Here is a 57671-nt window from a genome sequence, read left to right as displayed (position 1 = left end):
GATTGCGTGCGGCCAAAAAAGTGGTGCGTAAAAAACTGGTGAGTGGCCCTGCGCTCCCAGGCAAGTTAGCGGATTGTACTTCGCAAGATTTAAGCCGTACTGAGCTTTTCTTAGTCGAAGGCGATTCGGCGGGCGGTTCAGCCAAACAAGCTCGTGATAAAGATTATCAGGCTATTTTGCCATTACGAGGTAAGATCCTAAACACTTGGGAGGTTTCTTCTGATCAAGTGCTTGCCTCTCAAGAAGTACATGATATTGCGGTGGCAATGGGGATTGATCCTGATAACGATAATTTAGATGAATTGCGTTACGGTAAGGTTTGTATTCTTGCCGATGCGGATTCAGATGGCTTGCATATCGCGACATTATTGTGTGCGTTATTCTTACGTCATTTCCCGAACTTGGTGAAAAATGGACATGTTTATGTGGCAATGCCACCGCTTTATCGCATTGATATTGGTAAAGATGAGGTGCATTACGCACTAGATGAAGCGGAAAAAGAGGCTATTTTGGCTCGTTTAGCAAAGAAAAAAGGTAAACCGAATGTGCAACGCTTTAAAGGTTTAGGTGAGATGAATCCAAGCCAATTGCGTGAAACAACCATGGATCCAAGTACACGCCGTTTGGTTCAGCTCACGTTAGACGAGTTGGATACAGTGGAAGAAAACGAGCCGAACACCTTTGAAATTATGGATATGCTATTGGCGAAGAAGAGGTCAGAGGATCGTAAACAATGGCTACAAAACCGAGGTGATCAAGCAGATTTGAGTGTATAGCTTTTTGGCTCGAAGCTAGTAGCTGTAAGCAAGCGGTCGAATTTTTCAGATTTTCTGCCAATTAGTTTTTGCAAAATTTGTAGAAATTCGACCGCTTACTTGTTAATTCAATGTTATAAAATAGCTAAAAATATTTTTGAGAAAGTTCACATTTTTATAACATTCTTATTTCTTTCCTTAAAATTTTGTGTATAGTGCCAGTGAATTTTTATTATCCAATTGTGGGGGCACTATGGAAGCCAATTCCTTATCCGTTAAGAAAAGCAATATGCGCAATAATCTGATTTTTATTGCAAATGTAGCGTTGTTTTTTATCCTTCTGAATACTTTACCTTTTGCGCCCGAAGCGAATAAAGGTTTAGCATTATTAGTTTTTGTTGCGGTACTTTGGCTGACCGAAGCGTTACATGTCACAGTAACAGCATTATTAGTGCCGATCCTCGCAATTGCACTGGGTTTAGTCAAATCGAAAGAAGCCTTAGTTGCATTTGCTGATCCAACGATCTTCCTTTTCTTTGGTGGTTTTGCGTTAGCAACTGCACTCCATATCCAACAATTAGACCGTTTAATCGCCAATAAAATCATGGCAATGGCAAAAGGCAAATTGTCGGTTGCGGTGATCTATTTGTTTGCGGTAACCGCCTTTTTATCTATGTGGATGAGTAATACTGCAACGGCTGCAATGATGTTGCCACTTGCCATGGGAATCTTAAGCAAATTAGATCGTGCAGAAAATCATAATACTTATGTATTTGTACTTTTAGGGATTGCTTATAGCGCAAGTATTGGTGGCATGGGAACCTTGGTTGGTAGCCCACCGAATGCGATTGTGGCTTCACAATTACATCTCACCTTTGCAGACTGGATGAAGTACGGTTTGCCAATGATGTTTATCTTAATGCCTTTGATGATTGGTGTGCTATATGTCGTATCTAAACCGAAATTTAATGTGCAGTTTGAGCAAACTTTTGAAAAAATTGAATTAAACCGTGATCGTATCTTAACACTTGTTATCTTTATGGTGATTGCATTGAGCTGGGTGTTTAGTTCTAAGCTTAACCCAATTATTTCAGGCTTATTAGGCTTAAAAGGCAATATCGGTAGCTTTGATAGCATTATGGCAATGGTAGCGGCTGCGTTAATTTGTATTACACGTGTCGCAACTTGGCAGCAAGTGCAAGAAAATACCGAATGGGGCGTGCTGTTCTTATTTGGGGGTGGTTTAACGCTTAGCGCTGTACTCGGTCAAACTGGCGCAAGTAAAATTATGGCAGACGGTATCGTGGCTTTAATTGACGGTAGCCATTTCTTCCTGATTGGCTTAATTGTGGCGGCATTTATTATTTTCTTAACTGAATTTACTTCAAATACTGCAAGTGCGGCATTATTAGTGCCAATCTTTATTTCAATTGCACAGGCGCTAAATATGCCTCCGCTTGGTTTGGCATTAATCATTGGTTTAGGGGCAAGCTGTGCCTTTATGCTACCTGTGGCAACTCCACCGAATGCGATTGTGTTTGGTACGGGACAGATTAAACAGAACGAAATGGTTAAAGCTGGTTTCTGGCTTAATATTATCTGTATTATCGTGATTGCAACGGTTGGCTATTTGTTCTGGCTGTAATCACAATTTGTAAAAAAAATCGTTAAAATCAACCGCTTACGCTCGATTCTCTGGTTTAGAACTAAACTGGAATCGGGCGTTTTTCGTCTAAATTGGTTGTACCTGTTTAAATTTATTTCCAAAATTTATGATATATCTCATGTTTTTGTATTTTGGTTATTTTATTGAAACGATTTTTTGATATAGTCACTTTGTTTTAAATAAATCGTAACATTTCAACCAAACTTGAAACATGAGGTAAATCGAATGCCTGAAGCTAAGCAATTTAAAGAAGATGTCGCTAAAAATCGCAGGAATACTATCATTTATATTTTTGATGTGATTTTATTTTTAGCATTACTCGCTTTCTTGCCCTTTGATCCCGCTCCAACTAAGGCGCTTGCCTTGCTTGCTTTTGTCGCTGTGTTATGGCTAACAGAAGCAATGCATGTAACAATCACCGCATTGTTTATCCCAGTGCTTTCGGTCTTTTTAGGCTTAGTAGAATCTAAGCAAGCGCTTGTGGCATTCGCTGATCCAACGATTTTCTTATTCTTTGGGGGCTTTGCGCTTGCAACAGCGTTACACATTCAAAAAATTGATAAGCTCATTGCCAATAAAATTATGGCGCTTGCCAAAGGTAATCTATTCGTCGCTGTGCTTTATCTATTTTTAGTTACTGCCGTGCTTTCAATGTGGATGAGTAATACCGCAACCGCTGCAATGATGTTACCGCTTGCATTAGGCTTACTTAGTAATATGGATAAAAATCGTGATCACGATACTTTTGCGTTTGTGGTTTTAGGTATCGCTTATAGTGCGGGGCTGGGCGGTATGGGGACGCTTGTGGGTAGCCCACCAAATGCAATTGCCGCATCACAGTTAGGCATTGGCTTCGCAGAATGGCTAATGTACGGTTTACCAATGGTCGCTATTTTATTACCAATGGCGTTAGTTGTGTTGTATTTTAACTTCCGTCCAAAATTTTCAGGAAGCTTTGAATATCATGCAGAAGATATTCCTATGACTCGCAAGCGTGTGATTACATTGGGTATTTTTGTAGTAATCGCACTGTGCTGGGTATTTGGTGGACAGGTAAATAGCTTTATTTCACCATTATTAGGGTTATCTAAAAATATCGGTAATTTTGATAGTATGGTAGCAATGGTTGCGGCACTTGCGCTGTGTGCTTCTCGTGTTACAACTTGGAACCAACTACAGGAAGGAACAGAATGGGGCGTATTATTCCTATTCGGTGGCGGCTTAACTTTAAGCTATGTATTAAGTCATACTGGGGCAAGTAAAATAATGGCAGAAGGTATTGTTTCACTGATTGAAGGTAAACATTACTATATTATTTGCTTGATTATTGCGATCTTTATTGTCTGCCTGACTGAATTTACTTCAAATACCGCCAGTGCAGCGTTACTCGTTCCCATTTTTATTTCTATCGCTGAGTCGCTAAATTTAGATCCGCGTGCCTTTGCATTAATTATTGGTTTCGGTGCATCTTGCGCCTTTATGATGCCCGTTGGTACGCCTCCGAATGCGATTGCATTTAGTACAGGTATAGTAAAACAACGTGATATGTTGCGCTCATATAAGCTCAGTATTGTTTGTACCGCAACGATTTCACTTATTGCATATTTCTTCTGGCTTGGTTAAGCCATCAAAAATCTCTAAAAGCGTAGTGTATGGGCTACGCTTTTCTATTTTTGTAACTGAATTTTCATGCAATTATTTTGAGTAAATAGCTATAAGGCAGGCTTTGGGTTATTTTATTTTGCTTAATTAATCATTTTCTTTATTTAGTAAAATAATTTATTAATTTTCTGTGTATCCCCTTTACTTTTGGTAAAAATCCGCTATTGTCGAATTTAGCGTCTATAACAGACCGATATGCAAACAATTAGAGGTATAACTATGTCAACAACCACCAAAAACCCTATGCGGGGTATAATCATTTTACTGTTGGATCTGATACTATTTTTTACGTTGCTGAAATTACTACCATTTAATCCGCAAGAAAATAGAGGGCTAGCATTGCTGATTTTCGTCGGTATTTTATGGCTGACCGAAGCTTTCCATATCACCGTAACTTCTTTGATGGTACCTGTCTTCGCCATTTTTCTTAATGTCTTATCAACTAAAGCTGCTTTCGCCCCTTTCTCTGAACCGATTATCTTTATGTTTTTTGGCGGTTTCGTTATTGCTGCTGTGCTTAATCTGCAAAAAATTGATTTATGGATCGCAAGCCATGTGATTCGTTTAGCAAAAGGGAATTTGAAGCTTACAATTATTTATTTATTTGGTGTAACTGCTGGGCTTTCTCTATTTATTAATAATACAGCGGTGGCCGCATTAATGTTGCCATTAACCCTTGGTATCTTGCATCAGTTAGATTTCAAACAAAACCGTAAGCTATATGTATTTGTGCTACTTGGTATTGCTTTTAGCTCAAGTATCGGTGGAATGGGAACGCTAGTTGGTTCTGCACCGAATGCCATTTTAGCTTCATACATTAAGGTCTCGTTTTCTGAGTGGTTGGCTTATGGTATGCCTGTTGCGATTTTATTAATGATCGCCATGGTGTTTTCTCTACTTGTGATACTGCGTCCGAATTTTAATGTGCCGTTTGAAGTGAATGTCGAAAATATTCCACTGACTCCAAAACGTTTAACAACTTTAGTCGTATTTGTGGTAACCGCCATTTTATTAACGTTTAGTAGTGTGATTGAGCCAATTTTACGCCAAGCTTTAGAATTAAAGGAATCGATCAAAAGTTTTGATGCTGTAATTGCCATGGTCGCAGTCGTAGTACTGTGTATTGCTAATACTGCCACTTGGTCAGAGATTCAAGCACGAGCGGAATGGGGGGTTTTAATGCTATTCGGTGGTGGCTTAACGCTTGGTATCGTTTTAAAAGATACGGGTGCAAGTAAAATCCTTGCAGATGGTATTGTGAATTATATCGGCAATAAACACTGGTTGATTATGACGATTTCTATGGCAGGATTTATTGTCTTTTTAACCGAATTTACCTCTAATACCGCAAGTGCTGCATTGATGATGCCAATTTTTATTTCGGTAGCTAATTCACTCGGTTTACCACCTATTTCATTAGCTGCAATTATTGCTTGCGGTGCCTCTGCAGCCTTTATGTTGCCGATTGCAACGCCACCAAATGCAATTGTATTTGCCACAGGTTATATCAAACAGAGTGATATGGTAAAAGTCGGTTTAATTATGAACCTCTCTTGTGTGTTCATTTTAGGATGTTTGTCGTATTTCTTCTGGACTACTTGGTGGTAACGCTCCATTTGGAGTGAAATATGGATGTTAAGCGGTCAAAATTTAGCTATTTTTTACAAATTTATGCAAGAATTTGATCTACATTCGCCCAAAATGGGTAGAAAATGATATAATCATGCTGTTTTATTTTTGAAACTTAAAAAAGAGGAACTTACTATGTCAGTTATTAAAATGGCAGACCTTGATCTTGCTGGTAAACGTTTATTTATCCGTGCTGATTTAAACGTACCAGTAAAAGATGGCAAAGTGACATCAGATGCGCGTATTCGTGCAACCATTCCAACCTTAAAATTAGCATTACAAAAAGGTGCTAAAGTAATGGTAACTTCTCACTTAGGTCGTCCAACTGAAGGGGTATTCGAAGAAGCGAACTCTTTACAACCTGTTGTTGATTACTTAAACGCTTCAGATTTAGGTGTGCCAGTACGTTTAGTACGTGACTACTTAGACGGTGTTGAAGTAAACGAAAACGAGATCGTAGTACTTGAAAACGTGCGTATCAACAAGGGTGAAAAGAAAAACGATGCTGAACTTGCAAAAAAATACGCAGCGCTTTGTGATGTATTCGTAATGGATGCTTTCGGTACGGCTCACCGTGCAGAAGGTTCAACTTATGGTGTAGCAGAGTATGCTCCAGTTGCGTGTGCTGGTCCTTTATTAGCTGCAGAGTTAGATGCTTTAGGTAAAGCATTAAAAGAACCACAACGTCCAATGTTAGCAATCGTGGGCGGTTCAAAAGTTTCTACTAAATTAACTGTTTTAGACAGCCTTTCAAAAATCGCAGACCAATTAATCGTTGGTGGCGGTATCGCAAATACTTTCATTGCTGCAGAAGGTCATCCAGTAGGTAAATCTTTATATGAAGAAGATTTAATCCCTGAAGCAAAACGCTTAGCCGCAGCAACTAATATCCCAGTTCCTGTTGACGTACGTGTTGGTAAAGAGTTCTCTGAAACTGCACCTGCAACAGAAAAAGCAGTAGCAGAAGTTCAAGCAGATGAATCAATTTTCGATATTGGTGACAAATCAGCAGAAGAGTTAGCAAATATCATTAAATCGGCAAAAACTATTCTTTGGAATGGTCCAGTGGGTGTATTTGAATTCCCTAACTTCCGTAAAGGTACAGAAGTCATTTCAAACGCAATTGCTGAAGCAACTGCAAATGGTGCATTCTCTATTGCAGGTGGCGGTGACACATTAGCGGCTATCGATTTATTCGGTATTGCAGATAAAATCTCTTATATCTCAACAGGTGGTGGCGCATTCTTAGAATTCGTAGAAGGTAAGGTTTTACCTGCAGTTGAAATTTTAGAGAAACGTGCAAACGGCTAATTAAAAAAATGTGGTTGGAAATTGCAAAGTTTTTGTGAAAACCGACCGCTAGTAGGGACACGGTACTTCGTGTTCATTGCAAAATTTAAGAAGGACGCAAGACATTGCGTCCCTACCTAATCATTTACAATATAGGAAACTTCAAAATGGCATTATTAGACATCGTAAAACCGGGTGTGGTAACAGGCGACGACGTTCAAAAAGTATTCGCTTATGCTAAAGCAAACAACTTTGCAATCCCAGCGGTAAACTGTGTAGGTTCTGACTCTGTAAACGCAGTATTAGAAACCGCAGCGCGTGTAAAAGCGCCAGTTATCGTGCAATTCTCTAACGGTGGTGCGCAGTTCTATGCTGGTAAAGGTATCAAACCGACCTCAGGTGCTCGTGCAGATGTTTTAGGTGCAATCGCTGGTGCGAAACACGTTCACGCTTTAGCAGAAGAGTACGGTGTACCAGTAATTCTTCACACAGACCATGCGGCGAAAAAATTACTTCCATGGATCGACGGTTTATTAGAAGCAGGTGAAAAACACTTTGCAGAAACAGGTAAACCATTATTCTCTTCACACATGATCGACCTTTCAGAAGAGCCAATGGAAGAAAACATGGCAATCTGCCGTGAATACTTAGCGCGTATGGACAAAATGGGGATGACGCTTGAAATCGAAATCGGTATCACTGGTGGTGAAGAAGATGGCGTTGATAACTCAGATGTTGAAGAGTCTAAATTATATACTCAACCAGAAGATGTGTTATATGTTTACGACCAATTAAACCCAGTAAGCCCACGTTTCACTGTTGCAGCTGCATTCGGTAACGTACACGGGGTTTACAAACCAGGTAACGTAAAATTAAAACCATCAATCTTAGGTGCATCACAAGAGTTTGTATCTAAAGAGCGTAACCTTCCTGCGAAATCAATCGACTTCGTATTCCACGGTGGTTCAGGCTCAAGCCGTGAAGAAATCCGTGAAGCGATCAGTTACGGTGCAATCAAAATGAATATTGATACAGATACACAATGGGCATCTTGGGAAGGTATCTTAAACTTCTACAAAGCGAACGAAGCATACCTTCAAGGTCAATTAGGTAACCCTGAAGGTCCAGATTCTCCAAACAAAAAATTCTACGATCCACGTGTTTGGTTACGTAAAATGGAAGAATCTATGTCTAAACGCTTAGAGCAATCTTTCGAAGACTTAAACTGTGTAAACGTTTTATAATAATTCACATTTGTAAAACATTAACCAAAAAAGACCGCTTGTTGGCGGTCTTTTTTTAGCATTTAACCGCTATGGCACTATTAGAAATTCAAAATCTTAGTAAGCGTTTTACTGATCGAATAGGCTTGTTTCGTAAGCAAGATTTTTACGCTGTACAAAATGTTTCTTTCAGTTTAAATAAACGAGAAACACTCGCCATTATTGGCGAAAATGGTGCAGGAAAATCAACCTTATCAAAAATGATTGTGGGTTTAACCAAACCAACTTCGGGCACGATGTTATTGCGTGGCAAGAAATTAAAGTTTGGAGATTATCAATTTCGCACCCGTCATATTCGGATGATGTTCCAAGATCCAAATTACGCTTTTGATCCAAATTACAATGTGGGACAAATTTTAGATGCGCCACTACGTTTAGCCACGACGCTAACGGAAGCCGAACGCAATGAGAAAATTTTCCATATGCTGAAGCTTGTTGGTATGTATCCAGAACACGCCCTTATTCATATTAAAGATACCTCAAGCAGTCAGAGACAACGTATTGCACTAGCACGAGCACTCATTTTAGATCCTGAAATTTTAATTGCGGATGATACGTTAAGCACATTAGATTTTTCGGTGCGTACCCAATTAACGAATTTAATGCTTACCCTCCAAGAACGATTAGGAATTTCTATTATTTATGTCGGGCAAAATTTAGGTTTAATTAAACATATTGCAGATAAGTTAATGGTGATGCATGAAGGCAATGTGGTTGAATATGGCAAAACCAAAGACTTATTACTAAACCCGCAAAATGCAATTACCGCACGTTTAATTGAAAGCCATTTTGGTAAACAGCTCACACCAGAGGCTTGGGCAGAATAAACTTTTAATCAAAATAATAATATTATGCAAAACAACGAATTTTTACGTGGTGTGAGAGAAGTTTCTCCAATGACGTTAGGCTTTATCCCACTTGGGCTTGTGCTTGGAGCGCAAGCTTCTCAAAAAGGAATGCCATTTTATGAAATCGGTTTACTCACAGGACTTAATTTCGCTGGTGGCTCAGAGTTTGCTGCGGTGAATCTTTGGGCACATCCACTAGCGATTAGTGTGATTGTTGCAGTTTCTATGTTAATTAACAGTCGCCATATCATTATGGGTGCTGCGCTTTCTCTCTATATGAAAAATATTGGGCGTTTAAAATCGTTCGGCTTACTCTTTTTTATGACCGATGAAGTGTGGGCGATGAATCTTGCTGACGCACAAAAACGCCCAGAAAAATCAATTAGTATTCCTTATTATATGGGCACAGCAATTAGCCTTTATATTATGTGGGTGAGTTCCAGTATGTTGGGCGCTTATATCGGGCCTTTTGTAGGAGATTTAGAGAAATTTGGCTTTGATATGTCCTTCACTGCGATTTTTTTAGTAATGCTAAAAGGAATGTGGAAATCTTTCAAATTGGCTCAGCCTTGGTTTGTGAGTTTATTCATTGCTGGCTTGGTATATCACACTGTTGATGGCGCTTGGTATGTGTTAGCAGGCGCTGTTTCAGGTATTTTATCCGCCTATATTTTACATCGAGGAGAAGAAAAATAATGGAATGGAGCGTTTTTCTTACTATTTTATTAATGGCATTTTCGACTTACCTCACACGTGCGATCGGTTTTGTGGTATTGCGTAATCGTAAATTAAGCCGAACCACCGAAAAAGTGATGGAAGCTGTTCCTGGATGCGTACTAATTTCAGTGATTGCGCCTGTAATTATGTCAGGCGATCTGGCAAATACTCTGGCGGTTGTGATTACCTGCTTAGCGATGTTGAAGTTTTCGCTATTTCCAACGGTGATTATTTCTATTATTGCAACGGGGTTATTGCGAACATTGTTTTAGCGCGCTCCCCCCGAAACAAGCGGTTTAATTAGCAAATTATTTCGAAATGATGTAGCAAATGCACAAAAGTGCGCGTTTTTTGCAAATTTAACCGCTTGAAAAAATATTTATAAGGGAATGAAAAATGGAATTAAAACATGTTATCGAACAGCGAAAAACGATTAAAATTTTTAATCCAAAAACCAATATTTCTCGTACTGAATTAGAAGAAATGTTGCGTTTGGCACAACTTGCGCCGTCTAAAGCAAATTTACAGCCGTGGCGCTTTGTCGTGCTGGATGACGTTGAACAAAAAAATAAATTATTAGATGTAGTGGCGTTTAATGCGCCGCCTTGCGAAACGGCTTCCGCGCTGATTTTAGTGCTGGCAGATTTACAGTATCAACAATTGCTTGGCGATATTTTAGATCATTCGGTTGCTATGGGTTGTTTACATCAACAATTTAGAGATCGATCTTTTGCATTTTTATCGGGGGTACATAACGAAACTTCCGAACAAGACATTCGAGATCAAGTGATTACTGACACCAGCCTAGCGGCAATGCAATTAATGCTTATCGCTAAAGATAAAGGCTACGATACACATGCGATTGGTATTTTTGATCGCAAAGCCGTGCTGGAGCGCTTAGCCGTTGATTCGGAGCGCTATTTACCCATTATGTTACTTGCAATTGGTAAAGCTGCAACGGCTGCTTTACCAAGTTGTCGTTTACCACTTGAATATACCGTTTCATGGAATAACGGGAAAGGTTTTAAAAAATAATAAAAAATAGTTTACAAGCGATCAAATTTCTAAAAAATTTTGCAAAAAAACCTGTAAATTTAACCGCTTGTAGCTTGTTTTAAAGAGAGGCAATATGCAACCAGTGAATACTTCAATATTAAATAAAATTATTTTTGCCAGCCGTTGGCTACAGCTACCTATTTATTTGGGCTTGATTATCGTGCAAGGTATCTACGCCTATAAGTTTATGAAATCGCTCTATAATTTGATTGTAAATCTTGGGGTCATGGACGAAAACACGATTATGCTCACTGTATTAAATTTGATTGATGTGGTGATGATTGCAAACTTGCTGATCATGGTCATTGTGGGCGGTTATGAAACCTTTGTTTCCAAACTACACGTGGATGATCACCCAGACCAACCTGAATGGTTACATCATGTAAATGCTTCTGTGTTAAAGGTGAAATTGGGGATGTCGATCATTAGTATTTCTTCAATTCATTTATTGCAGACTTTTATTAATGCAGCAAATTTAGATGAAAAAGCGATGCAATGGCAAGTGATCATTCATGTCACTTTTTTAATTTCTGCGGTAGCAATGGCTTATACGGATAAAATTTCGCATTCATCTAACGTAAAACACCGTTAAACCTATCACAATAATTTAATACATTTTTGTAAAAAGCGATTAGAATTAGATCGCTTTTATTTTTATCTATAAGTAAGGACGATTATGACAAAACATTATGACTATTTAGCAATTGGTGGCGGGAGTGGCGGTATTGCGTCAATTAACCGTGCAGCAAGTTATGGCAAAAAATGTGCGATTGTTGAAGCAAAATATTTAGGTGGAACCTGTGTAAATGTAGGTTGTGTACCGAAAAAAGTGATGTTTTATGGCGCGCATATTGCAGAAGCAATTAACAGCTACGCACCTGATTATGGCTTTGATGTGAGCGTTAATCATTTTGACTTTGCGAAATTAATTGAAAGTCGTGAAGCTTATATTTCTCGTATTCATACCTCGTATAACAATGTACTTGCAAAAAATAATGTGGATGTATTTAATGGTTTTGCAAAATTTGTGGATAGCAAAACGGTTGAGGTAACTTATGCTGATGGTACCACCGAACAAATCACCGCTGATCACATTTTAATTGCAACAGGCGGTCGTCCTTCTATTCCTGCAGTAAAAGGTGCTGAATACGGTATTGATTCCGATGGTTTCTTTGCATTACGTGAATTGCCAAAACGTGTAGCTGTAGTGGGTGCAGGCTATATTGCAGTGGAAATTGCAGGTGTATTAAATAGCTTAGGTTCAGAAACACATTTATATGTGCGCCAACACGCTCCTTTACGTAATCAGGATCCGCTCATTGTTGAAACATTGCTAGAAGTTTTAGCACAAGATGGCATTAATTTGCATACTCAAGCGGTTCCACAAGAAATCAGTAAAAATGCAGATGGTTCATTCGTATTAAAATTAGTGGATGGACGTGAAACAACTGTTGATTGCGTGATTTGGGCGATTGGTCGTGAGCCAGCTTGCGATAAGATCAACCTTGATGTAGTAGGCGTGAAAACCAATGCACGTGGTCAAATTATTGTAGATAAATTCCAAAATACCAACGTACCAAATATTTATGCGGTAGGTGATATTATTGAAGGCGGAATTGAATTAACACCCATTGCCGTAGCCGCTGGTCGTCGTTTATCAGAGCGTTTATTTAACAATAAACCAAACGAACATTTAGACTATAACTTAGTGCCAACGGTCGTATTTAGTCATCCGCCAATTGGTACTGTAGGCTTAACAGAACCTCAAGCGATTGAGCAATACGGTGCTGAAAATGTGAAGGTTTATAAATCTTCATTTACAGCAATGTACACTGCAGTAACTCAGCACCGCCAACCTTGCCGAATGAAACTCGTATGTGTTGGTAAAGAAGAGAAAATCGTTGGTTTACATGGAATTGGTTTCGGTGTGGATGAAATGATTCAAGGTTTCGCGGTGGCGATTAAAATGGGCGCAACAAAAGCTGATTTTGACAACACTGTGGCGATTCATCCAACAGGCTCAGAAGAATTTGTAACTATGCGATAATTATAATAATATATCAGGTAAGTAAACTTTTTTGTTTACTTACTTTTTTTGTCTTATTAGGAATGAAATTTACATGAAAAACTTATTAGTCGCTTTAGGCGCAAGTTTTCTCTTAGCGGGATGTTTTGATGAACCGAAAAAGCAGGATGCAGACTCGGCTCAAAAGCCAGCAGAGCAAAGCCAAGCTGAAGCAGGAGTAAAATCTGAGGAAAAAACCTCAAAGCAAAAAAATGCTGAAGAGAGGAGTTCTTCAGAAAAATCAGACAAAGCTGTAAATACAGATAAGTCAGAAGCTAAAGCGGTAGCGCCTTCGATAACAGAAGCGAAAAGTAGTACAGTTAAATCTGTGACTGGGCGAGATAAAAACACAGAAAAACGCCATAAACCAGAGAAGAGCGTTGTGAAAAAATCAGTAAGTTCGTCCCATGTAACAAAACTTGCCAATAAAACAAAGTCAGCTAAACGCCGTAAAGATGTTGATGGGACTTATGAAAATGGCAAATTAGTGAGTAACTTCTCACCAGAAGAATTACGTGTTGGCGCACAAACTCCAATGACAGCTAACGAAATTCTTCACGAAAAAATGCAATGCCGTTATCCATTTATGTCTCAGCAAGAAATTGCTGATAATAATTGCGGTGTGAAAACTGTAACAATTTCCTACTAAATCTAAATTTGCAAAGAGGGCTAAATTTAGCCCTCTTTTCATTTATACCAAAATAGCTTTTCACTGGTTTGCCAAATGGTTTCGGCAATTTCTGAAGCACTTTCTGTGCGTAACTCGCATAGTGATTGAAAACTTACCCTTAAACGCTCTGGGCAATTTGGCTCTCCTTGAAATCCAAATACCGGCATATCTGGCGCATCTGTTTCTAACAATAAGCAGTCTAATGGCAATTTGCGAATAGCCTCTCTGGTTTTATTTGCTCTTGCATAAGTAATAGTACCACCTACGCCAATTTTGTAGCCCAAATCCACAAAGCGTTTTGCTTGTTCATAACTCCCCGCAAAGCCATGTACCACGCCTGTTTCTGTGAGTTGCGCTTTCCTTAAAAAGAGCGAAAGTTGATCATGACTTTTACGGGAATGTAAATTTACAGGTAAATTAAACCGCTTAGCAAAGGCGAGCTGCGCTTCTAAATAGAAGCATTGTTTGCGCCAAAGTTCAAGCGTACAAACATTCTCAACCGCTTTTTCTAAGCCAATTTCAGCTATTGCGGTACATTGTGGATCTCGTTTAGCGAATAGCGTTTCAAGTAGATCCAAATGAGCGATTTGATGTTGCTGAATATAAAGTGGATGCAATCCTAACCCATACACCAAATGAGCGGGCATTTTTTGAGCACAAGCGGTCACTTTTGCAAAGTTTTCTGCAAATACCGAGACGATCAAAATTCGTTCAACATTTTGGGCCTTGGCATTCTCAGTTAATTGTGGAATGCTAAGTTGCAGGCTTTCGGATAAGTAATCAAGGTGGGTATGAGTGTCAAAAAAGCGCATAATGTTTAGATCTTTAAAAAAGAAAAAAGCGAGGAAATTTTCCTCGCTTTTAAGCTATTAATCAAGTTTAGTTTGTGCTGTAGGCATCTTCATCTCGTTCGCCTAAAGGTTTAAGCAGAGTGAAGAACAGTACGATGCAAACAACAGTTGAAGCTAAACCTAAGTAAACTGAAAGGTTATAATCTAAACCGAAGCCAATTTTGTTGTAGAACAGATAGGTAGCACATACGGTAGTAATAAACCATGCAGGGATTGAGCATACCCAGTGGAATTTTTTGTAGCGATATAAATAAGCGGCTGCCGTCCAAAGCATTACCATTGCAGTCATTTGGTTTGCCCAAGTGAAGTAACGCCATAACACGCTAAAATCAATTTTTGATACAAAAAAGCCTAACGCAAATAATGGGATTGCAATCATTAAACGTTTTACTAATGAGCGTTGATCAACATTAAAGATTTCCGCAAGTTGTAAACGTGCTGCACGGAATGCAGTATCACCAGAGGTAATAGGTAATACCACAACACCTAAAATAGCAAAGATACCACCAATAAAACCTAAGAAGTGCATTGAGCTATCGTACACGACTTTAGACGGAGAGCCTGCTGAGATAGCATCTTGTAATGCTTGTGGGTTCTCATAGAATGCAAGACCTACCATACACCATACTAATGCAATCACACCTTCAGTAATCATTGCACCGTAGAAAATAAAACGACCTTCGCTTTCATTTTCTGCACAACGCGCCATTAATGGTGTTTGAGTTGCGTGGAAACCAGATAATGCGCCACAAGAAATAGTTAAGAATAATAGCGGCCAAATTGGTACATCGCCTTTCGGTTGGAAGTTTTGGCTGAATTTTTCCCAAGTTAAACCTTGACCATCTGCATTAATCGTACGGAAGAAATCAATTGGGTCTTGTGCGCTTAAATGAGATGACACTAAACCATATACCATGCCAATAGACATAAATAGCAATAATGCGCCAAAGAATGGGTAGATACGACCGATGATTTTATCTACAGGTAGGAGTGTTGCTAAGATATAGTAAGCAAAGATGATAAACGTCCAAAGGCTGATTACAGTTGCTTTATCCATACCCCAAACAATTACGCCACCTGCTGTCACAGCTTCTTGAACAGACTCTACATCACCTAATTGGATTGCCCCTGAAGTTGCACCTGCAACATCCATGGTAATCGTAGCCATCAATTGTGCTGGGCTTGCTACGAATACCACACCTACAAGTAATAACAGCACAAGTGCCATAACGTTGATAAAGACTTTAACAGGGCGACCTAAGAATTTTCCTGCCAATACAGGCATTGTTGCACCACCATTACGGATACTTAACATACCGCAGAAGTAGTCGTGTACCGCACCCGCAAAGATACAGCCAATTACAATCCAAATCATTGCAACAGGCCCATATAATGCACCAAGGATTGGACCAAAAATTGGGCCTGTTCCTGCGATATTTAATAACTGAATTAGCCAAATTTTCGTTTTTGACATTGGCATATAATCAACACCATCATTCATTGCATAAGCAGGTGTTGTTTTTTTCGGATTAATTACGAAGATTTTTTCGATAATTTTTCCATAAACAAAGTAGCCAAGTACGAGGACTGCTACACAGAAAAAGAACCACAACATAATAACGGTAACCTTATAAAATTTTGAATTTGAAAGACAAATCGCCAAAAGGCGTTGTATTTTAGTGATATATGTGAATAAAGTAAATCAAGCTTGTAATCATTAATAAGTATTTATGTGAGAAATGTGAATCGCTTCAAATTGTTGCATAAAACTTATTCGTTAAAAATGAATAGCTACTAGGTTTATATACTAGTAGCTATTTTCTAGTTATTTATTTCGTTTTTGTTCAAACGTATTAAGTAGCTGATTAATTTGCTCATTACTAAAGATTTCAGTAAGAGTATGACTTAACTTACGGCGCCAGTTTGGATATTCCGTGCTTGTGCCAGGAATATTTACTGGCTCTAACATATTTAACCAATCCTCTGGTTGAGTGCCAAATAAAGCGCTATTGGTATCAGCGACATAGCTTTGTAATTGGTGTACAAACTGTAAACTTACTCCTTCGCTATCTTTTGCAAGATCTTGGACTTTTTCGACCGCTTGTCGAATCGCTTCCTTATTGAAATGGCGATTTTGTTTCAAGATATTCAACACTTTTTCACTTGGGTAGACCCCAAATTTTTCGCCCAAATCAAAATCATAGCCTTTCCAATAGCCTTGCACTGTTGGTAAATCGTGAGTACTTAATGTGGTCATCGCTTGATACGGATAATTGGTTAGTGGTTTGCTACCGTGTTGATCCCATTCAAAATAGAAAATGTTATAGGCAAGAATACCTTTTTCTTGCAATTTTTGCAGCATACCTTTCGGTACTGTACCGAGCGCTTCGGCAATAATTAAGCATTGATTTCGTTGGCTTTCTAACGCCAAAATTGCTAATAAATCCTCCAATGGATAACGCACATAAGCGCCGTTTTTAGCCGAATCACCTTTTGCCACCCACCACATTCTCGCAAAGCCAAGAATATGATCGATGCGCAATGCGCCACAATCTTTCATATTGGCTCGCAATAACTCAATATAAGGTTGATAACCTCTTGTTTGTAGCACTTCAGGATGCATTGGTGAAAGTCCCCAATTTTGCCCATTTGGCGCCATAATATCAGGCGGAGCGCCAATGGAAGCATCTAGTACAAATAATTGCTTATCAGCCCAAGTTTCTGCACCATTATCAGCAACACCGACCGCTAAATCTCGGTAAAAACCAATCGGCATATTCAATGCTTTTGTCAATTGATTACACGCTTTTAATTGTTGTTGCGCTACAAATTGTAACCACATATAAAAACGGACTAATTCACTTTGCTCAATTTGGAATGATTGGACCGCTTCTAAATGATAATCCTGATACTGTTTTTCCCAGAAATTCCAGCCCCATTGTTCGCTAAATTGGGTTGATAGCCAGTGATGAAGCGCATCGAATGTCGCTTGAATTTTTAAGCTCTCGCCATATTCAGCAATAAATTGCTCAAATGCTTGTTGGTCTTGTTGCACAAAAGTAGCATAAGCAAGATGTAGCCCCTCAAGTTTTAGCCACATCACTTGCGAATAATCCACATACTCTTTGTTTCTTGCTTGTGAGAGTTGTTGCTGGATTTCGCGAGAATTGAACCACAACTGTGCTTGTTCAGATTGCTGAAATGCCTCAATCGCCGTTACATCAATATAAATAATATTCTGCCATAAACGAGAAGAAGGGCTGTAAGGACTAGCTCCTTCAGGGTTGGCAGGAAACAGTGCATGAATTGGGTTTAATCCGACAAAATCACCGCCTTTTTCAGCAATCTTATGTAAGAAGTTTTTTAAATCGCTAAAATCCCCAATTCCCCAGTTCCGTTCAGAACGAAGCGTGTAAAGTTGTAAAATTGCGCCCCATAATTTCTGTTTTTGTTGTAACTCAATTGGCTGATAAGCCGTTTTAGGTGTGATAATTAAGCGGCATCCAACAGAATGCCTCTCTCCTTCAAGTTGCAATTGGTGATAGCCTAATGGCAAATCGCACGGTAAGTTAATCGCATTTCGTTTGACTTTGCCACTTAATATTTCCCCGTTTTCAAGTTGTAATTGCCAATGAGCTTGTAAATATTGGCTACGATTTGCAAGATTTAGTCGAATATAGACCGCTTGTCCTTCTGTTACGACTTTTACAGGGGGCAACAGTTTAGTACTTTGTGGCTTGCCTAAGCGTTTCGCAATTTTTTTGCGCACCTCAAGGCTTGCATAGCGACGACGGCCATATTCATCAAAAAAATAAGAATTAAGATAAGGGTGAAGCGATTTCATTGTTATTTTCCTTTTTTGCTTGTGTAAGGATAGCCTTACAAGCGGTCATTTTTTACTAATTTTTTGCAAATCGGAGGAGGCTCCTCCGATCATTACGGTTTAGCCTTTTACTCCACCAGCGGTTAAGCCACCGACTAACCAACGCTGTGCCAATAAGAATACGAGGGTAATTGGAATCGCCGACAAAATTGCGGCAGCAGCAAAATCACCCCAAAGATAATTTTGTGGATGCAAATATTGCTGCATACCAACTGCGAGAGTGTAGTTTTCTACATCACGCAACAAGAGTGAAGCGACAGGGACTTCGATAATGCTTGAGATAAATGACAAGATAAATACTACCGCTAAAATTGGTACAGAAAGTGGTAATAAAATTAAGCGGAAAGTTTGCCATGGGCTTGCACCATCAAGTGCGGCGGCTTCTTCTAGCGATTTATCAATTGTTTCAAAATAGCCTTTGATGGTCCAAACGTGCATTGCAATCCCACCTAAATAAGCAAAGATTACCCCACCATGTGTATTTAACCCTAAGAACGGAATATAGTCGCTTAAGCGGTCAAATAACGCATATAATGCAACCAATGAAAGCACTGCAGGGAACATTTGGAAAATCAACATTGACTTCAACAACACGCTCTTACCCGCAAAGCGTAAGCGAGCGAATGCATAAGCTGCGGTGGTGGAAAGTGCCAATGTAATTAATGCCGTGATTCCCGCTACTTTTACAGAGTTCCATAACCAAAGTAATACGGGGAATGGCGGTGGCGTTACGCTACCATCTGCGTGTATGACGCTGATGCCAAGTGCTAATTTCCAATGCTCTAGTGAAATTTCACTTGGAATCAATTCACCGATTGCTAAATTACCAGGGCGTAACGAAATACCGATAATCATCAGCATCGGGAATAAAATCACAGCACAAAAGCAGATTAAAAAAAGGTGCGTAGAAAACAAACGCAATTTCATGGATTTAGGTTGAACAATAGCCATAATGAATATCCTCTTTAATGCCCTTTCTATATGCTGAAAGGGCAAGGAAGTGTAAAACTAGTCTTGTGATAATTTAGTCATTCTGATTTGGAATAAAGCTAATCCACTTACCAGTAAGAAGATGATCACAGCAATCGCAGCAGCTAAGCCAAAATCTTGCGTGCCACTGCCTTCAAAGGCAATACGATAGGTATAACTTACTAATAAGTCGGTATGCCCTGCTGGGGTGGTTGTTCCCACCATATTTGGCCCACCGTTAGTTAATAATTGAATAAGTACGAAGTTATTAAAGTTGAAAGCAAAACTTGCAATCATTAATGGCATAAGCGGTTTAACTAATAATGGCATCGTAATTTTGGTGAAGTTTTGCCATACCGTTGCGCCATCAATAGCGGAAGCTTCGTATAAATCATGTGGAATCGCTTTAAGTAAGCCCATGCACACAATCATCATATAAGGGTAACCGAGCCAAGTATTCACAATCAGCAACATCGCTTTAGCTAAAAATGGATCATTAAACCATTCTGGGCGAATGCCGAATAATTGATTCAAGATAAGGTTAATTTCACCAAAACTTTGGTTAAATAACCCTTTGAATACCAAGATTGAAATAAAGCCTGGTACAGCATAAGGCAAGATCAGTAGTAAGCGATAAACTGCTTTGCCTTTTAGCGCCTCCCATTGCACTAATGAAGCAAAAACCATGCCGAGTAGCGTAGTAAAAATGACCGTTAAAAGCGCAAACACCACAGTCCAGATAAAAATTTTAATAAATGGTTCTTGTACGCCATCATCGGTGAGAATTTTGACAAAGTTTTGCCAACCAACTGAAACGGTATAGCCTGGTTCTAGACGGTTACCAATAAATTGCCCTTGTTCATCAATAGGTTGAAAAAAGCCAATATCATCATTTGGTTTATAACGTTCGCCCGTTTCATGATTGGTTAAAATTTGGGTTTGCCCATCAAAGTGATAGCGAGCTTTTTGCTCTGCAAATTGACGAAGCGAGCTCATCGTCACAATTTGTTCAGTTGGCAATAGTACTTTTATTGCTTGTAATTTCGTTCTGTTTTGCGTCACTGCTTTTAATGGTGCAACAGCGCTATTTGGCAGTTGCTCCACTTCATTCATCGTTAATTCTTCAGGAAGTGTGTCGAATACAAGCGGTTCAGAAAGGTAATTTTTTTGCGAATTAGGATTAGTTAGTGCAATTTGATACTGATTCTCGCCCGCTTGTAATAACTTGAAATTTAAGTGTTCACCTGAAGCATAGGTTTGGCTTTGTAACTGACGAACAACTTGTTCGAAATTGAGTTGGTTTGAGCCACTGTAATTAGTAAACGCAATCACAACGGTGCAAATCAATGGAAATAGCACAAAAATTCCCATGGCAGCAACACCAGGATAGACATAGCGCCAACGATAAGTTGCTTGATTTGAAAAAATATAAATCCCCGCTGTGACAACCACTAATACCAGCAATGCAAACAAGATTTCACCTTGCAAATAAATAGTGAATACGAGATAGAAAGAAAGTAGATAAAGTAATCCGATAAAGAGACGTTTAGCCCAAAGTTGGGAAGGGGGCATTGTATTTGATGTTGGCATAGTTGTTTCCCCTAAGTTTGTTGATGGGAGATATAGGACGCCATTAATGGCGTCCTGACAAGAGATTAGCAAGAACTATTCTTTTTCGATTTTTGCTTGTGCTTCATCAAGCGCCGCTTTTACTGATTGACGACCTGTAGTTGCATTATTAATTGCCGCTTTTTCTGAATACCAGAAACGACTCATTTGCGGAATATTTGGCATAATTTCACCATTTTCTGCATTTGTCATTGTTGCTGCAATACGAGGATCTTTCGCTAATTTTTCTTGGAAAGATTTCAGCGCAACAGCGCCTAATGGAGCATCTTTATTTACCGTGGTTAATCCTTCATCGGTTAATAAATAGTTTTCTAAGAACTCTTTAGCTAAATCTTGATTTGGGCTAGAAGCATTTACCGCTGCGCTTAATACACCAACAAATGGTTTAGAGGCTTTGCCATTAAGGGTAGGTAAAACCGCTACACCATAATTGATTCCGCTTTTTTCGATATTTGCCCAAGACCATGGACCATTAATGGTTAAAGCGGTATTACCTTTATTAAATGCCGCTTCTGAAACCGCATAATCCATATCGGCATTAATCACTTTTTTGTTTACGAGATCAACCACAAATTGTAAACCTTTTTGTGCACCTTCGTTATTTACACCAATATCTTTTACATCATAACCATTTGGTGTCACTTTAAATGCATAAGCGCCTTGAGATGAAATGACCGGCCATGTGAAATACGGTTCTTGTAAATTCCACATAATTGCGCTCTTACCTTTAGCTTTAAGATCTTTATCTAGCTGTTCAATTTCTTCCCAAGTTTTCGGTGGCGTCGCAACGAGATCTTTGTTATAAATTAAAGAAATTGCTTCAATTGCGATTGGGTATGCGATCTGTTTACCGTTATATTTATTTGCTTCCCAACCAATATCTGATAATTTTGCTTTAAATTCAGCACTTGGTTTTACTTCAGCAAGTAAGCCTGCTTGCGCATAGCCACCGAAACGGTCGTGAGCAAAAATAATGACATCAGGGCCATCGCCAGTTGAAGCAACTTGTGAGAATAATTCTTCTAATTTTCCAGGGTGTTCTACTACTACTTTTACGCCTGTTTCTGCTTCAAATTTTTTACCTACTTCAGCTAGGCCGTTATAGCCCTTATCGGCACTAATCCAAATATTGAGCTGACCTTCCACAATTTTTGCATTGACGCCTTGAGCAACACAGAGTCCAGTTAATACAGCTAATGCGGTTTTAGTGAGTTTTTTCATAGGGTTTTCCTCATTTGATTTGACAAGTAGATCAGTTTTCTGACCTTTTACGCATAACATAATAAAAAATTCTTTTGTCATTTCATCCTCCCCCTCTCTCCTCCCTATAACTGAATTTATTGATTTAGTTCACAGATTTGCAAACGTTTGCTTTTTTTGTGAAATCGATCACACTTTTCAAGCATTTTTTTGTGATCTAATTCACAAAAAAACAGAATAAAAACATAAACTTGAGCAATGAAAAAAATTATCGAAAGTATGATGTGGAAAGCATAAAAATCCGTAAACTACCAAGCAAATTTAAATTGGAGAGGACAAAAACATGACAGATGTACGATTGGTAAACGTGTGCAAATCCTATGGCAATGTACATATTTCTAAAAATGTGAATTTAGAGATTAAAGATGGCGAATTTGTCGTTTTTGTTGGTCCATCAGGCTGTGGCAAATCAACTGTGTTACGCATGATCGCAGGCTTAGAAGAAATTACCTCAGGTGATCTTTTTATTGGTGATAAACGAATGAATGATGTACCACCTGCAGATCGTAATATTGGTATGGTGTTCCAATCTTATGCACTCTACCCACATCTTTCTGTGGCTGAGAATATGTCATTTGGCTTAAAACTGGCTGGCGCAAAAAAACAAGAAATCACTCAGCGTGTAAATCAAGTAGCAGAAATTTTGCAACTGGCACATTTACTTACACGTAAACCAAAAGAATTGTCAGGTGGTCAGCGTCAGCGTGTGGCGATTGGACGTACTTTAGTCTCACAACCTGAAGTCTTTTTATTAGATGAACCGCTTTCGAATTTAGATGCAGCCTTGCGCGTACAAATGCGGGTAGAAATTTCCAAATTACATAAAAAATTGGGTAGAACCATGATTTATGTAACCCACGATCAAATTGAAGCGATGACACTTGCCGACAAAATTGTAGTGTTACAAGCCCTTTCTGCAGGGAGCAACCTTTCAACTAATGTGGCACAAGTAGGTAAGCCTTTGGAACTTTATCACTATCCAGCCAATCGTTTTGTAGCTGGCTTTATTGGTTCTCCAAAAATGAATTTTTTACCTGTACGAGTCATTGATGTGCGTGAAGGTGGGGTAAAAATTGAGCTACCAGATTCAACTCATTTAAATTTCTGGGTGCCAGTAGAAAGTCATGGTGTAAAAGTGGGCGATAACCTCTCTCTCGGTATTCGACCTGAGCATTTACTTCCAAGTGATCAAAGTGAAGTAAGCATTTCAGGTGTGGTAAAAGTAGTTGAGCAGCTAGGTAATGAAACACAAGTGCATATCGAAATGCCACCTATTAAACAAAGTTTAGTTTATCGTCAAAATGACATTGTATTAGTGAAAGAAGGCGATTCAATGTCAATTGGTATTAATCCGAATCGTTGCCATCTTTTCCGTGAAGATGGCACAGCGTGTAAGCGTTTATTTGTAGAGCAAGGTGTATAAACGTCTTAAGGGTTTCCCTGAAATTTTAAGAATGAAAAAAACTGTCTGAAAAAAGAGAAAGGAGTTTCCTATGAACCTCAATAAAACAATGTTAGCAACTTTAGTTTCAAGTGCATTACTTTCAACCAGCGCATTAGCTGTTGATTTTCACGGCTACGCTCGTTCTGGTATTGGCTGGACATCTGGAGGGGGTGAGCAATCCGCATTTACTGTGAATGGTGGTGGTTCAAAATACCGTTTAGGTAATGAAGCCGAAACCTATGCAGAGCTAAAATTAGGTCAAGAGCTTTATAAAAATGGCGAAAAGTCTATTTATTTAGACACCAACGTTGCTTACTCAGTGAATCAACAAGTGGACTGGGAAGCAACTAATCCAGCATTGCGTGAAATTAACGCACAGTTTAAAAATTTTGCCGATAGCTTACCAGGCGCAACTTTATGGGCTGGTAAACGTTTCTATCAACGTCATGATGTACATATGAATGACTTCTACTATTGGGATATTTCAGGCCCAGGTGCGGGGATAGAAAATATCGATGTTGGGTTTGGTAAACTTTCTTTAGCAGTAACGCGTAATACTGAAAAAGATGGTGCGTATAGCTGGAACTATAACCCAATTAGCAAAAAATGGGAAAGTAGCCAAAACAAAAATAAAGACGTTTACAACGATGTATTTGATGTGCGTTTAGCAGGTATTGAAACTAATAAAGACGGCTCATTAGAAATCGGCTTCGACTTTGGTAATGCGCATACCAAAAATGGCGCAATCTATGAAAAAGATGCGACCAAACGTGGCTATATGGCAACCATTGAGCATACGCAAGGCAATTTCTTCGGCGGTTTTAATAAATTTACTGCGCAATATGCAAAAGATGCGATGACATCATGGAGCACAGGTCATTCACAAGGTGGTTCAGCTAATAATAAAGGCGATATGCTTCGCTTAATCAACCAAGGTGTGGTGCAAGCAAGTGATAAAGTTGAAGTGATGTATGCGTTAATTTACGAAAAAACAGACTTAGATAATAAGCAAGGCAAAACTTGGTACTCAGCGGGTATCCGTCCAATGTACAAATGGAATGAAACGATGAGTACATTATTAGAAGTCGGCTATGATCGTATTAAAGATCAAGCAACAGGCAAGAAAAATGATCTCGTGAAATATACCGTAGCGCAACAATGGCAAGCGGGTAACAGTATTTGGGCTCGCCCTGCAATCCGTGTATTTGGTACATACGCACATTGGAACGATAAATTTAACACGGCAAGTCGCACCGACGCTGGCTATAAAGCGAAAGACGGCGAATTTATTGGCGGTGTTCAATTTGAAGCATGGTGGTAAAACCAAGTTGGGGCGTAATGTTACGCCCCTTTTATACATAAGAAAGATAAAGTTGGAGAAGCATTTATGTTTCAACTCACTGAGCCTCACACAGCTAGGCTCTATGGGTTGCTCTGAATCGGAAGAGGTTATCCCTCTCCCAATTAAAATTATCTGCCATAAATGGCGGGCTTTCAACCTAAAAGGTACAAAAAATGAAAACCAAAATCGCAGTATTTTTATCAAGTGTTTTATTCACATCAGGTGTGATGGCTAACATGCCCTCTAAGGCTGATTTAAGCCGTTTTGGTTGGCAAGATGTAAACTTCTCACAAAAAATGGTCAGTGAGCTTTCAGAAAAACAAATTCGCTCATTCAGCCAAACCTTAGCAGGCACCAATAGTGCGGTGATTGGTTATAAAATTCCTGCTAATCAAGGCACATTAAAAATCAAAATTAGCAGTTTAGTGGTGGATAACAACCACATTTTTATCCCAAATGTATTGGTATTAGATTCAAATTTTAATGAGTCGCTCACTTATCCCGCTTCACAATTTAAAGTGGTAGAAGAACGAGGTTTTGAAGGCGGACAAGTTCAGACAGAATTAAGTCTTACTCCTGCCACAGGACAAGATTTTATTTATTTGTTGATTTATACCACCGAACAAGATTTAGCAGGGCAAACTAAATTTACTCACCCAGCTAAACTATATGCCAAAGCCAAAGGCAACCAACCACCCGCAATTGCGGATTTAATCGTAAAACATACGAACGCAGGACAGATCCAAATTAATGTCGATGGTATACAAAGTACCCAATTTGTTGGCTTAGGCAATGTGGTCAATGGCGGGGCATTATTTGAAGCAAAAACGACTGCTTCTCAAACAGTAGGAACAGAAAAACAAGCGGTCAAAAATCCACAAAAAATGGCAAAACCAAAAGCGGTAGAACAAACTACCGAGCAATATTTTAATCAAGCAGTAACCAACGCGCTTAAAAATAACGATATTAATAAAGCGATGAATTTGGTTAATGAGGCGGAGCAGTTAGGGCTTTCGACCCCTCGCCAAATTTTCTTAAAACAAGTTTCTACCAACAAATAGTGTTTTTTTCATTGTTATTTTGCCACTGGAGTTTCTAGTGGCTTTTTTATTTTGCTGATCAAATGGGAAGAATATTGCTAAAATTATTTTAGGCGCAGGAAAAGAACAACAGCGCCTAATGTATGTAGTGGAGGATAAATGCAAGCAACATTTTCAAGATTGATTCCAACCAAATTAATTTCCAGCAAAGTGAATCGCACCGCAAAAGCCACAGAAATGGTGGAGCGCACGTTACTATTAAATGAATTAAATCGCGCAGAATTTTACCCAATCACATTAGTCGTGGCGCCTGCAGGCTATGGAAAAACAACGCTAATCTCACAATGGAAAGAAAAGCAATTAGCTAGAAATCAGCGTATTGGTTGGTATTCGCTTGACGAAAGTGATAATAAAGTTGAACAGTTTTCTGCTTATTTTACCGCAGCCCTTTCGCACGCAACGGATTTATCTTTCAGTGGCATTACTTACCAAACCAATTTAGTTGAATATTTTTCGCAATTACTGATTCAACTTTCTGAAATTCGTAGCCATTTTTATTTGATAATTGATGATTATCATCATATTGAAAATGCCGAAATTCACGAAGCAATCCGATTTTGGCTTAAACATCAGCCACAAACTATGAGCTTGATTGTATTATCTCGTTTAACCCCGCCATTAAGTATCACCAATTTGCGGATTCATGAACAATTATTAGAGATCGACGTTCACCAGTTGGCTTTTAGTCCCAGCGAAACACGCCAATTTTTAGCGACAAAATTTAATGAGCCACTTAGTGACGACGAAGTGTTTTCACTGTGTGATCGGGTTGAAGGCTGGGCTACTGCATTGCAATTAGTCAGCCTTGCCGTGAAACAAAATCCTGAATTATTGCGCTCGCCTGAAAAGTTATTTGCGAAGCTAAATCAGCAGCATATTGCTGATTATCTAAATGAAGAGGTTTTTCATTACGTTGATCCCGAGCTCAAATTATTTATGCAACGTTGCGCTATTTTACGTTCAATGAATGAAAAATTAGTGCTAGCACTCACTAAAGATGAAAATGGCGTGAAAAAGCTTGATGAATTAGAAAAAATGGGGCTATTTATTCAGCGAATTTTACATGATGATGGCGAAATTTGGTGGAAATTTCACCCAATTTTAGCATCTTGCTTAGCACAAAGCTGTCGTTTGGAATTGCCAACTGAATGGCAAGAGCTACATAAAACTGCCTCAATGATGTGGCTGAAATTGGGCTATGGTTCTGAAGCACTTTATCATGCGCAAATGTTAGAAGACTCTCAAACGTTATACGCTATTTTGCAAGAATATGGCTGGGAGCTATTTCATCAAGGTCAACTAAAATTATTGGAAGATTGTCTTGCGCTACTTTCGGCGGAGCAACTTTGGCAAGATTCAAATTTAGTATTGCTAAAAGCATGGCTTGCGCAAAGCCAGCACCGCCATCAGGAGGTGTCAGGTATTTTGCAAAAATTTCAGCCAAATCAACCGCTTGTTGCGGATTTACAGTCACGTTTCGATGCATTAAAAGCGCAAGTGGCGATTAATGAAGGTAATGATGAGCAAGCTTATACTTTAGCGAAACAGGCATTGGTACATTTATCATCCAATTTTGGCTATGCACAAATTGTGGCAAATTCAATTATTGGCGAAGCGCAACATTGTCGAGGCTATTTAAAAGAAGGCTTGGCACAAATGCAAAAAGTAGAAAAAATGGCATTGGAGCAAAAAGCTTATCATCAGTGGTTGTGGTCAAAATTACAACAGGCTGAAATTTTATCGGCACAAGGTTTCTGGCAATCAGCATACGATCTTTTAAAAGACACCACTTTACAAGCACAGCATTTGCATCAAATTCCAATGCATGAATTTTTATTGCGTTTGAAAGGGCAAATTTTATGGGAGTGGCACCATTTAGACCAAGCAGAAGCAATGGCTAATGCAGGCATTGAAGTACTGGAAAAAGAAGGAGAGCAAGCACATTGTTTAGCATTATTAGCGAAAGTTTCGCTTACCAAAGGTGATTTAAATAATGCAGGACGTCTATTGGAGCAGTGCCGTAATTTAATTATTTCACACGCAGTACATTGGGATTGGCGCTCAACCTTTGATGAAGTGCAAATGCTCTATTGGCAAATCAGTGATGATAAATCACATCTGGAAAGCTGGCTGACCCAAGTAAGTTTACCAGCACAAGAAAACAATCACTTTTTACAACGCCAATGGCGCAATATTGCACGTTGTTATTTATTGCAAGATAACTTTGAACAAGCGTTAGATATTTTAAACCGCTTGTTACAAACTTCTGCTACCTTTAATTTAATCAGCGATACACAGCGCGCATTGATTTTACGCAACCGAGTGTTTTATCGCCAAGGTAGAGCAGATCTCGCGCAAAAAGATTTGATTCGGGCGTTGAATCTTTCACAACAAACTAATTTTATTAGCGCTTTTGTGATTGAAGGCGATTTAATGGCGCAACAAATCCGCCAACTGCTACAACTCAATGTATTAGATGAGCTTGCGATCCATAAAGCACAATTTATTTTGCGTAGTATTAATCAGCATAATCGACATAAATTTGCTCACTTTGATGAGGAGTTTGTAAATAACTTGCTGAAAAATCCACAAGTACCTGAATTGTTAAAAATTAGCCCACTTACCGCTCGAGAATGGCAAGTGTTAGGGCTGATTTATTCGGGCTACAGTAATGAGCAAATTTCACAGGAATTAGTGGTGGCGATTACTACAATTAAAACCCATATTCGCAATTTATATCAAAAAATTGGCGTGGCAAACCGCAGTGAAGCCATTGAATATACCCGTAGTTTATTAAGGATGATGGGCTATAACTAATCATAAAAAAGGGCAACAAAAAAGTTGCCCTTGCTTTTATCTAAGAAGTTATTTTTTCCAAATACGTGCTTGGTAATCACGGATTGAACGGTCTGAACTGAATGCGCCCAAACGTGCCGTATTTAGAATGGTTGATTTTAACCAAGCGGTCTGATTTTGGTAACGTTTTGCAACTTCTTGTTGCGCCTCACGATAGCTTGCAAAATCAGCTAATACGCAGAAATAGTCTTTATTTAGCAAGTCATAAACCAGTGGTTCAAAGATTTCTGGGTTACCGCCCGAAAATGAGCCGTCTGCCAACGCCTCAATCGCTTTGCGTAACACATTATCTTGTTGATAGTAGTCGCGAGAAACATAACCTTTTTCACGCAACTCACGCACCGATTCAACCGTATGACCAAAAATGACCACATTTTCTTCGCCTGCAAATTCAGCAATTTCTACGTTTGCACCGTCTAATGTACCTAAAGTAATTGCGCCATTTAATGCCAATTTCATATTACCCGTACCAGAAGCTTCTTTACCTGCCAATGAAATTTGTTCTGATACATCCGCTGCTGGAATAATTTTCTCCGCCAGACTTACGCTGTAGTTTGGTAAAAATGCCACCTGTAATTTGCCTTGCATATCAGGATCGTTATTGATCACGTGTGCCACATTATTAATCGCTTGGATAATTTGTTTCGCCATAAAATAACCTGGCGCAGCCTTACCAGCAAAAATAAACACTCGAGGCACAAATTCCATATTTGGATTAGCTTTAAGCGCTTGGTATGTGGCAATGATATTTAATAAATTCAAATGTTGGCGTTTATATTCATGGAAACGTTTAATTTGTACATCAAAAATCGCATTTTGATTAACTTGAATCCCGAGTGTTGCTTCAATAACTTTCGCCAATGCCTGTTTATTTTGTTGCTTAATTTGTGCGTAAGCGGTCTGAAATTCTCCATTTTCTGCAAGCGGTTCAATTTGGCGTAATAATTCCAAATTTTGTGTCCAATCGCCGTCGATATGTTGATCGAGCAATGCACTTAATAACGGATTGGCTTGGCGAATCCAACGGCGAGGGGTAATACCGTTTGTTACATTATGGAATCTGTCGTTAAACAATTTGGCATAACTAGGGAATAAATCGCTAACCACTAAATCCGAATGAATCTGTGCCACACCATTTACCGCAAACGAGCCAACCACACATAGATTTGCCATACACACTTTGTTATTAGCAATCACCGCCGTTTCATTCCAAACATTTGCAAATTCTTGCTCACTGAAGCAAGCTTTAACTTGTCGGTATAACTCGAGATTGATTCGCTCAATAATAATCAAATGGCGAGGCAATAATTTGGCTACCAGATTTTGCTCCCATTGTTCCAGTGCTTCAGGTAATAAGGTGTGGTTAGTATAAGCGAATACTTTTGAGCAAATCGCCCATGCTTTTTCCCAACTGTAGTCATATTGGTCGAGCAATAAGCGCATTAATTCTGGAATCGCTATCGCTGGGTGAGTGTCATTTAATTGAATCACCTCAAATTCAGGCAATTGCTCGAGCGTTCTGCCTTTTGCCAAATGATTTTTAATAATATCTGCCACCGAACAAGCGCAGTGGAAATATTGTTGCATTAAACGTAATTCTTTACCATTTTGGTGATTGTCGTTCGGGTAGAGTACTTTGGTAATTTTTGAAGCATCAATCACAGCTGCTTCTGAATCTAAATATTCACCGTCATTAAATTTAGCTAAATCAAAAGCGGTTTCGCTATAACCTTGCCATAGACGTAATGGCTGTTGTACGCCTTTATAGCCGATAACAGGTAGATCGAATGCTTCGCCGTAAATTACCCATTCTGGTTGCCATTCATATTTATCGCCTACAATATGGTGAACTTCGCCCGCAAAACCGACCGCTTGGCGAAAGTCTGCACGGTGTGATTGCAACGGATAGAAATCACGCCCCCACGCATCGCCTTGTTCGTGTTGTCTGCCAGCCCAATCAAAACTTTGTTTGAATAAGCCGTATTGATAATGCAAGCCATAGCCAACTGCAGGTTGTGCAATACTTGCCATTGAATCTAAATAGCAAGCGGCAAGTCGTCCTAGCCCACCATTACCAAAAGCAGGATCAGTTTCTTGTTCTAAAATATCTACTAATGTTTTGCCATATTTTGCGAGTTTATCCACCACATATTGATAAACACCGAGATTTTGTAAATTGTTGCCGAGTAAACGCCCAACCAAAAATTCCATTGAGAGATAATTGACTTTACGGGTGTCTGCAAGCGGTTGATTTTTCGGGAAAAATTGCAATGCAGCTTGATGAGCAACTTGTGCCACCAATTGATACCATTGTTGTTCAGATAATTGGGCTGGTGTTAGAGAACGTTCTGCACAATAGTCTTGTAAGTGACGTTCGAATAATTCGGAAAATTGCGCTGTGATCGCCATAGTTTTTCTCCAATAAAGTAAAATTTTCGCTATTATCAAAAAGCAACTGCACAAAAAAATCCTCCCCACTAAAATTAGTCAGGGAGGATTGAGTAGTAGGACTATACCGATGACGATTTTTCGGTTTTAGTTTGTGCAGATTGTGGTTTAGGTTCTCTTTCAGGATCAAACTTCACCACAGGCACACAGCCACGGCAAGCACCTTGATTTACACCGAGTTCTTCGCAAAATTTATCGTATTTTGCGAGCATTTTTTTAAACCAGTTCTGTGGTTTATCTGATGAGTTACTAGACATCGTTAACCTCGTCTATTCCGTTATTATGTAGCTGTTATACAAAGAGTCTTGGTAGAGGCAAACCATGTTCGCCTCTACATCGTGGAGATAACTAATCACGGAAATTGTTAAATTGGAATGGCTGACCAAGCTCTGCGCCTTTCACTAATTGAATCGCCGCTTGTAAATCATCACGAGATTTACCCGTTACACGCACCTGATCACCCTGAATTTGGGTTTGTACTTTGATTTTCGAATCTTTGATCAATTTTGTGATCTTCTTCGCCATTTCGGTTTCAATGCCTTGTTTTAATTTAATCTCTTTTGAATAGAGTTTGCCATGGTGTTCAGCTTCACTTGGAATATCAAGTGAGTTGTGTTCAATACCACGTTTTACGCAAGAACCGATTAAAATTTCAATTAATTGTTCTAATTGGAAGTCTGATTCAGTGGTTAATTTAATACTTTCGTTTTTTTCATTAAGCTCAATAATAGCTTCAACACCACGGAAGTCATAACGTGTGCTTAAGACACGGTTAGCATTTTCAACCGCATTACGCACTTCGTGCATAGTGATTTCAGATACAATATCAAAAGATGGCATAATACATTTCCTTTTAATTAAACAAGTTTTTCGCATTGAGCAACACACACAATGCGGTTAAGTCACCAAAGTTTATCACAAATTTAGCCTGTTCTTGAACAGTTGGTTTTGCGTGTAGCGCAACACCAAGTGCAGCGGTTTTGATCATCGGCAGATCGTTCGCCCCATCACCCATTGCCACCCACTGATGTTGTGGAATCTGATACTGTTTACCTAACTTTGCGAGCGTTTCCGCTTTATATTGCGCATCAACCACTTTGCCCAGCACCACGCCTGTTAATTCACCATCAATAATTTCTAGCTGATTAGAAACCGCATGATCCAACTGATATTTTTCTTTTAAGTAATCAGCAAAATAATCAAAGCCACCAGAGGCAATTGCTAATTTCCAACCATACGATTTTAGCTCGCTTACCATTTGCTCAAAGCCGTCCATAAGCGGTAGATTTTCTCGTACGGTTTGCAAAATGCTTTCAGGGGCGTTTTCTAGCGTGCCAACGCGTTTACGCAAACTTTGTTCAAAATCGAGTTCACCACGCATAGCACTTGCAGTAATTGCCGAAACAATTTCACCTGAGCCAGCCAGTTTAGCAATTTCGTCAATACATTCAATTTTGATGGCAGTAGAATCCATATCCATCACTAATAAACCCACTTGTGCAAGATTTGGCTCAATAGCTAAATCAGCCACATCAGCCTCAATTTGTGCTGCATTAGCACGTAAATTATAAGCGGTTAAATTTGTCGAAAAAAATGCAATTTTATAGCCAAAATAGACCGCTTGTTTTAGCAGCTGCGCATTGGTTTGTGCGGAGAATTGGTTGATTTGCTGTTCAGAAAGTTGCTTGGAAAAGATAAAAATCGTGTTTGGCATAGTGTTCTCTTTTTAATAGACATTTGGATGTTGTACATAGATAATGCGTGTTTGAATTATCTATTATCAACTATTTATTAGCAATTAATCTATGTATTTACCCCGTGAAAAAATCGTGAAAATCGGTTTGCTTGCCAGCATCAGTGCGTTGTGCGTGATAATTGTAAGTGTGATTTTAAACGGTGTTAACCAGTTTAAATTAGGTTCACAACTGGCGAGTGTTAATCAGGTCTCTAACCTTTCGCACCTTTTGGTGCGTCAACAAGCCAATTTATTTTCGCTGATGTTAATGAAAAATGTAAAAAATGAAGAACTGATAGAAGCGCTTGGCGCTTTTTCGAAAGAAGAATTTGTGATTGATGCGAGTTTATATTCACCATCTGGTACGCTGATTGCACAAAGCCAAAATGCGCTAGAGCTTAAAGCGTTATTGAAACAAAATAGCAGTGCTGACACCAAGCAAATCGCCACACAACAAATTGTAGAACCCATTATTTCTCAACAAGATTTGGTCGGCTTTTTGCGAGTTACGTTTGATGCAGAATATGGACAGACCACTAAAAGCAAAGTAGAGCGAATTTTCCATCAATTATACGGACAGCTGATTATTTTGGTTTTAGTTGGGGTATTATTAGCGAGTAGTTATCACTATTTCTTCCGCCGTAAAGCGAGCGTGATACATTCACCAATTAAATTGCCAACCATTGCAACTAAAAGCCAAGCGCAACGTTTTCATTCACGCCGTCGTGCATTTAGACGTAAGTAATCGCTTGGAAAGCGATTGTAATTTAGGCTTAGGAGAGTATAATAGACCCCGTTTTTTTATTTATACCCACCCCTAATTAAAGAGGAATTCATGGCTAAAGAAGATTGCATTGAGATGCAAGGTACAATTTTAGAAACCTTACCAAATACAATGTTTCGTGTGGAATTAGAAAACGGTCACGTGGTTACCGCACACATTTCAGGCAAAATGCGTAAAAACTATATCCGTATTTTAACTGGCGATAAAGTAACTGTTGAAATGACTCCATACGATTTAAGCAAAGCACGCATTATTTTCCGTGCTCGTTAATTAAAGCTTAAAAACAAAAAACGGAAGTTGAGTGATCAACTTCCGTTTTTTGTTATTTTGCGGGCATAAATGACCGCTTGTAGCGCTATTTGTCGATAATCGCTTCTGCACAAGCAAAAGCGGACGACCACGCCCATTGGAAGTTATAGCCACCTAACCAACCCGTAACATCCAGCACTTCCCCAATAAAATAAAGCCCTTCAATGTGTTTCGCTTGCATGGTTTTTGATGAAATAAAATCCGTATCCACACCTCCCATGGTAACTTCAGCAGTGCGATAGCCTTCCGTACCATTTGGTAAAAATTGCCAATGGTGAATTAGCTGTTCTAATTGCGCTAATTCGTTTTTCGTCAATTGAGCGATCACTGTATCTTTCAGATAATGTTGCTCAAACCATAACTCAACCAGTTTCTTCGGCAAATAGCGACTTAAAACGGTTTTTAGCTGCAATTTCGGCGAAGATTGGCGTAATTCAGCTAAAATTTGACTAATTTCATTGCTTGGTAATAAATCAATCTCTACCGTTTCACCCAAATCCCAATAATTCGAAATTTGCAAAATCGCAGGGCCAGATAAGCCACGATGAGTAAACAACATTTGATTGCTAAAACTCTGCTGTCTGCAAGAGGCTCTTACGGGCAAAGCAATCCCCGAAAGACTGGCAAAATGTTTATCAGAATCTTTCCATGTAAAAGGCACAAGACTGGCACGTGGTGCAATTACAGGAATATCAAACTGCTCTGCGAGCTTATAACCAAATGAACTTGCACCTAACGCAGGCATGGACAATCCACCTGTAGCAATCACTAAATTCTCGGTTTCAAACAGCGCGCTAGCGGTCTGAATTCTAAAAGATTTTGCAAATTTTTCGACAGAAATAACCGCTTGGCGTAACAAGATTTCTACTTTACCTTTATCGCATTCTGCTTGCAGTAAATCGACAATTTGTTGAGAGCTTTCATCACAGAATAGTTGTCCAAGCTCTTTTTCGTGATAACTGATGCCATATTGCGCCACTAAGCCGATAAAATCCCAATTGGTATAACGAGCCAACGCTGATTTAACAAAATGTTTATTTTGGCTGAGGTAATGATTAGCGCTTACTTCTAAATTAGTGAAGTTACAAAAACCACCACCAGACATTAGAATTTTTCGCCCAATTTTTTTCCCTGAATCTAATACTGCAACACGCTTTCCCGCTTGCCCTAATTGTGCTGCACAAAATAACCCCGAAGCCCCAGCCCCAATAATAATTACATCAAATTGCTGCATTAGAAATTTAACACCTTATCTGCTTCAATTGTCCAATCGGCTAGTTCAATTAAAGTGCCAATTTCTACACCGTCTGCCAGCGGTAATTCTGTAATACCCCGTGCGGTGGTGCAAGTTTTACAGAGTTTAACTATTGCGCCTTGTGCAGTAAGAATTTCTAACATTTGCTGTAAGTTATAACCTTCTGCTGGGTTTTGTTTTTTCAAGCCAGCCGTAACAGAATCCGACATTAAAAACAGTTTGATTTGAGCTTGATGCTGTTCTTGAATTTGTAATGCTAAGCGTAAACCACTAAACAGCGATTCGTTGCCATATGGTGCAGAGTTGAAGATAAAGAGAAGTTTTTGCATGCTGTTTTCCTTGAAGAAGAGAATGACATAAGTTGAATATGATAAAGGACGCCAAGTATAGCGTCCTTTCCCAAACGAATATCGTTAGCCTACCCAAACAAATTTTGCGATAAACAGTAGCGATACCACTGCAACTGACGGGTTGATTTCTTTCCAACGCCCTGTACACGCTTTCATGACACAGTATGAAATAAAGCCGAATGCGATACCTTCAGTGATTGAATAAGTAAACGGCATCATAGCGGTAGTGATAAATGCTGGCGTTGCTTCGGTTAAATCATCCCATTTCACTTCAATTAAACTTGAAGCCATTAAAATCCCTACAAATACTAAGGCGCCAGCGGTAGCGTAAGCAGGAACCACGCCAGCTAATGGCGAAAAGAAAATAGTTAGAAGAAATAAAATTCCTACTGTTACTGCAGTTAAACCTGTACGACCGCCAACCGATACACCAGAGCCACTTTCGATATAGGTACTGATTGCTGAGGTTCCCATAAATGAACCTACCATTGCAGCGCTACTATCCACTAATAACGCCTGTTTCATACGTGGGAAACGACCTTGTTCATCCGCAAAGCCTGCTTTGGTAGTGACCGCAATTAATGTACCTGATGAGTCAAATAGGTTTACTAACATAAATGAGAAAATAATCCCAAGTAAACCAATATCAAGTGCGCTAGCAATATCAACCTGACCAACTACCGCATCTAAACTTGGAGGCATAGACATTACACCGTTGAAGCTTACTGCTGGGTCAAAAATTAACGCTAATGCCGTTACCATTGCAATTGAGATTAATACGCCAGAGTGAATGCCTTTTGCAGCTAATATCACAATGATAAAGAAACCAAAAATACCCATTAACACTTTCGGATCGTGCAGATCACCCAATGCCACAAGCGTTGCAGGGTTGGCTACCACTAAGCCCATATTTTTAAAACCGATCAGGGCAATAAATAAGCCGATCCCAGCTCCAATACCCACACGCAAACCGAGTGGAATTGACGACATAAACCAGTAACGAATTTGTAAAATCGTTAATAAGAATAAGCCAACAGAACCTAAGAAGATCGCCCCCATCCCTACTTGCCATGAATAACCTAATTTTTGCACTACCACAAATGCAAAGAATGCGTTTAACCCCATTGCTGGTGCGAGCGCAATGGGAAGATTACTAAATAACCCCATTGCAATCGTACCGAATGCAGCAATTAAACAGGTGGTCACAAACACAACTTGTGTATCCATGCCTGCTACACCAAGAATAGAAGGATTTACAAATACGATATAAACCATGGTGAAGAAGGTGGTGATCCCCGCCACGATTTCCGTCTTGGCATTGGAACCTTTTGCAGATAATTGGAATAAACGTTCTAACATAACAACCTCAAATAGAAAAAGAAACCAAGAAACGATTCAATGTTTCATGGCGGATAAAATTAATATTCCAATACTAATTGGAGTAGCTGAACGGCTAAAAATGCGAGGCTGAATTTTTGTTCATCCGCAACAGACCAAAACTGTACTTCATTCTCTGATTTTGCTAATAACTGGCTAATTTGAAGGAGATTTTCTTCTTCATTTTCACCATTTTTAACAGGCGTTATCACATTTTTTTCATGGAACTGTATACCGCTTTGCTGTTTCCAACTTTCGCTAATAGTTTCAACATCTAATTGATATTCAGAATGTACGCTCACCATTTGTGAAATACCATAGAAAATAGGCACTTGCACCGAATGGAAGGTAGTAGAAGCGGTTAAATTTGGTAAAACTTTTGCAAGTTGTAATTCAAAAACACGAGAGAACGGTAGATGTTTTTCTTCGCCTTGTACATTGGCTGGTACACTATCAAAAGCGATACGTTCTGCATTTTCATCAAATGGAATGCCATTTAATAAACGAGCCGTTTGACCTGCAAGTTCTTTCACTTTTTCATCACCGAAATAAGCAGCAGGTAATAACGAGCTAACGAAAATATGGTTTAATGGCTGAGATAAGAAAGGTTTTAGCGCTAATACTAATTGCGAAATTTGTGGATTAGCAAGTGCAACGATATTACGCTCACGCAAGTTGGCAATTGCTTCATCATTCACACTTGGCACAACAACTGGCACGTTAGCAATTAGTGCAGTAAGCCCGTATAGATCAAGTACGATACAGCCCGCTTGTACCGCTTGCGCCAAGGTTTCAGCTTGTGCCATTTTGCCTGCGAAAAAAACATGGCTAAAATCAGCCCAATTTACTTCGTCTAGTGCAATTTGCTCAATCGCCCTACTTCCCATATAAAGTGATTGCTCTTCGCCAAATGGCTCAATTTCAACTACAGAAATATTGTCTAAGCGCAAATCACTCTCTGCTAATGCTTCAAGTAATTTTGATGACAGGGTAAAATCAGCTGCAATAGCTAAACGGATGTTCGATGTAAGTGAATCTGACATAATCGGCTTGCTCCTTTTTGATTCGTCAAGTTTGACGTAGCGCACACAAAAGCTGTAATTGTACATATTTTTAAGAGGAAAAACTAATGACTCCAGCGATAAATTTACTGAAAAAGCAAAAAATTGTTCATACCCTTCATCCTTATGAACATGATCCGAATAACACTAATTTCGGGCAAGAAGCGGTCGAAAAATTAGGCATTGATGCTAACCAAACGTTTAAAACCTTATTAGTGGCAGAAAATGGCGATCAAAAAAAGTTAGCCGTAATGATAGTCCCTGTTTCGCATACCTTGAATTTAAAGCGTGCAGCTAGCGCACTTGGTGTGAAAAAAGTGGAAATGGCGGATAAAGACATTGCTCAAAAAACCACTGGTTATTTATTGGGTGGAATCAGTCCGCTTGGTCAGAAAAAACGCCTAACCACCGTGATTGATAGCTCAGCACAACAATTTGCGACCATATTTGTTTCAGGTGGAAAACGAGGCTTAGATGTAGAGCTAGCTGTCCAAGATTTAGTTCAATTACTGAATGCAACTTTTGCTGATATTAAAGAATAGGCCACCTAAATAAGTGATCAAATTTGTAGAAAATTTTACAAAAACAAATAACAAAATTAATAACTTCTGAAAAGTTCCGCAAATCCAATGTAAATTTAAAGTGTGCAATTTCCAAGACTAAATTAGTATGGTATAGTTCGCACTTCATTATTTAGTAGCGTCTCATTCTCAATTAGCATGAGCTATTGAAATGATAGGCGAATATTATTCGTGTGGAACAAATGGCAAAACAGGACGCAGATTGTATAACACTAGATCTGTTCGCAACCGTGCCAAAAGTTGGGCGACCACGCACTAATCCGTTAAGTCGAGAACAACAAGTTCGAATTAATAAACGAAATCAGCTAAAACGAGATCGCTCGTCTGGGCTGAGACGTGTTGAATTAAAACTTCATTCAGACTTGGTACAGACTTTGGAAGAAGAAGCTTCCCAACGTGGGGTGACACGCGGACAGTTAATCGAAATTATTTTAAATGAGTATATCGGCAACAATTTCGCCGATTTAGAAAAATAGGTAAATTCAAATGGCAGTGGTAGGTTTATTCTACGGTAGCGATACTGGTAACACAGAAAATATTTCAAAAATGATTCAAAAGGAGCTTGGTGCAAATTTAGTCGATATTCGCGATATTGCGAAAAGCACCAAGGAAGATATTGAAGCGTACGACTTTTTACTATTAGGTATTCCAACTTGGTACTATGGCGAATCTCAAGCAGATTGGGATGATTTTATGCCAACTTTAAAAGAAATTGACTTTAGCGGTAAAGTTGTTGCTATTTTCGGTTGTGGCGACCAAGAAGATTACGCAGAATATTTCTGCGATGCGATGGGAACCATTCGTGACATTGTAGAACCAAATGGTGGAGTGATTGTGGGGCATTGGCCAACTGAAGGCTATAGTTTTGAAGTTTCACAAGCGTTAATTGATGAAAATACATTTGTTGGCTTATGTATCGATGAAGATCGCCAACCTGAATTAACCAGTGAGCGTGTTAGCCGTTGGTGTAAACAATTAACTGAAGAAATGTGCTTAGATCAATTAGCATAATCATTGGATAGACAAAGGGTGACAGTTATGTCTGAAGAGAATACAAAACTTCTTAAAAGCGTTGGCTTAAAAGTAACCGAGCCACGCTTAACCATTCTTGCGTTAATGCAACAACATCGTGATCAAATGCAGCATTTTTCTGCAGAAGATATTTACAAACTTTTATTAGAACAAGGTTCTGATATCGGTTTAGCAACCGTTTACCGTGTGTTAAATCAATTTGAAGAAGTGGGTATTTTACTTCGTCATAACTTTGATGCGAACAAAGCGGTATTTGAGCTTAATGTAGAACAAGAACACGATCATATTATTTGTATGGATTGCGGTAAGGTATTTGAATTTAAAGATCCAGATATCGAACGCCGTCAGCGTGAAATCAGCCAGCAACATGGTATGGAATTAGCGACACATAGCTTATACCTCTATGCTAAATGCAATGACATTGCGCACTGTGATTCATCAAAAGATAAAAAATAATGAATTGAATACAATAAATCTATAGATTTATTGTATTACGAGTAAATATACCGAAGGTTTTCAAGACCTTCGGTTTTATGCTATTTAAAGGAAGCTAAAAATTATCGGTAAGCGGTCATTTTTAGCCTATTTTTTGCAAAAGTAACAGCTTAAATTTATCGAGATTAATGCACGATATGATAGAAGAAAATACTTTAAACGCCGTACCAGCCAAGGTACGCCAACCTCGCAAAATTTCACCATTTTGGTTGTTGCCTATTGTTGCTTTTTTTATTGGTGGCCTATTGTTTTTCCAGATTTTAAAAGAGCGTGGAGAAATGATCACCATTCGCTTTAATGAAGGTGATGGCATTACTGCAGGTAAAACCATTATTCGCTATCAAGGTTTGCAAATTGGCCAGGTTAAAAAAGTATATTTCGTTGATGATCTAAAAAAAGTAGAAGTACAGGCAGAAATCAACCCAGAAGCAAAAAGTGTATTGCGTAATGACACAAAATTTTGGTTGGTTAAGCCAAGCGCCTCACTTGCAGGAGTATCTGGGTTAGATGCACTGGTTTCGGGTAACTACATTACGTTATTACCTGGTGAGGGCAAAAGCTCAAATGAATTTATTGCCGAAGAAGAGCCACCTGCGGTTACTGTAACTGATGGCGATTTACTGGTTCGTTTGATTTCGAATGATTTAGGTTCGATTACTGTGGGTGCAAGTGTTTATTTCCGTAAAGTACCTGTTGGTAGCATTGCTGATTACCGTTTTACCAATGATCAGAAAAAAGTGGAAATTGACGCAGTTATTGATAAAAAGTATGCGAATTTAGTTAAACAAAATTCACATTTCTGGAATATTAGCGGTATTAGTGCCGATGTTGGGCTGAGTGGTTTATCGGTAAATGTGGATAGCCTAGCCTCGGTAGTTCAAGGCGCAGTGGCATTTGATTCGCCTGATGATTCAGCACAAGCGGAGCAAGGACAAAAATTCCAACTTTATGAAAATTTAACTACGGCAAAACGTGGTACAGAAGTTAAAGTAACCTTACCGATGGTTTCAAACCTAAAAGTAAATGAAACGCCTGTGTTCTATCAAAATATGCAAATTGGGGTACTCTCTAATTTAGAAATTAATACACCACCCAAAGATAATACGGAAAAACAAACTGGAAACCACCAAGAAAAGGGTATGTTGAAAGGCATATTGTTGATCGATCCGAATCATACCGAATTGTTACGCCAAGACAGTAAAATTTTATTAAAAGAGCCGAAATTCAATCTGAATAAAGAGCAAATTAGTAAAATTGGAGAGCTTTTCCGTGGTATTTACTTTGATATTGAAGCCGGAAAAGGCGAGCCAAAACTAGAATTTGTGGTGCAAAAGGAAGCAGATTATCTGCTTTCGAATCCGCATTTATTAGCTTTAACTTTTACTGCTTCACAATCCTATAGTGTCGATCAAGGGCAAGGCATTTATTACAATGATGTGCAAATTGGTGAGTTACTAAAACGTAAATTAACCTTAGATGGCGTAACGTTCCAAGGCATCATTTATCCACCTTACCGCCATTTAGTGGCTGGAAATAGCAAATTTGTTGCAATTTCTAATTTAGATGTTTCAGTTGGTTTAGACGGAATGCGGGTGCAAGCTGGCGCACCGAGTGATTGGCTCAAAGGTGGTATTCGCTTATTGACGGGTAAAGCACAAGGCGAAGCGAAAAAGCAATATCCACTTTACAAAGATGTGGAAAGCGCAGAAGCAGGCATTGTTGATGCGCATAAAAAAACAACACTAACCTTATCAGCTAAAAATTTAGCAGGCATTGATAAAGGCTCAGTAGTGCTTTATCGCAATTTCCAAATTGGTGAAGTGCTAAAAGTGCGCCCGCAAAAAAATAGCTTTGAAGTGGACTTATTTATTGAGCCAAGTTATCGCCATTTACTGACTGAAAAAAGCCGCTTCTGGGTTGAGGCTGCAGTTTCTGCTGAGCTTTCAATGAAAGGGTTAAACTTACAAGCCGCACCGCTTATGCGAACGCTAAAAGGTGCGATTAGCTTTGATAATGGCGGTTCAAAAGGCGATAAAACCTTATATGCCAGCCAAGCCAAAGCGACTTCGGGCAATACGCGTATTACCTTGATTGCGAAAGATGCTTCCAAACTTTCACAAGGTATGGACATCAAATATATGGGCTTAGTGATCGGTCAGATTGAATCGCTTGAATTGCAAAATGCAAAAAAACAGATAAAAGCGACCGCTTATATTGATAGCCAATACTATGCGCTAGTAGCCAAAGAAGGCAGCCGATTCAGTGCGATTTCACCTGAAATAACGACTAGCGGTGTGAAAAATATTGATGCAGCATTGCAAAACTACATTAATGTAGAGGCTGGCACGGGTAATCGCAAAACGCAGTTTAGTTTAAACGACACCGATAATAATAGTACGACTTATGCAAATGGTTTCCCTGTAATTGTGGAGACCAGTGATGCACGAGGTATTGAAGTGGATGCGCCAGTGCTTTATCGAGGTATGCAAGTGGGAATCGTAAAACGCTTAAATTTAAGTGAATTGGGCGACCGAGTGATGATCCATTTGAGTATTGAGAATAAATATCAGCACTTAGTGCGTAATAACACAGAATTCTGGGCATCTTCAGGCTACACGATGGATGTTAGCTTACAAGGTGTGAGTATGAATTCAGGAACAATGTCTCAACTATTAAAAGGCGGGATTGCGTTCTCAACCCCTTCAGGCAGGGTGGTTCAGCCACAGGCGAAACCAAATCGCCATTTCTTATTACAACGTAAGATCCCACAAGAAGCGCCTGAATGGGATCAAGGAATCGCTGAATAATTTTCAGAATCAGGGGCAACATTTGCCCCGTTTTAAATTTCAAATTGGAGTATAAAATGCCTTTATTAGATAGCTTTAAAGTTGATCACACTCGTATGAATGCCCCTGCTGTGCGTGTGGCAAAAACAATGACAACCCCGAAAGGTGATACGATCACTGTATTCGATTTACGCTTCTGCCGTCCAAATATTGATATTTTACCTGTGCGTGGTATCCACACAATGGAACACTTATTCGCGGGCTTTATGCGTGATCACTTAAATAGCGCAAACGTAGAAATTATTGATATTTCACCAATGGGTTGCCGTACAGGTTTTTATATGTCATTAATCGGTACACCAAGCGAAGCCGAAGTCGTTTCAGCGTGGACTAAATCAATGGAAGATGCACTTAATAAAGTGCCAGATATGTCAAAAATTCCAGAGTTAAATGAATACCAATGTGGTTCTTACAAGGAGCATTCACTGGAAGAAGCACACCAAATTGCTCGTGATGTATTAGCGAAGGGCATTGGTGTAAATCGTAATGAAGATTTAGCGCTTGACGAAAAATTATTAAATCCATAATTGTTTTTAGGGGCGCAATAGGCGTCCCTTATTTTAGGAAAGCAAAAATGTTAAATAAAATTTTCAACTGGTTTGAGGCTCGCATTGAGACTTATCCAGAAGATGCCCCTAAAACCCCCAGAACGGGCATTATCCCGTTTATTTTTGAAGCAACAAAAGGTATGCGAAGCTACCTAGTTGTTTTAACTATTTTAGTAGCTGCAGTCGGTATTATTGAAGCAGTATTATTCCAATTTATGGGGGAATTAGTCGATTGGGTTGCCCAATATTCACCTACCAAACTTTGGGCAGAGAAAAGCAGTAATATTATTGGAATGTTTTTGGTTGCTTTACTCGGCATTCTTTTTGTATTTCTCGCAAGTAGTATCCGTTTTCAGTCATTACAAGGCGTATTTCCAATGCGCTTGCGTTGGAATTTCCACCGCTTAATGCTTGGACAAAGCATGGGATTTTACCAAGATGAATTTGCAGGACGCGTTTCTGCCAAAGTCATGCAAACCGCACTTGCTGTGCGTGATGTTGTGATGACTTGTGCAGATATGTTGGTTTATGTCGCAGTTTATCTTACGACTTCAAGTGTTATTTTATTGCAATTTGATGGCTGGTTATTTGTGCCATTTATCTTGTGGATAATTGCACTAGCAGTGACCATTCGTATCTTTGTGCCAAAACTTGCTGAAGCCGCCCAAGAACAATCAGATGCGCGTAGTTTAATGACAGGAAGAATTACTGATGCTTATTCAAATATTGCAACAGTAAAACTGTTCTCGCACGGCAATCGTGAATCAGCCTATGCCAAAGAATCTATGCAGGAGTTTATGGTAACAGTGCATAAACAAATGCGTTTAGTTACCGTGATAGAAACGCTGACTAATGCAATGAGTATTGGGTTAATTGTGGCAACTGCAGGGATCGGCTTATGGCTATGGAGCGTAGAACTAGTTACAGCGGGTGCAATTGCTACTTCAACAGCACTTGCGCTACGCATTAAAGGTTTATCACAATGGATTATGTGGGAATTTGCCCGTTTATTCGAAAATCTAGGCACAGTACAAGACGGGATGCAGACCCTATCTAAACCTCATACCGTGGTGGATAAGGCTAATGCGAAACCGCTTGAAGTAACAAAAGGTGAAATCAAATTTGAGCATGTTAATTTTGCCTATGATCCGAAAAAGCCATTGCTGAAAGATTTTGAATTAACCATTAAAGCAGGTGAAAAAGTCGGCTTAGTTGGGCGAAGCGGTGCAGGTAAATCTACACTTACCAACTTATTATTGCGTTTTTACGATATTCAAGACGGTGCTATCACGATTGACGGACAAAATGTGCGTGACATTACCCAAGAGAGCCTTCGCTCGCAAATAGGTTTAGTGACGCAAGATACCTCGTTATTACATCGTTCAGTACGTGAAAACTTGCTTTACGGTCGCCCGCAGGCAAGCGAGGCGGAAATGTTAAAAGCGATTGAAAAAGCCGCTGCCGCAGAATTTATCCCGAATTTGCAAGATGCAAAAGGCAGAACAGGGCTAGATGCGCATGTTGGTGAGCGAGGCGTGAAGCTTTCAGGCGGTCAACGCCAGCGTATTGCGATTGCACGAGTGATGTTAAAAGATGCACCAATTTTATTACTGGACGAAGCAACCAGTGCGCTAGATTCAGAAGTAGAAGCGGCAATTCAAGAAAACTTAACTGAACTAATGAATGGCAAAACTGTGGTCGCTATTGCCCACCGACTTTCAACCATTATGGCAATGGACAGACTCATTGTGCTTGATAAAGGTGAAATTGTCGAACAAGGTAGCCATGAAGAATTACTGGCACAAAATGGTGTATACGCCAAACTTTGGGCACACCAAAGTGGTGGTTTCTTAGCGGATGATATTCACTAAGTTCTCACCTATGACAAGCGGTCAAATTTGTAGGAAATTTCGCAAATCTGACCGCTTACTCTTTCAAGAATGACTATTCCCACAAAAAATACATAATACGCACCTTAAATTTTTAAGGTCATAAGCCCAATAATAGGAGAGATAATGAACGCTACATCAATCGCACCTTTAACCAGTGAAGAATTTGAATTACTGGATGAGCTACTATTTTCGTATGCTAATAAAGGTGATGAAGAAGCGATTTTATTAAACGTTTCAGAATTAGATGGTTTTTTAACCGCTATTTTATCTTCAGTAAATATACCAGCCATGACGGATTGGCTACCGATTTTATTTAATCACGATGTGCCTGATTTAGAAGATAAACGTTCAAAACAATTTATTGAACTCGTTTCTCGCCACTACAACAACCTTGCGCAAACCTTATTAAATGACAAAAAAGAGTATCATCCTATTTTTTGGGAAGAGCGCGTCGGTCGCCGTAAACTGGTGGTAGTTTCACCTTGGTGTGGTGGTTATATTGTTGGCACAATGGTGGCGAATTGGCAAAATTTATCTGAACAAATTCAACCACATTTTGCTTTTATTGAACAGCATGCTAAATCTAGTTATGCCGAGCAACTACCTCCACTTGAAGAACAACGTAAAATTGAAAAAGCAATCCGTGATGCATCGCTTGCGATTTTTGAGCAAGTCAATCAAGATGCGCCACTTTTAGAAAAACCACAGCCATATGTAAAGCAAAAGAAAGTAGGCGTAAATGAGCCCTGCCCGTGCGGAAGTGGTAAAAAATACAAAAAATGTTGCATGAATAAATGATCTCTCACCGCACCTTGTAAAAGGTGCGGTTATTTTTTGCAAAAAATTAGCTAAATTTGCCCGCTTGTCTTAGAATGCCATCTATATTTGCAGAGGAGAAAACTGATGAAATCAATCAATATTGCGCTAGCTGGTGCGGGGTATTCAAGCCGTGTTTTTCACATTCCTTTTTTTAAACAAGACCCTCGTTTTCAAATTGTGAAAGTATTTGAACGCACATCAAACAATGCCCAACAGTGGTTGCCTGATGTAGAAATTGTACGTAGTTTTGATGCATTATTGAGTAATGAAATTGATTTAGTGTTGATTACCACCCCAAATCAAACTCATTACGATATGGTGAAAAGTGCATTGTTGGCAGGTAAACATGTGCTAGTGGAAAAACCATTGGTGGCAACCTCGGCACAAGCGCAGGAGCTCGCTCAACTTGCGAAACAATGCGAACGGGTGTTGTATGTTTATCAAAATCGCCGTTGGGATAGCAATATTGCCACTGCAAAAGAAATTATCTCGCAAAACCTATTAGGTGAAATTGTAGATTGTGAAATTCGTTTTGAACGCTATGCCAAAGAAAAGAATGCTAAAGCATGGAAAGAAGCAGGCGATCGTGGCACAGGACTCGTGTACGATTTAGGCGTCCATTTGATTGACCAAACAGTCTATCTATTTGGCAAACCACAAGCCGTGTTTGCCGATATTCGTTATCAGCATGATAATGCCTTAGTGGATGATAATTTTGACTTACATCTTTACTACGCAAATGGCTTAAAAGTGGCGCTTCAAGCCTCAAAATATGCTAGAGAACCAAGCTTCGCTTTTGCATTACATGGCAAAAATGGTTCTTACATGAAAAAGAATGTCGATAGCCAAGAATCGCATTTAAGTAAAGGTGTCAGCCCTGTTGGGAATTGGTATGCCGAGCCAGAAACAGAATGGGGCATATTGCATACTGAGATTGATGGCGAAGTCGTACGCAAACCGTATCCAAATGTTAAAGCCAGCTATCAAAATCTAATTGATGATTTATACCAAACGCTTACCCAAGGTAGCGCCCCCCTAGTAAAACTCACCGAAGTAGCGCTCGTGTTACAAATTATCGAAGCTGCGTTTGAAAGTGCCGAAAAGGGACAGAAAATCCCCCTTTAATTGAAAGGGACAAGCGGTCAAATTTGGGCTGAAATTTGTAATGTATAAAACCACAGAATAGAGAAACCAACTATTCTGTGGTTTTTATTTGAACACTTATCTGTTATCTACAATATTTATATCAAAAAATGTAAGATTTATTTATAGATTGTGACTTATAAAAGCAATTAATTAATAGATTTAAGGATATTTTATGCAACAACTTATCGTTCAGAATTTAGTGATTGGGTTTGGTAAAGCGGGAAAAACTTTAGCCGCAGATTTAGCTAAAGCGGGGCAATCCGTGATTTTGGTTGAGCAAAGTGAAGCAATGTATGGCGGAACTTGCATTAATATTGGTTGTATTCCTTCTAAAAAACTCTTAGTTGAAGGGCAAAAAGGGCAAAATATTGCGGATAAACCACAACTATTTAGCCAATCTATGACCGCCAAAAATGGTTTAATTGAGAAATTAAGAGCCGCAAATTTTGCGAAGTTAGCCAATCTTGAAAATGTGCGTATTATTACTGCAAAAGCTAGCTTTAAAGATGAACATACGTTATGGCTAAGCGGAGCAGAGGGCGAATTTGAAGTGCGAGCTGATAAAATTTTTATTAATACAGGTGCAAGTTCAAATCGCTTAAGCATTGAAGGTGCATCGGGCGCACGAATTTATGACAGTACTGATATTCTCTCTTTAACAGAACGCCCAGATCGTTTAGTAATTGTGGGAGGCGGTTATATTTCATTGGAATTTGCCTTTATGTATCAAGCATTTGGTAGTCAAGTAACTATTTTAGAACAGGGTGAGATTTTCTTAGAGAGAGAAGATCGTGATATGGCAGAAGCCATGTTAGATGTACTGAATCGTAAAGGTATCCAAGTGCATTTAGGTGTAAAAGTCGAACGTTTTATTGAAAATGCAGAAGCGACTACAGTACAAACCAATCAGGGTGAATTTATGGCTGATGCGGTGTTGGTAGCGATTGGACGTCATGCTAATACGGAAGGTTTAAAACTTGAAAATGCAGGCATTGAGTTAAATACACGAGGCGCAATTGTGACTGACGAAAAATTGCGTGTAGCGGGTAAATCTCATATTTGGGCAATGGGTGATGTGGCAGGTTCGGCACAATTTACCTATATCTCACTAGACGATTATCGTATTGTGCGAGATCAGTTATTCGCAGAAGGTAAGCGTAGCCGTGATGATCGTGTGCAATTTCCTACTGCAGTTTTTACAGAGCCTCCATTTGCGCATATCGGCTTGACTGAAAGTGCTGCTCAACAATCAGGGCGCAATATTATTGTTAAAAAAATGAAAGCCGAGGCAATTCCAAAGGCGAAAGTATTGGCTCAAACAGATGGCTTATTGAAAGCGGTGATTGATGCGGATACAGACGAAATTTTAGGCGTAACATTGTTCTGTGCTGAGGCACATGAAATCATTAATCTATTTAAAATGGCAATCGACTACAACATTCCAGCGAGCTATATAAAAAATCAGATCTTTACTCACCCAACGATGATCGAAGGTTTAAACGATTTATTTGCTTGATATTTAAGCATTATAGCTTTTAATAAGCGGTCAAATTTCTCTTGAATTTTGCAAAATTTTCGGAAATTTGGCCGCTTGTTTTTTAAATCGGCGCAAAGCACTTGATCTCTCTAGCTAACTCACCTAAATTTATATATCTTTGTATATAAAAAAGACAAATGGTAAAAAAGCGTGTAAATTTAACCGCTTACAATAAATAATTATTGAATAATTTTGCATATTTATGCAAAATAGCGTTATTCAGATGTACAGGACATTTTTCAATAAGATTTAAGCAGCAAAAGGAACACAATATGGCACTTTGGGGTGGACGTTTTAAACAAGAAGCTGACGCAAAATTTAAATTTTTCAACGACTCATTACGTTTTGACTACCGTTTAGCATTACAAGATATTGATGGCTCAATCGGTTGGGCGAAAGCCATTACTTCGGTAGGCATTTTAACCGAGCAAGAATATCAACAATTAGTGGTTGCACTCAAAGAACTACGAGCAGAAATTGAGCCAAATATTGCGATTATTTTACGTGATGATGCGGAAGATATTCACAGTTGGGTGGAGTCAAAACTGATCGAAAAAGTAGGTGATTTAGGCAAAAAATTACACACAGGACGAAGCCGTAACGACCAAGTTGCGGTCGACATGAAAATGTGGTGTAAGGTGCAAGCGGTTGTTTTACAAGAGCGTATTCGCAACTTGCAACATAAATTGGTAGAAACTGCCGAAGCAAATCAAAATGCAGTTATGCCAGGTTATACCCATTTACAACGTGCACAGCCAATTACTTTTGCTCATTGGTGTATGGCGTATTATGAAATGTTAGAACGTGATTTCAACCGTTTAACTGATGCTTATAAACGTATGCATACTTGCCCATTAGGCTCAGGCGCATTAGCAGGTACAGCCTATTCAATCGATCGTGATGCGTTAGCGCAAGATCTTGGTTTTACTATTGGTACACGCAACAGTTTAGATTCGGTATCAGATCGAGATCATGTCTTGGAGCTACTTTCTATCGCTTCAATCAGTATGGTGCATTTATCTCGTTTTGCCGAAGATCTGATTTTCTTCAATAGCGGTGAATCTGCATTCTTAGAATTATCAGACCGTGTAACTTCTGGTTCATCATTAATGCCACAAAAGAAAAACCCAGATGCGTGTGAGTTAATCCGTGGTAAATCAGGACGTGTATTCGGTGCATTATCAGGATTATTAACTACGCTCAAAGGCTTACCGCTGGCGTATAACAAAGATATGCAAGAAGATAAGGAAGGCATTTTTGATGCCATGGAAACGTGGCAGGCTTGTTTAGAAATCGGGGCATTAGTGCTTGAAGACATTAATGTAAACGTAGAACGTACCCGTGAAGCAGCACAACAAGGCTACTCAAACGCAACAGAGTTGGCGGATTACTTAGTAGCGAAAGGCATTCCATTCCGTGAAGCACATCATATTGTAGGCGAAGCGGTGGTTTATGCAATCAGCAAACGTGCGCCATTAGAAGCGTTGAATGTGGCAGAATTCAAGCAATTCCATTCAGTGATTGATGAAGATGTTTATCCGATTCTTTCTTTAGCATCTTGCTTAGAAAAACGTAGTGCAAAAGGTGGGGTAAACCCAGAACGTGTACGTGAAGCAATTGAAGCAGCTAAACAAAATTTAGGTGCATAAATAAAACCAAGCGGTCTAATTTCGTCATTTTTTGCAAAATTAGACCGCTTGTCTACTTTTAGATACGGCTACCGTGTTCTACTTTTACATGGCTTGCGTGGTTAATTTCTTGGTTATTGTAATCCGATTTAAATCCCTTTAAATAAACTCGAATATGATTTTCACGAGCGGTAATATTAGCAAAATCTTCAATCAGTTCTAGGACATCTGAAGCGATATAAGAGGTGCGGGAGGCATCAATAATCACTTTGGAATTTGGGCGGATATTTTTTAGCGTCTTTTTAATGGCTGCTTTGTTCAAAAATGAAACTTCTTCTGACAATTGCATTTTAATGTAATTCGCATCTGCTAATTCTTCACGACTTAAATAATAAGCTCTTTTCATATTGCCCTGTAGAATAAACAAAATACTTATCACCAATCCCAATCCAACGCCTTTAAGTAAATCAAAAGCGACCACAGCAACAGCAGTTGTGACAAATGGAATAAATTGATAAACGCCTTTATGCCAAAAATGTTTGAAAATAGTTGGACGAGCCAATTTATAACCGACCAAAATTAACACGGCAGAAAGCGTGGCAAGTGGAATCTGATTCAAAATACTCGGGATCACCAATACACAAACTAACAGCAAAATACCGTGGATCACACTGGATAATTTATGAGTTGCCCCTGCATTCGCATTGGCGGATGAGCGAACGATCACCGCCGTGATTGGCAAACCGCCTAATACTGCTGAAACGACATTTCCTACGCCTTGTGCACGCAATTCTTGATTGGTATCGGTGATTCTTCGTTTGCAATCTAACCGATCTGCCGCTTCAATCGAAAGTAGCGTTTCAATTGAAGCAACCACTGCCATTGTAGCACCAGTGATCCAAACGATAGGCGAAGTAAAACCACTAAAATCAGGTAATACGATCAAATGGGACATTTCTTGCCAATTATGAGCAATAGGCAACTGTACTAATTGTGAACTTGGAATGGCTAAATGGCTACTGATAGCAATAAAAAGTTGATTCACACCAATGCTGACTATTACTGCAACAAGTGCTGAGGGTAACATTTTCAACTTTTTCAAACGTGCTGAACTGTCCCAGGCTAACATAATAAACAACGAAATAAGTGTAATCAGTAATGCCCCCAAATGAATATTTAAATGGCTTTGGGTAAGTTCAGCAAAAACGTGTTTATTACCGAGCGCATAAGGCAATTGTGAAACAATAATCAGAATACCAATGCCCGCAAGCATTCCTTCAATCACTGCAACGGGAATATAATTAGTAATACTGCCTGCTCTTAGAAATCCTAGTATCAATTGTAGTGCGCCAGCTACGATGCCTGCACACAAAAAGAGTTCGAAACTACCTAATTGATTAATTGTGGCCAATACAATCGCCACCAACCCAGCCGCAGGTCCCGCAACGCTAATATGCGATGTACTTAGCAAGCCAATTACAATACCGCCAATCACTCCTGAAATAATTCCTGACAATGGTGGGGCGCCCGATGCAAGTGCAATCCCTAAACATAAAGGCAAAGCAACTAAAAATACGACTAAACCAGAGGAAAAATTTTGCTTGAACAACCGTTCTCTATTTTTTTCAGAAATCATTGCGAATACCACTTTATTACTTATTTTAATGAAATTATTTTGATCAAATCCGCTGTTTTGAGCAAACAGCTTAAAAGCTATTTTATACCTCATTCTTTAGATAAACTTTGGTTTATGTCAGAGAACATGAGATTTATTTTTAAAATGTGTAAGAAAAATGGCTAAATTTGCCCGCTTGTTCAAAAAATTTGGCGTAGTGAACAAAATTTTTGCGTGAATTTGCTTGTTAAGATTGCAAAACAGGCGCTACATCTTTAAACTTTCGAATAATTTTTTGTAATTTTCAACCAAGAGTTTAGTTATGACTGAATCAATCAATTCAACACAAGAAAATCAAGAGGCTCGTTCATTAGGGCAAAAGATAAAACAAGCACGTGAAGCCTTAAATTTAAGCGTTGAAGATGTTGCTAAAAAAACTAATCTAAAAAAATCGCATATTGAAGCATTAGAAAGCGATATTTTCATTTTACAAAACGTAGCACCAACCTTTGTGCGTGGTTATGTTCGTAACTATTTACGTTTTCTCCGTTTGCCAGAAGAGCTTGTTTCAAGTGTGAATTATGGCGAAGTGACAATTCCAAAAGAAGTGGTTAAAACCCCTTCACCAAAAGCGATTCAAAAATCACAAACCCAATGGATGAAATATTTAACTATTTTAGTGTTATTAGGTGCAGCGGGCATGACCTTACTTTGGTGGTGGCAAGATTACCAAAAAGAACAAGAAAACCGTGACCAATTTGTGATTAGATCAACCCCCGTTGAAGTTGCATCAGCGCCAATAACAACACAAGCAGCAGTTGAGGTTGCTCCTCAGTCTGCTCCAGCAGTTCAACCAATCACGCCTGCAGTGGTTGAAGAAGTAAAAGCTGTTGAAGCTCCAGCTGTAACACCAGTAGCCGAAACTGCGCCAGTGGCAGCTCAATCAGAAACAGCGACCAGCACAGAGCAACCGACTGAAGCCATAAACGTGTTACAACAGACCAATACTGAAGCGGAAGTTGCAACGCCTGCAACTGAACAACCTACAGTTGGTAACGATGAGTTACGTATTGAAATTACAGGTAAAGAAAGCTGGATCACCGTAAAAGGGGCAAACAGCAAGAAAAGTTTAGCTGAAAAATTATATGCTAACGGTGAAGTTTTAACATTTAATGGCAACGAACAATATCGTTTAACCATCGGTGCGCCAGCAAACGTAAAACTTTACTACAAAGGGCAAGAAGTGCCTCTGAAAATCGATGGGCGTGTTGCTCGAATCCGTTTACCTTTAGCACAATAAGGATTGAAAATGTCAATTCATCAATCGCCAATTAAACGTCGTGAATCGAAGAAAATTTGGGTCGGTAAAGTTGCAGTCGGTGGTGATGCGCCGATTTCAGTACAATCAATGACCAATACTCGAACCACCGATGTCGAAGCAACGGTTGCGCAAATTAAGGCATTAGAGCGTGTTGGTGCTGACATCGTGCGTGTTTCTGTACCAACGATGGATGCGGCGGAAGCGTTTAAAGTAATTAAACAACAAGTGAATGTGCCATTGGTGGCAGATATTCATTTTGATTATCGTATTGCGTTAAAAGTCGCAGAATATGGCGTAGACTGCTTGCGTATCAACCCAGGTAATATCGGTAACGAAGAACGCATTCGTGCAGTGGTAGATTGTGCGAAAGATAAAAATATTCCGATTCGAATTGGCGTAAATGCAGGCTCACTTGAACGCGATCTTCAAGAGAAATACGGTGAGCCAACACCGCAAGCGTTGCTCGAATCAGCATTACGTCATGTAGATATTTTAGATCGCTTCAACTTTGAGAACTTTAAAGTAAGCGTGAAAGCGTCTGATGTATTCTTAGCGGTCGAATCTTACCGCTTGTTAGCAAAACAAATTATCCAGCCATTGCATTTAGGTATCACCGAAGCAGGTGGTGCTCGTGCAGGTTCGGTAAAATCGGCGGTCGGCTTAGGCTTATTACTTTCAGAAGGGATTGGCGATACATTACGTATTTCATTAGCTGCCGATCCTGTTGAGGAAGTGAAAGTAGGTTTCGATATTTTAAAATCGTTACGTATTCGCTCTCGAGGCATTAACTTTATCGCTTGTCCCACTTGCTCACGCCAAGAAATTGATGTGATAGCAACGGTGAATGCATTAGAACAGCGCTTAGAAGATATTTTGACTCCGATGGATGTATCAATTATCGGCTGTGTTGTAAACGGGCCAGGCGAAGCGTTGATTTCAGATTTAGGTGTAACAGGCTCAAATAAAATGAGCGGTTTTTATCTTGATGGCATACGCCAAAAAGAACGTTTCGATAATGAAAAATTAATCGATCAGCTCGAAGCAAAAATTCGTGCGCGTGTTGCAGAACAGCACAACCGAATTCAAGTAGAACAAATTTAATTTTAATAACCACGGGTTACATAAATTTACGAGGCTTGTTGTAAACAAGCGGTCAAATTTTCTTAAAAATTTACCATTCGTGTGCATTTATGTTATCCGTGGTTTTAGCGTAATAAAAGGAAAACAACGTGGCTAAAAATATTCAAGCAATCCGCGGTATGAATGATTGCTCTCCAACTGAATCTCCATTATGGCAGTGGATTGAAACTAAAGTACGTAACGTATTAGCAGGCTATGGCTATTCTGAAGTACGTATGCCAATTGTAGAAAGCACACCACTTTTTGCACGTGCAATTGGTGAAGTAACAGATGTGGTTTCAAAAGAGATGTACACTTTCTGGGACAATGATGAACAACTTACTTTACGTCCAGAAGGCACGGCAGGTTGTGTCAGAGCGGCAATTGAACGTGGTTGGATTTACAATAATGAACAGCGTTTATGGTATATGGGTCCAATGTTCCGTCATGAACGTCCACAAAAAGGTCGCTATCGTCAATTTCACCAAGCTGGCGTAGAAGTCTTCGGTATTCCAAATCCTGAAATTGATGCGGAGTTAATTATTTTAACCGCTCGTTTATGGAAAGAATTAGGTATTGATCAGCACGTTTCTTTACAACTAAACTCAATTGGTTCACTTGAAGCACGTGCGAATTATCGTTCAGCATTGGTAAAATTCTTAGAAAATTACACCGCTTTAATGAACGATGAAGAAAAAGAACGTTTAGTAAAAAATCCATTACGTATTTTGGATACCAAAAACCAAGCGTTGCAAGAAGTATTAAATGATGCACCTAAATTATTAGATTACTTAGATGACGATAGCCGTGAGCATTTCGCACAACTTTGTAGCTTATTAGATGCAATGGGTATTGCTTATGAAGTAAATCCTAAATTAGTTCGTGGCTTAGATTATTACAACAAAACTGTATTTGAATGGGTTACTTCGGCACTTGGTTCACAAGGTACAGTATGTGGCGGTGGACGCTATGATGGTTTAGTTGAGCAATTAGGCGGACACGCAACGCAAGGTGTTGGCTTTGCCATGGGCTTAGAGCGTTTAGTGTTACTCGTGCAAGAAGTAAATAAAGAAATTAATTTACCAAAAGCAGTCGATGTTTATGTCGTGTATTCAGGTGAAGGCACAACGTTAAATGCATTCCAAATTGCGGAACAAGTTCGTACAGCATTACCGCAATTACGTGTAATGACACACTGTTCGGGTGGTAATTTTAAAAAACAATTTAAACGTGCTGATAAAGTTGAAGCACAAATTGCACTTGTGATTGGTGAAAGTGAAGTAGCAGAGCAGACAGTTGTAGTTAAAGATCTGCAAAGTGGTGCGGAACAAATCACTATCGCACAAGCAGATTTAATTTTAGAACTAGCAAAACGTTTCTAAATAGGAAAAATAGATGAACAACGAATATTTAAATAAAACAGAAGAACAGCAATTTGAAGAAGCAAAAAGCTGGTTTAAAGCAAATGGTACGCCTATTTTGGTAGCGATCATCATTGCTTGTGTGGCGAGTTTCGGTTGGAATTTTTGGAAAAATCATCAAATTGAAACTGCACAACATACTTCTGCAACTTACCAAAGTGTAATGGAAAGTTATTTGCAAGATCCTGTTAAAAATGCACCGCTTGTAACAAAATTTATTGCGGATCATAAAGAGTCTAGCTATGCCGTTTTTGCTCAATTAGAAGAAGCAAAACAAGCAGTTGAAAAAGCAGACTTTGCACAAGCAAAAAATCTTTTACAAGCAAGCTTATCAGCCACAACAGATAGCACTTTACAAGCGGTTATTCGTTTTCGTTTAGCTGCGGTAGATTATCAATTAAAAAATTATGATGAAGCTTTAGCGACACTTGGGCAAATCCAAGAGCAAACTTGGGATTTACGTAAACAGGTGTTAAGCGGTGATATTCTTGTTGCAAAAGGCGATAAAGAAGCTGCAAAAAGCGTTTATGAAAAAGCGAAACAAAATGCGCCAGAACAAGATAAGGCGTTAATTGATATTCGTTTAAATGATCTGTAACTGAAATGGGACTGTATATACGGTCCTATTTTTTATTCTTCGTCTAAATAGCAATGTTGTTACATTGGAGGTTATATGAATACGCAAAATTTATCGAGTTTTATTAAGCAAGAACTTTCTGGCTGGAAACCATTTGAAGTGATTTGGTTAATTGCATTTTTGGCAGCACAAATTTGGGCTTATATGCAATCGCCAGATTCACCTTTAGCAATGATTTCAGGTATTGCAGGTATTATCTGCGTAGTGTTAGTGAGTAAAGGTAAAGTGAGTAACTATTTATTCGGCTTAATTTTTGCTTACACCTATTTTTATGTCGCATGGGGCAATAACTTTATTGGTGAAATGAATAGCGTACTGTACGTTTATTTACCTGCTCAATTTATCGGCTATTTTGTGTGGCAAGCAAATATGCAAAAAAATAGCGAAGGTGGCGGAGAAGTTATTGCTAAATCATTGACAGCTAAAGGCTGGATTGCGTTATTAGCAACAATAAGTATCGGTACTTTACTTTTTATTCAAGCGCTAAAAGCAGCGGGTGGTAGTTCAACAGGTTTAGACGGCGTAACTACTGTTACCACTGTAGCTGCACAATTATTGATGATCTTACGTTATCGTGAACAGTGGTTATTATGGATCGTATTGAATATTTTATCGATCGTATTATGGGCAGAAACGCCAGCGATGTATTTAATGTACGGTGCATACCTACTCAACTCGCTTTATGGTTTCTATAACTGGACGCAACTAGAGAAAAAAGCACAACGATAATTAAGCTCTAG

The 57671-nt window shown here is 39.1% G+C and carries 50 protein-coding genes (1 of these 50 cut by a window edge); 35 read left to right on the top strand and 15 right to left on the bottom strand.

Annotated elements, in window-relative coordinates; genetic code table 11:
- The 13 genes from parE to F8M47_RS06695 all read left to right on the top strand — a co-directional run.
- A protein-coding gene (gene parE, locus F8M47_RS06755; protein WP_150539369.1) for a DNA topoisomerase IV subunit B crosses the window boundary here: on the top strand, positions 1-776 show its end. Its footprint begins 1138 nt before the window's first position; the window shows 776 of its 1914 coding nt (coding positions 1139-1914); the start codon falls outside the window, past its left edge; it ends in the stop codon at positions 774-776.
- Between the two features lie 232 nt (positions 777-1008).
- Positions 1009-2400 (top strand): DASS family sodium-coupled anion symporter, encoded by a 1392-nt coding sequence (locus F8M47_RS06750; protein WP_150539368.1) that lies wholly within the window; start codon positions 1009-1011, stop codon positions 2398-2400.
- 246 nt (positions 2401-2646) lie between these two features.
- Positions 2647-4044, top strand: a complete 1398-nt coding sequence (locus F8M47_RS06745; protein WP_150539367.1) for an SLC13 family permease — start codon at positions 2647-2649, stop codon at positions 4042-4044.
- A gap of 258 nt (positions 4045-4302) precedes the next feature.
- Entirely contained in the window at positions 4303-5691 is a 1389-nt protein-coding gene (locus F8M47_RS06740) for an SLC13 family permease (protein WP_167509604.1), read from the top strand.
- 156 nt (positions 5692-5847) lie between these two features.
- Positions 5848-7023, top strand: a complete 1176-nt coding sequence (locus F8M47_RS06735) for a phosphoglycerate kinase (protein WP_150539366.1) — start codon at positions 5848-5850, stop codon at positions 7021-7023.
- Positions 7024-7169: 146 nt separating this feature from the next.
- A complete protein-coding gene (gene fbaA / locus F8M47_RS06730) occupies positions 7170-8246 on the top strand; it encodes a class II fructose-bisphosphate aldolase (RefSeq protein WP_150539365.1) in 1077 nt (358 codons plus the stop codon).
- Positions 8247-8317: 71 nt separating this feature from the next.
- Positions 8318-9112 carry a peptide ABC transporter ATP-binding protein gene (locus tag F8M47_RS06725; RefSeq protein ID WP_150539364.1) on the top strand — a complete coding sequence of 265 codons (795 nt, stop codon included), beginning with the start codon at positions 8318-8320 and terminating at the stop codon, positions 9110-9112.
- 24 nt (positions 9113-9136) lie between these two features.
- Complete coding sequence (locus F8M47_RS06720; RefSeq protein ID WP_150539363.1) at positions 9137-9829, top strand: AzlC family ABC transporter permease; 693 nt, start codon at positions 9137-9139, stop codon at positions 9827-9829.
- Positions 9829-10122, top strand: a complete 294-nt coding sequence (locus F8M47_RS06715) for an AzlD family protein (RefSeq protein ID WP_150539362.1) — start codon at positions 9829-9831, stop codon at positions 10120-10122. Before F8M47_RS06720 ends, F8M47_RS06715 begins: the two co-directional genes overlap by 1 nt.
- 124 nt (positions 10123-10246) lie before the next feature.
- Positions 10247-10885 (top strand): nitroreductase family protein, encoded by a 639-nt coding sequence (locus F8M47_RS06710; RefSeq protein WP_150539361.1) that lies wholly within the window; start codon positions 10247-10249, stop codon positions 10883-10885.
- A 94-nt stretch (positions 10886-10979) separates the two neighbouring features.
- Positions 10980-11498: a TIGR00645 family protein gene (locus F8M47_RS06705; protein WP_150539360.1), complete on the top strand. Its 519-nt coding sequence runs from the start codon at positions 10980-10982 to the stop codon at positions 11496-11498.
- A gap of 84 nt (positions 11499-11582) precedes the next feature.
- Positions 11583-12953, top strand: coding sequence for a glutathione-disulfide reductase (gene gorA / locus F8M47_RS06700; protein WP_150539359.1), 1371 nt, complete (start codon positions 11583-11585; stop codon positions 12951-12953).
- Positions 12954-13026: 73 nt separating this feature from the next.
- Positions 13027-13620, top strand: coding sequence for a putative periplasmic lipoprotein (locus tag F8M47_RS06695; RefSeq protein WP_150539358.1), 594 nt, complete (start codon positions 13027-13029; stop codon positions 13618-13620).
- A gap of 38 nt (positions 13621-13658) precedes the next feature.
- On the opposite strand, the gene F8M47_RS06690 is transcribed toward F8M47_RS06695, so the two are convergent.
- The 6 genes from F8M47_RS06690 to malE all read right to left on the bottom strand — a co-directional run bounded on the left by F8M47_RS06690 (position 13659) and on the right by malE (position 22194).
- Positions 13659-14453, bottom strand: a complete 795-nt coding sequence (locus F8M47_RS06690) for a TatD family hydrolase (RefSeq protein WP_150539357.1) — start codon at positions 14451-14453, stop codon at positions 13659-13661.
- A 67-nt stretch (positions 14454-14520) separates the two neighbouring features.
- The gene (locus F8M47_RS06685) at positions 14521-16107 is read right to left on the bottom strand and encodes a carbon starvation CstA family protein (RefSeq protein WP_150539356.1); all 1587 of its coding nucleotides are present in this window, start codon (positions 16105-16107) and stop codon (positions 14521-14523) included.
- A gap of 210 nt (positions 16108-16317) precedes the next feature.
- Positions 16318-18342, bottom strand: a complete 2025-nt coding sequence (gene malQ, locus F8M47_RS06680; RefSeq protein ID WP_280177517.1) for a 4-alpha-glucanotransferase — start codon at positions 18340-18342, stop codon at positions 16318-16320.
- Between the two features lie 93 nt (positions 18343-18435).
- A complete protein-coding gene (gene malG, locus F8M47_RS06675; RefSeq protein WP_150539354.1) occupies positions 18436-19326 on the bottom strand; it encodes a maltose ABC transporter permease MalG in 891 nt (296 codons plus the stop codon).
- 57 nt (positions 19327-19383) lie between these two features.
- Entirely contained in the window at positions 19384-20934 is a 1551-nt protein-coding gene (gene malF, locus F8M47_RS06670; protein ID WP_150539353.1) for a maltose ABC transporter permease MalF, read from the bottom strand.
- Positions 20935-21009: 75 nt separating this feature from the next.
- Positions 21010-22194: a maltose/maltodextrin ABC transporter substrate-binding protein MalE gene (gene malE / locus F8M47_RS06665; RefSeq protein WP_150539352.1), complete on the bottom strand. Its 1185-nt coding sequence runs from the start codon at positions 22192-22194 to the stop codon at positions 21010-21012.
- 322 nt (positions 22195-22516) lie between these two features.
- Between malE and malK the strand changes: the two genes are divergently transcribed.
- From malK to malT, 4 genes are all read left to right on the top strand, one after another.
- Positions 22517-23656 carry a maltose/maltodextrin ABC transporter ATP-binding protein MalK gene (gene malK, locus F8M47_RS06660; protein WP_150539351.1) on the top strand — a complete coding sequence of 380 codons (1140 nt, stop codon included), beginning with the start codon at positions 22517-22519 and terminating at the stop codon, positions 23654-23656.
- A gap of 70 nt (positions 23657-23726) precedes the next feature.
- Positions 23727-24998: a maltoporin gene (locus tag F8M47_RS06655; protein WP_150539350.1), complete on the top strand. Its 1272-nt coding sequence runs from the start codon at positions 23727-23729 to the stop codon at positions 24996-24998.
- A 194-nt stretch (positions 24999-25192) separates the two neighbouring features.
- A complete protein-coding gene (gene malM / locus F8M47_RS06650) occupies positions 25193-26080 on the top strand; it encodes a maltose operon protein MalM (RefSeq protein WP_150539349.1) in 888 nt (295 codons plus the stop codon).
- Between the two features lie 138 nt (positions 26081-26218).
- Positions 26219-28936 carry an HTH-type transcriptional regulator MalT gene (malT, locus tag F8M47_RS06645; RefSeq protein ID WP_150539348.1) on the top strand — a complete coding sequence of 906 codons (2718 nt, stop codon included), beginning with the start codon at positions 26219-26221 and terminating at the stop codon, positions 28934-28936.
- A gap of 48 nt (positions 28937-28984) precedes the next feature.
- Here malT and glgP read toward each other — a convergent pair whose 3' ends face one another.
- From glgP to serB, 4 genes are all read right to left on the bottom strand, one after another.
- Positions 28985-31384 carry a glycogen/starch/alpha-glucan family phosphorylase gene (gene glgP / locus F8M47_RS06640; RefSeq protein ID WP_150539347.1) on the bottom strand — a complete coding sequence of 800 codons (2400 nt, stop codon included), beginning with the start codon at positions 31382-31384 and terminating at the stop codon, positions 28985-28987.
- Between the two features lie 101 nt (positions 31385-31485).
- Positions 31486-31680, bottom strand: a complete 195-nt coding sequence (locus F8M47_RS06635; protein WP_150539346.1) for a DUF5363 domain-containing protein — start codon at positions 31678-31680, stop codon at positions 31486-31488.
- A gap of 91 nt (positions 31681-31771) precedes the next feature.
- The gene (locus tag F8M47_RS06630) at positions 31772-32263 is read right to left on the bottom strand and encodes a YajQ family cyclic di-GMP-binding protein (protein ID WP_150539345.1); all 492 of its coding nucleotides are present in this window, start codon (positions 32261-32263) and stop codon (positions 31772-31774) included.
- Between the two features lie 13 nt (positions 32264-32276).
- The gene (gene serB, locus F8M47_RS06625; RefSeq protein WP_150539344.1) at positions 32277-33137 is read right to left on the bottom strand and encodes a phosphoserine phosphatase SerB; all 861 of its coding nucleotides are present in this window, start codon (positions 33135-33137) and stop codon (positions 32277-32279) included.
- 91 nt (positions 33138-33228) lie between these two features.
- On the opposite strand from serB, the gene F8M47_RS06620 reads away from it, so the two are divergent.
- Together F8M47_RS06620 and infA are read left to right on the top strand one after the other, a co-directional pair.
- Positions 33229-33903: a YtjB family periplasmic protein gene (locus F8M47_RS06620; protein WP_150539343.1), complete on the top strand. Its 675-nt coding sequence runs from the start codon at positions 33229-33231 to the stop codon at positions 33901-33903.
- Between the two features lie 90 nt (positions 33904-33993).
- Positions 33994-34212 carry a translation initiation factor IF-1 gene (infA, locus tag F8M47_RS06615; RefSeq protein ID WP_005598198.1) on the top strand — a complete coding sequence of 73 codons (219 nt, stop codon included), beginning with the start codon at positions 33994-33996 and terminating at the stop codon, positions 34210-34212.
- 85 nt (positions 34213-34297) lie between these two features.
- Here infA and F8M47_RS06610 read toward each other — a convergent pair whose 3' ends face one another.
- From F8M47_RS06610 to F8M47_RS06595, 4 genes are all read right to left on the bottom strand, one after another.
- Positions 34298-35485, bottom strand: coding sequence for a BaiN/RdsA family NAD(P)/FAD-dependent oxidoreductase (locus tag F8M47_RS06610; RefSeq protein ID WP_150539342.1), 1188 nt, complete (start codon positions 35483-35485; stop codon positions 34298-34300).
- Positions 35485-35835 carry a DsrE/DsrF/TusD sulfur relay family protein gene (locus tag F8M47_RS06605; RefSeq protein WP_150539341.1) on the bottom strand — a complete coding sequence of 117 codons (351 nt, stop codon included), beginning with the start codon at positions 35833-35835 and terminating at the stop codon, positions 35485-35487. The genes F8M47_RS06610 and F8M47_RS06605 overlap by 1 nt, the downstream gene beginning before the upstream one ends.
- 84 nt (positions 35836-35919) lie before the next feature.
- Complete coding sequence (locus F8M47_RS06600) at positions 35920-37215, bottom strand: NCS2 family permease (protein ID WP_150539340.1); 1296 nt, start codon at positions 37213-37215, stop codon at positions 35920-35922.
- 59 nt (positions 37216-37274) lie between these two features.
- Complete coding sequence (locus tag F8M47_RS06595) at positions 37275-38276, bottom strand: oxidoreductase (RefSeq protein ID WP_150539339.1); 1002 nt, start codon at positions 38274-38276, stop codon at positions 37275-37277.
- A gap of 86 nt (positions 38277-38362) precedes the next feature.
- Between F8M47_RS06595 and ybaK the strand changes: the two genes are divergently transcribed.
- From ybaK to argH, 11 genes are all read left to right on the top strand, one after another.
- Positions 38363-38836 carry a Cys-tRNA(Pro)/Cys-tRNA(Cys) deacylase YbaK gene (gene ybaK, locus F8M47_RS06590; RefSeq protein WP_150539338.1) on the top strand — a complete coding sequence of 158 codons (474 nt, stop codon included), beginning with the start codon at positions 38363-38365 and terminating at the stop codon, positions 38834-38836.
- Between the two features lie 221 nt (positions 38837-39057).
- Positions 39058-39351: a LexA regulated protein gene (gene ybfE / locus F8M47_RS06585; protein ID WP_150539337.1), complete on the top strand. Its 294-nt coding sequence runs from the start codon at positions 39058-39060 to the stop codon at positions 39349-39351.
- A gap of 10 nt (positions 39352-39361) precedes the next feature.
- Positions 39362-39886, top strand: coding sequence for a flavodoxin FldA (fldA, locus tag F8M47_RS06580; protein ID WP_150539336.1), 525 nt, complete (start codon positions 39362-39364; stop codon positions 39884-39886).
- A gap of 27 nt (positions 39887-39913) precedes the next feature.
- Positions 39914-40363 (top strand): ferric iron uptake transcriptional regulator, encoded by a 450-nt coding sequence (gene fur, locus F8M47_RS06575; protein ID WP_014990964.1) that lies wholly within the window; start codon positions 39914-39916, stop codon positions 40361-40363.
- A 176-nt stretch (positions 40364-40539) separates the two neighbouring features.
- Positions 40540-43209 carry a PqiB family protein gene (locus F8M47_RS06570; RefSeq protein WP_150539390.1) on the top strand — a complete coding sequence of 890 codons (2670 nt, stop codon included), beginning with the start codon at positions 40540-40542 and terminating at the stop codon, positions 43207-43209.
- 56 nt (positions 43210-43265) lie between these two features.
- Complete coding sequence (luxS, locus tag F8M47_RS06565; RefSeq protein WP_150539335.1) at positions 43266-43775, top strand: S-ribosylhomocysteine lyase; 510 nt, start codon at positions 43266-43268, stop codon at positions 43773-43775.
- A 47-nt stretch (positions 43776-43822) separates the two neighbouring features.
- Complete coding sequence (locus tag F8M47_RS06560) at positions 43823-45667, top strand: ABC transporter ATP-binding protein (protein ID WP_150539334.1); 1845 nt, start codon at positions 43823-43825, stop codon at positions 45665-45667.
- A gap of 144 nt (positions 45668-45811) precedes the next feature.
- Positions 45812-46486, top strand: a complete 675-nt coding sequence (locus F8M47_RS06555) for a UPF0149 family protein (RefSeq protein WP_150539333.1) — start codon at positions 45812-45814, stop codon at positions 46484-46486.
- A gap of 105 nt (positions 46487-46591) precedes the next feature.
- On the top strand, positions 46592-47632 hold the full coding sequence (locus tag F8M47_RS06550) for a Gfo/Idh/MocA family oxidoreductase (RefSeq protein ID WP_167509603.1): 1041 nt from the start codon (positions 46592-46594) through the stop codon (positions 47630-47632).
- 193 nt (positions 47633-47825) lie between these two features.
- Positions 47826-49169 (top strand): FAD-dependent oxidoreductase, encoded by a 1344-nt coding sequence (locus F8M47_RS06545; protein ID WP_150539332.1) that lies wholly within the window; start codon positions 47826-47828, stop codon positions 49167-49169.
- Positions 49170-49462: 293 nt separating this feature from the next.
- Positions 49463-50839, top strand: coding sequence for an argininosuccinate lyase (argH, locus tag F8M47_RS06540; RefSeq protein WP_150539331.1), 1377 nt, complete (start codon positions 49463-49465; stop codon positions 50837-50839).
- A 58-nt stretch (positions 50840-50897) separates the two neighbouring features.
- Here the strand turns inward: argH and F8M47_RS06535 are convergent, their stop codons facing one another.
- On the bottom strand, positions 50898-52454 hold the full coding sequence (locus F8M47_RS06535) for a SulP family inorganic anion transporter (RefSeq protein ID WP_150539330.1): 1557 nt from the start codon (positions 52452-52454) through the stop codon (positions 50898-50900).
- A gap of 301 nt (positions 52455-52755) precedes the next feature.
- Between F8M47_RS06535 and F8M47_RS06530 the strand changes: the two genes are divergently transcribed.
- The 5 genes from F8M47_RS06530 (at position 52756) to pnuC (ending at position 57660) form a co-directional block, all read left to right on the top strand.
- The gene (locus tag F8M47_RS06530) at positions 52756-53733 is read left to right on the top strand and encodes a RodZ domain-containing protein (RefSeq protein ID WP_150539329.1); all 978 of its coding nucleotides are present in this window, start codon (positions 52756-52758) and stop codon (positions 53731-53733) included.
- A 9-nt stretch (positions 53734-53742) separates the two neighbouring features.
- Positions 53743-54855: a flavodoxin-dependent (E)-4-hydroxy-3-methylbut-2-enyl-diphosphate synthase gene (gene ispG / locus F8M47_RS06525; protein ID WP_150539328.1), complete on the top strand. Its 1113-nt coding sequence runs from the start codon at positions 53743-53745 to the stop codon at positions 54853-54855.
- 128 nt (positions 54856-54983) lie between these two features.
- Complete coding sequence (gene hisS, locus F8M47_RS06520; RefSeq protein WP_150539327.1) at positions 54984-56255, top strand: histidine--tRNA ligase; 1272 nt, start codon at positions 54984-54986, stop codon at positions 56253-56255.
- A gap of 13 nt (positions 56256-56268) precedes the next feature.
- Positions 56269-56892 carry a YfgM family protein gene (locus F8M47_RS06515; RefSeq protein WP_150539326.1) on the top strand — a complete coding sequence of 208 codons (624 nt, stop codon included), beginning with the start codon at positions 56269-56271 and terminating at the stop codon, positions 56890-56892.
- A gap of 75 nt (positions 56893-56967) precedes the next feature.
- A complete protein-coding gene (gene pnuC / locus F8M47_RS06510) occupies positions 56968-57660 on the top strand; it encodes a nicotinamide riboside transporter PnuC (protein ID WP_150539325.1) in 693 nt (230 codons plus the stop codon).
- Positions 57661-57671: the final 11 nt, after the last annotated feature.

Origin of the sequence: Actinobacillus vicugnae, assembly GCF_901687125.1 — a bacterium.
Classification (GTDB): domain Bacteria; phylum Pseudomonadota; class Gammaproteobacteria; order Enterobacterales; family Pasteurellaceae; genus Actinobacillus; species Actinobacillus vicugnae.
The sequence above is the reverse complement of the archived record's forward strand: the minus strand, read 5'-3'. Positions and strand labels throughout refer to the sequence as shown.

Coding starts and splice junctions, on each gene's coding strand:
- ybaK (WP_150539338.1), top strand. CDS start 38,363: ATGACTCCAGCGATAAATTTACTGAAAAAGCAAAAAATTGTTCATACC.
- F8M47_RS06695 (WP_150539358.1), top strand. CDS start 13,027: ATGAAAAACTTATTAGTCGCTTTAGGCGCAAGTTTTCTCTTAGCGGGA.
- F8M47_RS06535 (WP_150539330.1), bottom strand. CDS start 52,454: ATGATTTCTGAAAAAAATAGAGAACGGTTGTTCAAGCAAAATTTTTCC.
- F8M47_RS06685 (WP_150539356.1), bottom strand. CDS start 16,107: ATGTTGTGGTTCTTTTTCTGTGTAGCAGTCCTCGTACTTGGCTACTTT.
- F8M47_RS06710 (WP_150539361.1), top strand. CDS start 10,247: ATGGAATTAAAACATGTTATCGAACAGCGAAAAACGATTAAAATTTTT.
- F8M47_RS06515 (WP_150539326.1), top strand. CDS start 56,269: ATGAACAACGAATATTTAAATAAAACAGAAGAACAGCAATTTGAAGAA.
- F8M47_RS06720 (WP_150539363.1), top strand. CDS start 9,137: ATGCAAAACAACGAATTTTTACGTGGTGTGAGAGAAGTTTCTCCAATG.
- F8M47_RS06715 (WP_150539362.1), top strand. CDS start 9,829: ATGGAATGGAGCGTTTTTCTTACTATTTTATTAATGGCATTTTCGACT.
- F8M47_RS06750 (WP_150539368.1), top strand. CDS start 1,009: ATGGAAGCCAATTCCTTATCCGTTAAGAAAAGCAATATGCGCAATAAT.
- fbaA (WP_150539365.1), top strand. CDS start 7,170: ATGGCATTATTAGACATCGTAAAACCGGGTGTGGTAACAGGCGACGAC.
- F8M47_RS06690 (WP_150539357.1), bottom strand. CDS start 14,453: ATGCGCTTTTTTGACACTCATACCCACCTTGATTACTTATCCGAAAGC.
- malF (WP_150539353.1), bottom strand. CDS start 20,934: ATGCCAACATCAAATACAATGCCCCCTTCCCAACTTTGGGCTAAACGT.
- F8M47_RS06745 (WP_150539367.1), top strand. CDS start 2,647: ATGCCTGAAGCTAAGCAATTTAAAGAAGATGTCGCTAAAAATCGCAGG.
- F8M47_RS06545 (WP_150539332.1), top strand. CDS start 47,826: ATGCAACAACTTATCGTTCAGAATTTAGTGATTGGGTTTGGTAAAGCG.
- argH (WP_150539331.1), top strand. CDS start 49,463: ATGGCACTTTGGGGTGGACGTTTTAAACAAGAAGCTGACGCAAAATTT.
- F8M47_RS06600 (WP_150539340.1), bottom strand. CDS start 37,215: ATGTTAGAACGTTTATTCCAATTATCTGCAAAAGGTTCCAATGCCAAG.
- F8M47_RS06630 (WP_150539345.1), bottom strand. CDS start 32,263: ATGCCATCTTTTGATATTGTATCTGAAATCACTATGCACGAAGTGCGT.
- infA (WP_005598198.1), top strand. CDS start 33,994: ATGGCTAAAGAAGATTGCATTGAGATGCAAGGTACAATTTTAGAAACC.
- F8M47_RS06605 (WP_150539341.1), bottom strand. CDS start 35,835: ATGCAAAAACTTCTCTTTATCTTCAACTCTGCACCATATGGCAACGAA.
- F8M47_RS06740 (WP_167509604.1), top strand. CDS start 4,303: ATGTCAACAACCACCAAAAACCCTATGCGGGGTATAATCATTTTACTG.
- gorA (WP_150539359.1), top strand. CDS start 11,583: ATGACAAAACATTATGACTATTTAGCAATTGGTGGCGGGAGTGGCGGT.
- glgP (WP_150539347.1), bottom strand. CDS start 31,384: ATGGCGATCACAGCGCAATTTTCCGAATTATTCGAACGTCACTTACAA.
- F8M47_RS06635 (WP_150539346.1), bottom strand. CDS start 31,680: ATGTCTAGTAACTCATCAGATAAACCACAGAACTGGTTTAAAAAAATG.
- F8M47_RS06530 (WP_150539329.1), top strand. CDS start 52,756: ATGACTGAATCAATCAATTCAACACAAGAAAATCAAGAGGCTCGTTCA.
- malM (WP_150539349.1), top strand. CDS start 25,193: ATGAAAACCAAAATCGCAGTATTTTTATCAAGTGTTTTATTCACATCA.
- F8M47_RS06655 (WP_150539350.1), top strand. CDS start 23,727: ATGAACCTCAATAAAACAATGTTAGCAACTTTAGTTTCAAGTGCATTA.
- serB (WP_150539344.1), bottom strand. CDS start 33,137: ATGCCAAACACGATTTTTATCTTTTCCAAGCAACTTTCTGAACAGCAA.
- ybfE (WP_150539337.1), top strand. CDS start 39,058: ATGGCAAAACAGGACGCAGATTGTATAACACTAGATCTGTTCGCAACC.
- F8M47_RS06555 (WP_150539333.1), top strand. CDS start 45,812: ATGAACGCTACATCAATCGCACCTTTAACCAGTGAAGAATTTGAATTA.
- fur (WP_014990964.1), top strand. CDS start 39,914: ATGTCTGAAGAGAATACAAAACTTCTTAAAAGCGTTGGCTTAAAAGTA.
- malE (WP_150539352.1), bottom strand. CDS start 22,194: ATGAAAAAACTCACTAAAACCGCATTAGCTGTATTAACTGGACTCTGT.
- malT (WP_150539348.1), top strand. CDS start 26,219: ATGCAAGCAACATTTTCAAGATTGATTCCAACCAAATTAATTTCCAGC.
- ispG (WP_150539328.1), top strand. CDS start 53,743: ATGTCAATTCATCAATCGCCAATTAAACGTCGTGAATCGAAGAAAATT.
- fldA (WP_150539336.1), top strand. CDS start 39,362: ATGGCAGTGGTAGGTTTATTCTACGGTAGCGATACTGGTAACACAGAA.
- F8M47_RS06705 (WP_150539360.1), top strand. CDS start 10,980: ATGCAACCAGTGAATACTTCAATATTAAATAAAATTATTTTTGCCAGC.
- malG (WP_150539354.1), bottom strand. CDS start 19,326: ATGGCTATTGTTCAACCTAAATCCATGAAATTGCGTTTGTTTTCTACG.
- luxS (WP_150539335.1), top strand. CDS start 43,266: ATGCCTTTATTAGATAGCTTTAAAGTTGATCACACTCGTATGAATGCC.
- F8M47_RS06560 (WP_150539334.1), top strand. CDS start 43,823: ATGTTAAATAAAATTTTCAACTGGTTTGAGGCTCGCATTGAGACTTAT.
- malK (WP_150539351.1), top strand. CDS start 22,517: ATGACAGATGTACGATTGGTAAACGTGTGCAAATCCTATGGCAATGTA.
- F8M47_RS06595 (WP_150539339.1), bottom strand. CDS start 38,276: ATGTCAGATTCACTTACATCGAACATCCGTTTAGCTATTGCAGCTGAT.
- pnuC (WP_150539325.1), top strand. CDS start 56,968: ATGAATACGCAAAATTTATCGAGTTTTATTAAGCAAGAACTTTCTGGC.
- F8M47_RS06725 (WP_150539364.1), top strand. CDS start 8,318: ATGGCACTATTAGAAATTCAAAATCTTAGTAAGCGTTTTACTGATCGA.
- F8M47_RS06620 (WP_150539343.1), top strand. CDS start 33,229: ATGTATTTACCCCGTGAAAAAATCGTGAAAATCGGTTTGCTTGCCAGC.
- F8M47_RS06610 (WP_150539342.1), bottom strand. CDS start 35,485: ATGCAGCAATTTGATGTAATTATTATTGGGGCTGGGGCTTCGGGGTTA.
- F8M47_RS06735 (WP_150539366.1), top strand. CDS start 5,848: ATGTCAGTTATTAAAATGGCAGACCTTGATCTTGCTGGTAAACGTTTA.
- F8M47_RS06570 (WP_150539390.1), top strand. CDS start 40,540: ATGATAGAAGAAAATACTTTAAACGCCGTACCAGCCAAGGTACGCCAA.
- F8M47_RS06550 (WP_167509603.1), top strand. CDS start 46,592: ATGAAATCAATCAATATTGCGCTAGCTGGTGCGGGGTATTCAAGCCGT.